A 55,409-nucleotide genomic window follows, 5' to 3' on the forward strand; every position below is an offset into this window, starting at 1 on the left:
GAGGCCGCGGCGGCCGTCTGGACCGGGACGTTCGCCTGCACGGCCGGGGGGCTGACGGTCGACGACCTCGACCCGCTGGCGTCCGGGTTCCAGTTCGTGGCCGGGCTCAACCAGACCCTCGAGTGCGAGATCACCAACGCGGCGAGCCCGGCCCAGGTGTCGGTGACGAAGACCGTGACCGGGGTCGCGTCCGACCTCGACTGGTCGTTCGACGTGACGCTCGACCCGGCGGCCGCCCCGCAGGCCACGCAGGCGCTGACGGGCACGGGGAACGAGACGTCGGACCCGGCGACGTGGACCGGCCTGGTGCCCGGGACGACGTACACGCTCAGCGAGGAAGACCCGCCGGACGGGTGGACCGGCGGTGACGTCGTCTGCGGCGACCTCGCCGACGCCGACCCCGGCACGGCGGGGTTCCAGTTCGTCGCTGCCCTGGACCAGCGGCTGTCGTGCACGCTGAGCAACGCGGCGGACCCCGCGGACGTCTCGGTCACGAAGACGGTGTCGGGAGTCGCGGCCGACCTCGACTGGTCGTTCGACGTGACGCTCGACCCGGCGGCCGACCCGGGCGCGACGCAGGCGCTGACGGGCACGGGGAACGAGACGTCGGACGCGGCGACGTGGACCGGCCTGGTGCCCGGCACGACGTACACGCTCCGCGAGGACGGCCCGCCGGGCGGGTGGACGGGTGGTGAGGTGGTGTGCGGCGAACTCGCCGACGCCGACCCCGAGGCGGACGGGTTCCAGCTCGTCGCGGCGCCCGGCATGTCGCTCGCGTGCAGCGTGGAGAACGCCGCCACGGCCGCCTCGCTGTCCGCGACCAAGACGGTCGACGGCGTGGCGAGCGGGCGGGACTGGGCGTTCGACCTCACGCTCGACCCCGTCACCGGCCCGACGGCGACGCAGGAGGTGGCGGGCACCGGCAACGAGACCTCCGCCCCGGCGACGTGGGGCGACCTCGTCCCCGGGACCACCTACACGCTGACCGAGGCCACCGACGAGACGGGCTGGACCGAGGGCTCCTTCGTCTGCCGGGCCGGAGGGCCCGACGAGCCCACCGTCGCGGACGCGAGCGACGCTCCCGGGTTCCAGCTCGTGCCCGAGCCGGGCGGGTCGTACGTCTGCGACGTCGTCAACACGCGGAGCCCCGCGACCGGCACGATCACCAAGACCAGCCTCGGTGGCGACGGCGACTTCGACTTCTCCCTCACCCCCGAGGGCAGCCCCGCGCAGACGATCACCGTCTCCACCTCGGGCGGCACCGGGACCGCCGACCTGCCCGCGCTGCTGCCGGACACGACGTACTCCCTGACCGAGGAGCCGGTGGACGGCTGGACGTCGTCCGAGGCGCTCGCGTGCACCGCGACACCCGCGGGCGGCGGCGACGCCGTGCCGATCGACGACCTGTCGTCGTTCACGGTCGACCCGGGCGCCGTGCTCGACTGCCGGGCGACGAACGAGCGCCACGGGCGGATCGTCGTCGTGAAGGCCGTGGACGGCGAGGACGGCACGTTCGACTTCGCCGGGACCTGGCAGGACCCGGGCGACTTCTCGATCACGACCGAGGGCGGCACGGGGTCGCGGGCCTTCGACGACGTCGTGCCCGGCGAGTACACGCTGACCGAAGCAGGGAAGGCGGGGTTCGAGGGCACGCGGCTGGTGTGCACGGACGGCGCCGCCGGGGGCACGGCCTCCACCGTCGAGGGGCTCACCGGCACCATCGCGCTCGACCCGGGCGAGACGGTGACCTGCACGTACACCAACACCCAGTGGGGCGTCCTGACGGTCGACAAGACGACGGTGCCGGCGGGGGAGAGCACCGAGTTCGGGTTCACGTGGGGCCCCGCGGGGGGCACCCAGGAGCCGTTCACGCTCGCCGACCGGGACGAGCCCTTCACGACCGCGCCGCTCGAGCCCGGCGCGTACACGGTGACGGAGGGCGGCGCCGACGGGTGGCGACTGACGTCCCTGGTGTGCACGGGATCGAGCGGCACCCCGTCGTACGACGGCGGGACCGCGACGGTCCGGGTGGCGGCCGGCGACACCGTGCTCTGCCGCTACACGAACGCACGTGAGGCCGCGCTGACCGTCGAGAAGTCGGTGGTGAGCGGGCCGGTGGACCAGGGGGACGGCGTGTTCCGGATCGGCTACCGGGTCACGGTGCGCAACCCCGGCGCCGTCGCGCAGCGGTACGACCTGGAGGACCGGCTGCGCTTCGGCGGCGGGATCCGTGTGCTCTCGGCGAGCCTCGCGTCCGACGACGTCACGGTGAACCGGGGCTGGGACGGTACGCTCGACGCGGCGGCCGTGAACGGCGCGACGATCGCGGCGGGCGCGGTCCACACCCTCGACGTGACGGTGAGCGCGCGCGTGCCGGGCGTGCTGTCGGCCGACGCGCGCGCGTGCCAGGGCACGGCTGAGGCGCCGGGGCTCGGCGGCTTCCTCAACACGGCGTCCGTCCGCGGCGAGGTCGGCGACGGTGCCTCCGCCTCGGCGTGCTCCGACGTCCCGGTTCCCGGCACGACACCCACCCCCACCCCGCCACCGACGACGCCGGCCCCGACGTCTTCGCCCGCCCCGACGTCGACAGTCGGCGGGGGCGGGGGCGGGGGCGGGGGCGGGGGCGGTTCGCTCGCGACCACGGGGTTCGCCGCGTGGACCACCCTGCTCGTGGCCGCTCTGCTCGTGGCCGCCGGCCTGCTGCTGGTGCGCCGCCGTCGCGGGTGAGGGGCGCGGGGAGCTCCGCGCGGACCGGCACCACCACGCTCAGCCGAGCGACGCGAGCCGACCCTCGAGGTAGCGGCGTGACGGCGGGTCGGTCGTGAGGTCGACGGCCCGTGCCCACGCGGTGCGCGCCTGCGCCGCCTCGCCCGCCCGGGCCAGCAGGTCGCCGCGCGTCGCCCAGTAGGGCTGGAACGCTCGGCAGCGGTCCGCGAGCGGGCCGAGGAGGTCGAGCCCCGCGCGCGGGCCCTCGACGTGCGCGGTGGCGGCCGCGAGCGCGACCTCGGCGCCGAGCGTGGGTGCCACCCGGGCGAGGGCCCGGTGGAGCCGCAGCACCGCGACGCGGTCGGTCCGGCCGGTCCGGGCCCGGGCGCAGTGCGCCGACTGCAGCGCGGCCTCGAGCTGGAACCGTCCGGGGTCACCGTGCCCGTGGGCGCGGCGCAGCAGGGCTTCGCCCTGCTCGACGAGACCGGCGTCCCAGCGGCGGGTGTCCTGCTCGTCGAGCGGGACGTGGACGCCGCCGGTGACGCGGGCCCCCAGCCGTGCGGAGGACAGGCACAGGAGAGCGGCGAGCCCGAGCGCCTCGGCGTCGTCGAGCAGGCCGGAGAGCACGAGGGCGAGCTCGCGGGCCTCGACCGCGAGGGACTCGCGGACCGTGGGACCGGACGTCCGCGCCCACTCGATCGTGTAGGCGCCGTAGACCGCCTCGAGGACCGCGGGCAGGCGGCGGTCGAGCTCGTCACGGCCCGGCACGCGGAAGGGGATGCGCGCGTCGCGGATGCGGCGCTTCGCGCGGACGAGGCGCTGCGCCATCGTGGCGTTGGGCACCGCGAAGGCGGTCGCGATCCGGGCGGCGTCGAGACCGAGGACGGTCTGGAGCATGAGCGGCGCGCGCACGGCCGGGTCGATCGCCGGGTGGGCGCAGACGAGCAGGAGCTCGAGCCGGCGGTCGGGGAGGGCGTCGGGGTCGGCTTCGGCGGGGTCGGCCTCGGAGCCGACGGCTGCGTCGTCGTCGAGGGGCCGGGAGGTGCGCCGGGCCGAGGAGCGCAGCACGTCGAGCGCGCGCCGTCGGGCGACCCGGTGGAGCCAGCCCTCCGGGTTGGCCGGGACCCCCGCCTCGGGCCAGGTGCGCAGCGCGCGCTCGACGGCGTCGGCGAGCGCGTCCTCGGCGAGCGCGAGATCGCCGCACCAGGTCGCGAGCAGGGCCAGGAGGCGCCCGTACGACGCGCGGACCGCGGCCTCGACCGCGGCCCGCGCGTCGTCCTCGGGTGGGCTCAGGTCGACGGGACCCACGAGCCGGACTCCACGTGGGTGGCGCTCGGCCGGACCTCGACGGGTCCCCACCACACCGACGGCGCCTTCTCGGCCCAGGCGAGCGCGGCGTCGAGGTCGGGCACGTCGACCACGAACTGGCCGCCGAGCTGGTCGCGCGTGTCGGCGAACGGGCCGTCCTGGACCCGGAGGCCGCCGTCGCCCGCGGTGAGCGTCGTGGTCGCCGAGGACGGCTGCCAGACCTCGCCGGAGACGAGCACCCCGGCATCGGTGAGGTCGCGGGCGTAGGCCTGGAACGCGGCCTGCCCCTCGGCGAGGGCGTCTCCGAGCTCCTCGGGGGAGGCCTCGGGGTAGTGGAGCAGAATGGCGTAGCGCATGGTCGTCTCCTGGGTCGTGTCGGTCGTGGGCGTGCTCGCCCTGGTAGCCCTGTGACGATCGTTGCGCCGCTCGATCGACACCGCGCTCCGGCGCGGGGCACCGGATCGGGGGTGTTCGCTCTCGGCGAACACGGGCAGATGACATCTGTCACTTGTGAGTGAGTGCTCACTCATTTAGTGTCGGCTGTCGTGACCGAGACCGACGCAGCCCTCGGCCCACGGGCCGAGACGGCGGGAGCAGGGGTCGGGCGCAGCGGCCGCGCGGCGCCGCTCCCTCCCGACGAGCGCCGCGCCGCCATCCTGCGTGCCGTCCGGCCCGTGCTCCTCGAGCGTGGTGTCGCCGCGACGACGCGCGAGCTCGCCGAAGCCGCCGGGGTCGCCGAGGGCACGCTGTTCCGCGTCTTCGACGACAAGCTCAGCCTCATCGGCCAGGCGGCCTTCGTCGCGGCCGACCCGGCCGACGCCGTGCCGGAGCTCGACGCGATCTCCCGCAGCCTGTCGCTGCGTGACCGGCTCGTGGCCGTCATGGAGATCGGGCTCGCGCGGATCGAGACCACCATGCGCTGGTTCGGGATCCTCCACGAGCTCGGCCGCATCGACCCCCGGCCCCAGGCCGAGCGCGAGGCCGCGGGTCGCGAGGGCTGGGCGCAGTGGACCAGCCGCCAGGCCGACGGCGAGGCACAGGTGCGCGCCGCCGTCGAGCGGGTGATCGGTCCCGACCCCGGCCTCCGGGTGAGCCGCGCCCGCGCCGTCGAGCTCTTCAACCTCCTGCTCGTCGGCTCGTCCATGCGCGTGATCGACGCACGCCGCCGCGGCGCGGAGGTCGAGCTCATCGACGCGGCCGAGCTCGTCGACCTCTTCCTCGACGGCGTCGCGCACCGCACCTGAGAAGCCGCACCCGGCACGCCCTGAACCGGAACCACCCCGTCCGACCCCTTGGGAGCCCTGATGCTCGTCCCGCTGCTCCGGCAGTTCCTCTCCCGGTACGGCAGACCGATCACGCTGCTGCTCGTCTTCCAGCTCGTGCAGACGATCGCGGCGCTGTACCTGCCCACCCTCAACGCCGACATCATCGACAAGGGCGTCGCCCAGGGTGACACCGGCTACATCTGGCGCGTCGGCGCCATGATGCTCATGGTCACGCTCGTCCAGGTCGCGTGCACGATCGCCGCAGTGTTCCTCGGCGCGCGCGTCGCGATGGGCTTCGGGCGCGACGTGCGCCGCGCCCAGTTCGTGCAGGTCGAGTCGTTCTCCCAGCAGGAGATCGGGACCTTCGGGGCGCCGTCGCTCATCACGCGCGCGACGAACGACGTGCAGCAGGTCCAGATGCTCGTCCTCATGAGCCTGACGATCATGGTCATGGCGCCGATCATGATGATCGGCGGCGTGATCCTCGCGCTCCAGCAGGACGTGCAGCTCTCGTGGTTGCTGCTCGTGATCGTCCCGGTCCTCGCCGCCGTCGTCGGGCTGATCATCTCGCGCATGGTCCCGTACTTCCGCGCCATGCAGAAGAAGATCGACACCATCAACGGCGTCCTGCGCGAGCAGATCTCCGGCATCCGCGTGATCCGTGCGTTCGTCACCGAGCCGCGCGAGCGACGCAAGTTCGGCGACGCGAACACCGACCTGTACGACACGTCGGTGCGGGCCGGCCGCCTGATGGCGATGATGTTCCCCGCCGTCATGCTCGTCATGAACCTGTCGACCGTCGCCGTGATGTGGTTCGGCGGGCACCGGGTCGACTCGGGCGGGATGCAGATCGGCGCCCTGACCGCGTACCTCAGCTACATCATGTACATCCTCATGGCCGTCATGATGTCGACCTTCATGTTCATGATGGTCCCGCGCGCCTCCGTCGCCGCCGAGCGCATCCGCGGCGTCCTCGACACGGACGCGTCGGTCGTCGAGCCGCTGCAGCCGCGCACCGGCACCGAGCACGCGGGCGTCGTCCGGTTCGAGCACGTGAGCTTCGCGTACCCGGGTGCCGAGAAGCCCGTGCTCCACGACGTCACGTTCGAGGCGCTGCCGGGCCGCACGACCGCGATCATCGGCTCGACGGGCTCCGGCAAGTCGACCCTCCTCAACCTCGTGCCCCGGCTCTACGACGTCACGGACGGTGCCGTCCTCGTCGACGGCGTCGACGTGCGGGACCTCGCGGGCGAGGACCTGGGTGCGCTGCTCGGGCTCGTGCCGCAGAAGGCCTACCTGTTCACGGGGACGATCGCCGACAACCTGCGCTACGGCAAGCCCGACGCGACCGACGAGGAGATGTGGACGGCGCTCGAGGTCGCGCAGGCCCGGGCGTTCGTCGAGGAGCTGCCGGACGGTCTCGCCTCGGCGGTCGCCCAGGGGGGCACGAACTTCTCGGGCGGACAGCGGCAGCGCCTCGCGATCGCGCGCGCCGTGGTCCGGGACCCGCGCGTGTACCTGTTCGACGACTCGTTCTCAGCGCTCGACTACGCGACCGACGCGGCGCTGCGGGCCGCCCTGCGGCCGCGGACCACGCGGTCGACCGTGATCGTCGTCGCGCAGCGCGTCGCGACCATCCGCTACGCGGACCAGATCGTCGTGCTCGACGAGGGCCGCGTCGTCGGGACCGGGACGCACGCCGAGCTCCTCGAGACGTGCGAGACCTACCAGGAGATCGTCTACTCGCAGCTGTCGGTGGAGGAAGCAGCATGAGCGACCAGAGCACCACCCCGAGCGAGCAGGACAGCACGGCCGCGCGGCCGGCAGTCGCGGAGCGCCCGGCCGTCCCGCGGGGGCCGCGGCGGGGCCCTGGTGGCGGCGGCCCCTTCGGCGGGATGGGCATGCCCGCCGAGAAGGCCATGAACTTCGGTCCCTCGCTGCGCCGGATCGCGCGCTACCTCGGCGGCGAGCGGTGGCGCGTCGTCCTCGTGGCGCTCATGACCGTGGCGTCGGTCGCCGCAGCCGTCGCCGGTCCCAAGCTCCTCGGTTCGGCCACGAACGTCATCTTCGACGGCGTCACCTCCAAGATGCTGGCGCAGTACTTCCCGGCGGGCACGACGTCGGCCGAGGCCGCGCAGGCGCTGCGCGACCAGGGCCAGACCACCCAGGCCGGGCTCGTCGAGTCGATGAAGGGGCTCGTCGTCGGGCACGGCGTCGACTTCCACCGGCTCGCCGTCATCATCGGCTGGGTGATCGTGGTCTACGTGGCCGCGTCGGTGTTCCAGTGGATCGCGGGCCGCGTCACGACGATGGTCGTGCAGAACACGGTCCGGCGGCTGCGCGACGAGGTCGAGGCCAAGCTGCACCGGCTGCCGCTCGCGTACTTCGACAAGCAGGCGCGCGGGGAGATCCTGTCGCGCGTCACGAACGACATCGACAACGTCGCCCAGTCCATGCAGCAGACGTTGTCGCAGCTCGTCAACGCGGTCCTCACCGTCGTCGGCGTGCTCGTCGTGATGTTCTGGATCTCGCCGCTCCTCGCGGTCATCGCGCTGGCCACCGTCCCGGTCTCGGTGTGGCTCGCGACGGCCATCGCGAAGCGGTCCCAGCCGCAGTTCATCCAGCAGTGGGCGAGCACCGGGCGCCTCAACGCCCACATCGAGGAGATGTTCACGGGGCACACGCTGGTCAAGGTCTACGGGCACCAGCGCAGCGCCATCGAGGACTTCGACGCCGAGAACGAGGGCCTGTACAAGGCGAGCTTCAAGGCGCAGTTCATGTCGGGGATCATCCAGCCGGCCATGGGCTTCGTCGGGAACCTCAACTACGTGCTCGTGGCCGTCGTCGGCGGGCTCAAGGTCGCGACCGGGCAGATGAGCCTCGGCGACGTGCAGGCGTTCATCCAGTACTCGCGCCAGTTCACCCAGCCGCTCACGCAGGTCGCGTCGATGATGAACCTGCTGCAGTCGGGCGTGGCGTCGGCCGAGCGGGTGTTCGAGCTGCTCGACGCCGACGAGCAGACCCCGGACCCGGTCCAGGCCGCCGCGGTCGGGCCGGTGCGCGGTCGGGTCGCGTTCGAGGACGTGTCGTTCAGCTACACGCCCGACGCGCCGCTCATCCAGCATCTCGACCTCGTCGTCGAGCCCGGCCAGACGGTCGCGATCGTCGGGCCGACCGGGGCGGGCAAGACGACGCTCGTCAACCTCGTCATGCGGTTCTACGACGTGGACGCGGGCCGGATCACGCTCGACGGCGTCGACACGCGCGACATGACGCGCGCCGACCTGCGGTCGAACGTCGGGATGGTGCTCCAGGACACCTGGGTGTTCAAGGGCACGATCGAGGAGAACCTGCGGTACGGGATCCGCGACGGCCGGACCGTCGACGAGGCCGAGTTCGTCGCGGCCACGGAGGCGACCCACGTCGACGGGTTCGTCCGGACCCTGCCCGACGGGTACGCGACCGTGCTCGACGACGAGGGCTCGTCCGTGAGCGCGGGGGAGAAGCAGCTCCTCACGATCGCTCGCGCGTTCCTCGCCGACCCGCCGATCCTCATCCTCGACGAGGCCACCAGCTCGGTCGACACCCGCACCGAGCTGCTCGTCCAGAACGCGATGAACGCGCTGCGCCGGGGCCGGACGTCGTTCGTGATCGCGCACCGGCTGTCCACGATCCGCGACGCCGACACCATCCTCGTAATGGAGCACGGCTCGATCGTCGAGCAGGGGTCGCACGACGACCTGCTCGCCGCCGGCGGGGCGTACGCGCGGCTGTACGAGAGCCAGTTCGCGGGCGCGGTCGAGGAGGAGGGCGACGTCGTCGCGGGGTGAGCCGCGCACGACGACGCCGGGCGGGCGAACCCGTCCGGCGTCGTCGTGCGTGGGCGCGGCGCGTCAGCAGCTGCCGCCGTCGCTCCACACGTCCTGGCTGTTCGCGCCGGGCACGTCACCCTGCGTCCACCACCTCGCGGTCCAGCGGTGGCCACCGTAGGAGACCGCTCGACGCTAGGGAGGGGCCAGGACCCCCGACAATCGGGGAGAGCACGTAGATCGGCGGCCGCGCGTACGCAGTCGCGCGTACCCCGGTGGTGACGCCGCGGTCGCCGACGGTGACGCCGCGTTCGCCGACGGTGACGCCGCGTTCGCCGACGGTGGCGCGGGACGGGTTCGCCGGCGTGCGACCATTCTCCGGTGGGTCTGCGCGCGTATCGAGAGGTCCTGCGCGAGCCGCAGCTGAGGCGACTGATCGCCGTCGCGATGGTCGCCCGCATCCCCAACTCCGCGGCCGCCCTCGTCCTCACGTTGCACGTCGTCCAGACCCTGCACCGCTCGTACGCCGAGGCGGGGATCGTGGCGACGGCCGCCACGGTCGGCATGGCGCTCGGCTCGCCCTGGCGTGGCCGGCTCGTCGACCGGGTGGGCCTGCGTCGCGCGGTCTGGCCGTCGGTCGTCGCGGAGCTCGTGATCTGGCCGCTGGCCGGCGTCGTCCCGTACGCGGCGCTGATCCCGCTCGCGGTGGTCGGCGGGCTGCTCGCGCTCCCGATCTTCACGGTCGTGCGGAAGTCCATCAGCGTGCTCGCGCCCGAGGGGCAGCAGCGGTCGGCGTACGCGCTCGACTCCATCGCGACCGAGCTCGTCTTCATGGTCGGCCCGGCGGTCGGGGTCGCCGTCGCGACCCACGTCGGGACAGGCGTGGTCCTGGCCGCGATCGGCGTCGCCGTCTCCGGTGCCGGGATCGTCCTGCTCGTGTTCGACCCGCCCACGCGCGCCGACCAGGTCGTCCGGGCGACGTCGCACTCGGCGGATCCGGTGTCGCAGTCGGCGGAGACCGCGCCGCGTCCGCGGCGGCTGTCGTGGCTCACGCCGACGGTCGCGGCGGTCCTGGCGGCGTCGTCGGGCGCGACGATCGTCCTGGTCGGCACGGACCTCGCGATCCTGGCGCACCTGCGCGCGAACGACCAGGTCGGGTCGCTCGGGCTCGTGTACTTCGCGTGGTGCCTGGGCTCGGTCGTGGGCGGGCTGGCCTACGGGTCGCGGCACCGCGCGACGAGCTCGATGCTCCTGCTCCTCGCGCTGGGTGCGCTGACCGTGCCGATGGGCCTCGCGCACTCGGTGGTGGGCCTCACGCTGCTCGCCTTCGTCGCCGGCCTCCCGTGCGCGCCCGTGATGACGGCGACGGCCGAGGAGATCGCGCGCATGGTGCCGGAGGAGCGGCGCGGCGAGGCGATGGGCTGGCAGGGCACCGCGTTCACGGTGGGCAGCGCGATCGGCTCGCCGCTGCTGGGGCTCGTCATCGACGCGGCGGCGCCGTGGGTGGCGTTCGTCGCCGCGGGCGGTGCGGGCGTGCTGATCGCCGTCGCCGGCCTCGCGGTCAAGCGCGCGCGGCGGGGTGCGGACCCGCAGGGCGAGCTCCGTCTCTGACGCCGCGCGCGGCTCGACGTCACGCGCCCGGCCGCACCGACCGGTCCGCCGGAGACGACGCGCCCGCGGGTCGAGCGCGTCGTCTCCAGCCGGCCGGCTACCTCAGGTTCGCGACCCCGACCGTCACCGAGGCGCTCGTGGCCCGGCGGTACCGCTCGCCCGAGACGGACGCCCGCGCCGTGGCCGCCTTGAGGACGCGGAACGTCATGGCGGAGGGGGGCGAGGTCACGGCCCGTCCCGAGCCGGTGGCGGGCAGCGCTGCCGTCACGCGGGCGTAGGTGCCCACGGGCAGCAGCGCGGGCAGGGCGAGGGTGGCCCGCCCGTCGGCGGCGGTGGTCGCGGTGCCGAGGACACGACCCGCGGAACGGAAGGTGACGGTGCCGTGGGCGCCCGTGACCACGGTGCTCACGGTGGCCGGGCTCGGGGAGCCGTAGACCTGGGACGCGGACGAGAACACCGGTGCGGACAGGGACGCCGGGTCGCCGGGGCTGACCGCCAGCGTGGCGATGGACGCGCGGGCGGTGCCGGTCGCGGTGTAGCGGACGTACCGCACGGGACCGCTCGGGTCGACCGCGACGCTCGAGGTGGCCGCCGCGCCCGCGTCCACGGCGCCCTCGGGGTGCCACGACCGCCCGTCCCGGGAGACGTCGATCGTGTACGGCGTCGTGGAGCCCGAGCCCGACGTCACCGCCACCTCCTTCACGTGCTTCGCAGCGCCCAGGTCGACCGTCAGGGACGCGCCGGTCCCGGTGGCCCTCCACGAGGTCGTGGCCGACCCGTCGACGGCACCGACGGCCGGGTAGCTCAGGTCCGTGGACGTCGCGGAGACGCGACCCAGCTGGGCGAGGTCGCCCGAGACGGCCAGGTCGGGCCGGTTCGTGGCGACCGTGAGGGGGGCGTGCGCCGACACCCGGTACGACCTGCCGGCGACCGTGACGGGCATGGTCGAGCCCCCGGTCAGGGTGACCGTCGTGGTCTTCGGGCCGATCGCCACGTCGTAGGTCCGCCCCTGCCACTTCAGGCCCCGGAGCGTGACCCCGTCCAGGTCCATGGTGAGCGACGGGTCCAGCACCACCGAGCGCGCGTCCCACCGCAGCCCGGAGTACCCGTACAGGAACTCCTGCAGGAACCCGCCCGCACCCGTGGTGAAGGTGAACGCGCCGCCCGTCCGGGTCTCGGAGAACTGGTAGAAGGGCGCGCGCATGAACGCGTCCACGCTCCGCTGGGTGTAGTAGGCCGCCGAGCGGCCCGGGACCTGGAGGTCCAGGGTGTCGATCATGTGGATCGCGTCCGTCATCGACGGCCCGCCCAGGTCGGCGCGCGGCGCGTAGTAGTCCAGGTTCGCCAGCGCCGTCTTCGGGGTCACGACCTTCGAGGCCCACGGGTACTGCAGCATCACCGTGTCGGCCTGCTTGATGGTCTGGCCGGCGTAGGAGTCGTCCTGCTTGATCACCCCCGTGCCGGGGTCCGTCGTGATCGACCTCTCGAGGCCGTCGGCGATCGATGCCCACGCGGGGTCCGCGGTGCCGCCCACGAGCCCGGCGGCGGTCGCGGCGATCCGCAGCACCTCCGCGGCGCTCGCGTTCGTGTAGGCGTTGTCGTCGACGCCTTCGCGGTACTCGTCCGGGCCGATGACGTCGTTGATCGAGTAGGACCCGTCGCCGTTGTCCTCGGCGCGCGAGGCCCAGTACCGGGCCACGCCCTCGATGACGGGCCAGCCCTTCGTGGTCAGCCAGCCGCGGTCTCGGGTCGCCAGGTAGTACTGCCACTGGGCGAGCGCGACGTCCGAGGAGACGTGCAGCTCGTAGGTGCCGGTCTGGCAGCACGACGGCGTCGCCTCGGCCCCGGTCAGCGCGCTCTCCCAGGGGAACCTCGCGCCGGTGTCGCCGAACCTCGCGGCGTTGTCCTCCGCCGCGCCGAGGCGCTCATAGCGGTACTCGTTGGCGCTCGCGGCGATCTCGGGGTGCTGGGCCAGCAGCGACGGGTACATCCACGTCTCGGTGTCCCAGAACGTGTGGCCGTTGTAGCCGTTGGACGACAGGCCTCCGGGGGCGAGGCTCCACGAGCTGCCCTCGCGGATGCTCGCGAGCAGGTAGAACTCGCTGGCGCGGACCTGCTCCTGCAGGGTGGGGTCGCCCTTGATCACGATGTCCGACGTCCAGACCTCGGCCCAGGCCCGCGCGTTGGCGGCCGCGGCCGCGCCGTAGCCGTCGTCCGCCGCGTCCTGGGCTGCCGTGCGCGCGGCGTGGAGCGGGTCGGCGACGCCGTCCTCCTCGACGACCGCGCCGACGTACTTCGTGACCGTGTAGGTCTTGCCCGTCTTCACGGGGAACGACGCGCTCTGCCCGGCGGAGCTCGCCGTGCCCTGCCCGACCTCCTCGATCGTGGCGCCGCGGGGGGCCTCGAGCCGAGCGGCGAGCCCGGCCGTGACCCCGGTGCCCGAGGCCTCGACCTCCTCGTACGTCTCGGCGTCCGGGCCGGAGGTGCCGCGCGAGACCTCCGAGACCAGCGAGCCGACGCCCGTCGCGTCGAACTGCCCGACGACCCGGGCCGTCCCGGTCCAGCGAGGCGTGAGCGTGAGCCGCACCAGGCCCACGGAGGGGTCGGCTCGGTCCGCGATCACGTCGTACCGCACGTGGGCGCGCTTGCCGTCGGGAGCGTTCCAGTCGTACTCGGTCGTGACCGTGCCGGTGCGCAGGTCGAGCGACTGCTGGTAGCCGCCGACGGTGCCGCCGCCGTCGAGGAACGTCGTGCCCGTCGCGACGACCGCGACCGAGTCGAGGTTCACCTTGCAGGAGTCACCGTCGGCGCACGCGACGGCGACGTCGTCGGACCCGGCGGACAGCGTCACGGGGACCGTCACCGTGCCCCAGGCGTCCCAGCCTCCGGTGACCGGGAGGGAGACCTGCCGGGCGGAGCCGTTCACGGTGAGGGTCAGCGTCTCCGTCCCGGACCTCCCGTTCGCGTAGCGCAGCTGGAGGTCGGACGTGCCGGCGGGGACGTTCTCGACCGTGAAGGCAGCGGTCGACCCGGGGTGCGGCAGGCTGTTCCGGGCGAAGCCCTCGACGAAGCCGGTCCCGGTGTACCCGGTGTGGTCGGTGGCCACGTCCGTGCCCCCGCTCAGGGCCGAGTCCTCGGCCTCGCAGGACCTGCCGTAGACGCACGGCGCCGCACCCGTCGGGGTGCCGGGGTCGGTGAGGACGATGCCGTCCAGGTTCAGCCGGCAGCTCGAGTTCAGTTCGGAGCACGACACGGCGACCGTGTCGGAGCCCGCGTGCACCGGGACGTCGACGTCGACGGTGGCCCAGGTGGCCCAGCCGCCCGAGCTCGGCAGCGCCACCTTCCGGGGCGCCGTGTCGTCGCCGCCCTGGACGGTCACCGAGGCGTCGTCGACGTCGCTGCCGTACCGCAGCGTCAGTCGCGCGGTGCCGTCGGCCGGCACGTCCTCGACCGTGAACGTCGCGGTCGCGCCGATCTGGGGACGGGTCGCGGAGTCCGCGAAGCCTTCGATCCAGCCGCCCGGGACGAGGGTGGTCCCACCGGTGAGGACGGCGCTCGCCCCCTCGCACGACGAGCCGTACACGCACGCTGCCGGCGCGGCCGGGAGCCTGCCGGTGGTCGCCCCTCCCGCGGACAGTGCGAGCGTGGTCCAGGCCGGGACCTGGGCCGAGACCTCGACGTCGCCGTTGTCCGCGAAGAACCCCGCGAGCCGTGACTGCGACTCGACGGGGCTCGTGGCGTACCCCTGACCCGCGGCGGGGATGCGTGCCCCCAGCGACCCGTTGGCGGTGAACGTCGGGGAGTAGTCGACCGTCGGGTCCGTGGTGCTGAGGGTCCACCCGTGGTCCGTCGGTCCGGCGCTCGTCGCGTCGGCCGGCGCGACGGCCGACGCCCCGAAGGAGGCCGCGAGGGCGACGGTCGCCGCGAGGGCGACCGGTCCCTTCCATCTGTCCTTGTGCATCTCGCTCCCGATCTCGGACCACTGCGTCCTCGCGGTGGTCGGTGCGTGGGTCGCGGTCGCCGCCGGGACGTCGCGACGACCGCCGTCGGCCCCGCTCGCGGTCGCGGCACGCCCCCTCGCGGGCCGGACCGGGTCGTCGGGACACGTCGACACCGCCCAGGATGACAACGTGCGACAGAAGGAGCAAGTCCGACGGCGCTCCCGGTGGGTCAGGTCGGGTCGGCGAGGCGGGGGAGGGCTCGGAGCAGCGCGGCGCGGTCGCCGGCGTCGAGGGCGGCGAGGACGCCCTCCTCCATGGCCCGGATGTCGGTGCGGGTCGCTGCGAGCGTGCGGACGCCGTCGGCGGTGAGGGACACGACGCGAGCCCGGCGGTCGGCCGGGTCGGGGCGGCGCGTGACGAGCCCGCGCGACTCGAGGCCGTCGAGCAGGGCGATGAGGCGGGTCTTGTCGTAGCGGATGCGCCGGGCGAGGACGAGCTGCGTGGGGGCGTCGTCGCGGCCGAGCGAGCTGAGCGTCACGTACTCCCACATCGTCAGGTCGTGCGCGGCCAGGATCGGTCCCTCGGCATCGACGAGCCGGCGGGTGACGTGCGCGAACAGGGCGCCGAGATCGGGACGGTCCACGGGGCCAGGCTAGCGGCTCTTGACGAATGGTGTGCAGAGGTAGACGATCTACATATGCGTATCGATAGTTCAGTCCTGGATCGTCACCGTCGCGCCGTGGAGGGCTCGGTCGCGGTCGTCGAGCGCGTCGCGCCGTCCGACCTCGCACGCCCGACGCCCTGCGCGGGGTGGACCCTCGCCGACCTCCTCGCGCACATGGTCGTGCAGCACGACGGCTTCGCGGCCGCCGCGCGGGGTGAGGTCACCGAGCTCGCCGACTGGGAGCCGCGCCCGGTCGGCGACGACGTCGTCGCGGTCTACCGCACGGCCGCGGCCGGCGTCGTCGACGCGTTCGCCGCCTGCGACACGGACGCCGAGCTGTGGCTGCCCGAGGTCCGCGGCGGCGTCGGCATCCCGGCGCAAACCGCCCTCGGCTTCCACCTCGTCGACTACGTCGTGCACGCGTGGGACGTGGCCGCGAGCCTCGGCGCCGCGGACGCCTTCGCACCCGACGACGACGTGCTCGCCCAGGCGCTCGACGTCTCCCGGCAGGTCCCCGACGGCGAGGCGCGCACCGTTCCCGGCGCGGCGTTCGCCCCGGCGCTCGCGGGGGACGGCGGCGGCGCGCTCGCCGAGACGCTCCGGCTGCTCGGGCGCGACCCCGCGTGGGCGCCGGACCGGGGCTGAGGCCGCCCGACCTCGCCCCGGCCCGACGCCGTCCGGCGCGGGTCACGCCCTCGGCGCTCCCGCGGTGAGCCCGTCGAAGAACCCGACGACGTCCGCAGCGAGCTGCGCCGGCGCGACGTGCGCCTGGTAGTGCCCGCCGTCCTCGTAGACGTGCCACTGCCGCAGGTCGGCGTGGTCGCGCTCGGCGAACCGCCTGATCGAGGCGAAGTCGCCCCGGGCCGCCGCCAGTGCCGTCGGTGCCGTCGTCGGGCCCGACGGCTCCGCGGGGGCCGCCGGGTGCGCCATCTCGTAGTAGAAGCGCAGCGACGAGCCGGTGGTCCGCGTGAACCAGTAGACCGCGGCGTTGGCGACGACGAACGCCGGTTCGAGGCCGACCATGAGCTGCGAGTTCCAGCCGAGGAGCCCGGCGGGGGAGTCGGCGAGCGCGTGCGCGAGGGTCTGCGGTGCCTGCGACTGCAGCACGTTGAACGCGCCCATCGTGTCCCAGAACCACTGCAGGTGCTCGAGCGCCGCCTGCTCGTCCCCGCTCAGGTCGGCGAGCTCGGCCGGGTCGCCCGACGGGAACGAGAACAGCTGCGTGACGTGCACCCCGACCACGTGCTCGGGGTCGACCCGGCCGACCTCGGGCGAGATCATCGAGCCCCCGTCGTTCCCGACGGCGCCGTACCGTTCGTACCCGAGCCGTCGCATGAGCTCGGCCCAGGCCCGCGCCGTGCGGCCCACGTCCCAGCCGCGCTCCGTCGTCGGGCCCGAGAACCCGAACCCCGGGATCGACGGCAGCACGACGTCGTAGCCCGCGGCGGTGAGCGGCTCGACGACGTCGAGGTACTCCAGGACGGAGCCCGGCCAGCCGTGCGTGAGCAGCAGCCCGACGGCGCCCGGCCGGCCCGACCGCGCGTGCAGGAAGTGCACGCGCTGGCCGTCGATCTCGGTCTCGAGCTGCGGGTGGGCGGCGAGGCGGTCCTCGACGTCGCGGCACCAGTCGAACTCCTCGAGCCAGTACCGGACGAGCTCGCGGACGCCCGCGACGGGCGTGCCGTAGACGTCGTCGGCGCCGTCGATCGCGTCGGTGAAGCGGGTGCGCGCGAGGCGCTCGCGGACGTCGTCGAGGTCGGCCTGCGGCACGTGGACGGGCGCGGGGCGGATCGCGGTGGGGTCGGTCGTCATGTTCTTCTCCAGTCGAGGTCGTGGGCAGGGACGGCGCTCAGGCGGACGGCGTCCAGAGGGGGTCGCGGCCGAGGTAGCGCAGCAGCTCGTCGACGACGGGCTGCGCGGGCTCGCCCGGGCCGGCGGGGACGACCGCGGCGTACGCGCCCCACTGGCGCAGCGGCTCGACGAGCTGCCGGGCGAGGTCGAGGAGCGGTGCGGCGAGGTCGTCGTCGAGCGGCGAGGGCTGGCCGGTCGCGACGGCGAGGTCCCAGGCGTGGACGCCGGCGTCGAGCGCGGCCGCGGCTGCGGCGTCGGACCCGGGGAGCTGGCCGGGCGGGACCGGGACGGGCGTGGTCGCCGCGGCGTCGACGGTCGCGAAGGCGCGGGACGAGGCCGCGACCGCGGGGCCGACGAGCGCGTCCACGTCCGCGAGCTCGCCCGACGGGTCGAACGGGTCGGAGGTCGGGCCGTCGCTGCCGGTGATCGCCTGGGCGTAGGCGCGCTGGTCGCCGGCCGCGTGCTGGAGCACCTGCGCGACCGTCCAGTCGGAGCAGGGCGTGGGGGCGGTGAGCTGGTCGGCGCTGACGCCGGCGGCCACCGCGGCGAGCGCGGCGTGCGCGCGGTCGAGGACGGGGAAGGACGTCGGGTTCATCGGGTGCTCCTCGGTCGGTCGATCAAACCGGAACGGAATGGATCGTTCCGTTGCTCATCATCGTAGCGGAACGTTCCGTTCCATACAAGGGGTAGGATCGTTCCGACCCGACGCAGGAGGAGAGTGGGATGCCGACCCAGCCGCAGGACACCGGACCGCAGGTCGCCGCGCCCCTGAGCGGGCGCCGCGCCCAGGCCGCGCGCAACGACCGGACGATCCTCGACGCCGCCCGTCGCGTGTTCGTCGACGACCCCGAGGCGCCCGTGTCCGCCGTCGCCCAGGAGGCCGGCGTCGGGATCTCCGCGCTCTACCGGCGGTACCCGAGCAAGGAGGACCTGCTCGCCCGGCTCTGCCTCGACGGCCTCGAGCGGTTCGTCGCCGTCGCGACCGACGCCGACGCCGTCACCGACCCGTGGGAGTCGTTCGCGGCCCTCGTCCGCGGGGTCGTCGACGCCGACGTCCACTCGCTCACGGTCCGGCTCGCCGGCAGGTTCCGGCCCACCGCCGAGCACGGGCGGCTCGCGACCGAGGCCGGCGTGCTCGCCGGACGGATCCTCGCGCGGGCGCAAGGTGCCGGCGTCGTGCGCGACGACGTCACGGACGAGGACCTGCCCATGGTGTACGAGCAGCTCACCGCCGTGCGGCTCGGCGACGCCGGCCGGACCTCCGCGCTGCGGCGCCGGTACGTCGACCTGCAGCTCGAAGGGTTCCGCGCGCGGCCGGACGCCGCCCCGCTGCCCGGCACCGCCCCGACCCAGGGCGAGCTCGGCGCGCGGTGGGCCTACCGGGGCTGACGCCGAGCGCCGGCCAGGGCCCGGGCGCGGCGTGGGATCATCGAGCCGTGTCTGAGCCGACTGCTCCCGCAGCCCCGCACGTACCCGCCGTGCCCGACGTCGTCACCGTCACCGACCCGTCCGACCCGCGCCTCGCCGACTACACCGACCTCACCGACGTCGCGCTGCGCCGCGTCCGCGAGCCCGCCGAAGGGCTCTACATGGCCGAGTCGTCGACCGTGATCCGGCGCGCGGTCGCCGCGGGACACCGTCCCCGGTCGCTCCTCATGGCCGACAAGTGGCTCGACTCGATGGCCGACGTGATCGCGGACGTCCGAGCCGTCGACCCGTCCGTCCCCGTGTTCGTCGCGGACGAGCCTCTGCTCGAGCGCATCACCGGCTTCCACCTGCACCGCGGGGCGCTCGCGGCCATGCACCGCCCCGAGCTGCCCGACGTCGCAGCACTCCTCCGCGGGGCGCGCGGCGGGGCGGGGGCGCGGCGCGTCGTCGTGCTCGAGGACGTCGTCGACCACACCAACGTGAAGGGTCGCAAAACCACCGGTGTGCCGACGGGCGACGCGGTGCCGCGGAAGCGTTCGCGCATCGCGATCCTGGAGAACCTCGTCGATCATACGAACGTCGGTGCGTGCTTCAGGTCGGCCGCGGCGATGGGCGTCGACGCGGTGCTGGTCTCGCCGCGATGTGCTGACCCGCTGTATCGACGTGCGATCCGGGTGTCGATGGGGACGGTCTTCCAGGTGCCGTGGACGCGCATCGACCCATGGCCGGACGGGCTCGACGTCCTCAAGGACGCCGGGTACGTGGTGGCGGGGATGACCTTGGGGGAGGGCGCGATCACTCTGGACGAGCTGGTCGCCGAGGATCATGACCGTCTCGCCCTCGTGTTCGGGACCGAGGGGCACGGGTTGCTGGACCGGACCGATCGGGTGCTTGATCGGCGGGTGACGATCCCGATGATGCACGGGGTGGACTCGCTGAACGTCGCTGCGTCGAGCGCGGTCGCGTTCTACGCGACGCGGTGACCAGCCTCCAATTCATGACATGGGTGGTCGGCGTGGGTCGGAAGGTCGCTCTTGGTTGTGTCGTGCTGGCTCGTGACTCGCTTTCTCCATCACTCCACACCCGTGCGAGTCGTGCTCCGGCCGCTGTCGTTCCGCTCAGACTTTCGATGTCCTGCGAGTTCGACCGAGGCTGTCGGAGGTCCCGGATAGTGTCGTCCTGAGCTTCAAACGTGGCCGAGAAGCGGCCCGGCTCAAGCAGACCGGAGGGTCGGGCGTGGCAGAGAAGAAGGTCATCTTCGTCGCATTCGCGATCGAGGACGAGCGGCAGAGGGACTTCCTCAAGGGCCAGTCGCTGAGCCCGCGCGCACCGTACGAGTTCGTCGATATGTCGGTGAAGGAACCCTACGCGTCCGAGTGGAAGGAGAAGGTCCGCACCCGCATCCGGCGTTCCCACGGCGTGATCGTGCTCGTGAGCAAGAACTCACTGACCTCATCCGGGCAGGGGTGGGAGATCGAGTGCGCCAAGGAGGAGGGCAAGAAGGTCCGTGGGATCTGGGCCTACAGCAACGACCGCACGCAGCTTGTCGGTGTGACGACCGTCGCTTGGTCGGACACGAACATCTCCGCCTTCATCGACTCGCTCTGAGGCGATCGGCATGCGCAAGGCACTCATCGTCGGCATCGACCACTACGACCAGGTCGCCCCGCTCTCCGGCGCGGTGAACGACGCTCACAGTGTTAAGGCGGTGCTGGAGCACCACGCCGACGGCACCCTCAACTTCGCCCAGCCCCGGCTGCTGACCGGCACGGGTCCGACTTCGCGGGTGACGCGAGCCGATCTGCGTGCAGCTGTCAAGGAACTGTTCGAGGACGATGCGGACATCGCGCTGTTCTACTTCGCGGGCCACGGGTCGATCGACAGCACCGGCGGGTTCCTCTGCGCGAGTGACTGCACGGCGGGCGGCGACGGCATGCTCGCTCTGTCCGAGGTAATGAAGCTCGCCAGTGACTCCCGGGCGCGGAACAAGGTGATCATCCTCGACAGCTGCCACGGGGGAGTGGCCGGCGGCAGCGAGATCGCCCAGGACTACGCCGCGCTGAAGGAAGGTGTGACCATCCTCACCGCGTCGACGGCGGACCAGTACGCCATGGAGACCGGACAGGGCACCGGCGTGTTCACGAGCCTCATGGTCGACGCGCTCAACGGCGCAGCTGCCAACCTCGTCGGTGCCGTGACGCCAGGAAGCGTCTACGCGCACGTAGACCAGTCCCTCGGCCCGTGGGACCAGCGGCCCGTGTTCAAGACGAACATCAAGAAGTTTGTCTCGCTGCGGACGGCGGACGCCGCCGTCGAACTCGGCGACCTTAAGAAGCTCACGCAGTTGTTCGAGGACCCAACGCTCCAGCTCCCGCTCGATCCCACCTACGAGCCGGACCGCCCCGATGGGGACGCGGGCTGGATCCCAGATCCAGACCCTGCACGCAACGCAGAGTTCGCCGTCCTCCAGGCGCTTGCCAAGGTGAACCTCGTGCGTCCGGTCGGGGCGACCCACATGTACTACGCCGCCATGGAGTCGAAGGCGTGCGAGCTGACCGTCCTCGGCCAGCACTACTGGCGGCTCGTGGATCGCGGGCTGATCTAGTGCCGTCGTACCGCCGCATCCGTGAGGTCCTTGAGAGTGAGGGGACAGTCGAGCAGCTCGCTGCGATCGAGCACCAGAGGTGGGCGCATTGGCAGCGCTATCTCCATAGCCAGTGCGAGCGACGGGACGACGGTTCCCTGGTGATCCCTGCGGACCTCGCGACGCGGTGGGCGGCCCAGGTGGAGACTCCGTACGCCGAGCTTTCTGAGCAGGAGAAGGACAGCGACCGCGAGCAGGTGCGTCAGTATCTGCCCCTGATCGGCAAACTGCTCTCGTGAACGATGAAGCGCCGTGGCGTTCGGTCGAGTCCCTGAGAGTGGTGTAGCGGTCGGTAGCTGTTGAAGGACACGCTCCAGGGGTGAGTCACGACGTTCGGAGGCTCGATCGCTCTCCGAGCGAGTGTAAAAAGGATCGCGACCGCATTGGGCGAGTCTTGGCAGGCTCAAGTGGTGGCACGGGATCGAGATGCAATGCGGTGGGTGCGCAATCACCGATCAACTAGTCATCGCGTCGCGACAATTCCCAGACTCATCGAGAGTCTCAGGCGGTACCTTGTTAGTCCCATCGACCCTCGAGGGTGTCGGCCACAAACCGTGCGCCCGCCGTCGGGCCAAAATGGTCTTTGGGATCCCAATACAACGGTGCATAGAATCCAGCACCCTGTGTGGGCACGGGTTGGCCTTCGTGCACGCGGACTCCGAAACGTTCGACTACGAACCGGGCTGCGCTGATCCTTTCGCGCTCCCAGGCGCGCGCCCACTCCCTTCGCATTGTGCGAAGCTCGGAGCGTGGGAGCGTGTAGAAGAGCCCAACAAGCTTGGTTGCCGTCATAAGTTCCTCTGTGCTGGGACGTCCCTTGCCGGGCACCGCTTCTCAGCCCTTCGGTGGGAAGGGATCATTTCCAGGCGGCACGGTGTCTTTGGTCCGGATCTCCCCGTCGCGATTGTGGATCGACAATTCGCCACCACCCGAGTTTCGCAAGATCTCGCGCGCGCGTTCGATCGCCTGAGCCTGGGTGTCCGTGTGGGCCGATGCGCGCGAGGATCCAGGCTTGGTTACATCCCATCCGCCGTTCGGATTATGGACAACATGTCGTTGGTTTGTCGTCGCGATCGCCTCCGCCTTGTTTCGATAGCCGCTCGTCACGATCGTGGCCCTTGGCGAGGCGGATGGGGAAGGATGAATCCCGCGGGGGTGACGCGCGCGACCCTACAGCGGCTTGAGCCCACCATCTAGAGTCGTGCTCGATCGTCGTTCGACGGGACTCGACCGTTGGCGCGCGCGTCGCCAACGGCTTGACGGCTCCCGCTACTCCGAAGTCGAACGGTCGCCGTCCGGCGAATGGGAGGCCAGGGCGATGATGTTGTGTACGGTCCCCACTGAGACGCCGACCGCGTCCGCGATCGATCGAAGCGAGTCGCCCCTGGCTCGTCGCGCCACGATGTCGGCGCGCATGGCGTCGTCGACCTTTCGCGGCCGGCCAGGGCCTGCGCCGCGTTCGCGTGCGGCGGCGAGTCCGGCCTTGATCTTGTCGGAGCGGGTCCGGCGGTGGTCCGCCGCGATCTGGCGGCACTCGGTGAGGAAGTGCGAGTCTTCGATGTGGTCACCCTCGGCCATGCCTGCGAGCACCTTCACCGCGACGCCTCGGTCGACGAGGTCGGCAAGGACTTCGAGTCCCTCGAGCGAGGTCCTGGCGAGGTGGCGGATCTTCATGACGACGAGCAGGTCGCCGGGTCTGACGGTGCGTAGAGCCGTGACGAGCTGCGGACGGTTCTCGACGACGCGTCGCTGGCTGGCGTTCTCCTTGAAGACGTGGGTGCAGATGGGGTCCAATGCGTCGTGCTGGGCCGTCGTCTCGGCTGCGTCGTTGGTTGCTCGGACCAGACCGATGAGGGCCATCGTGCTCCTTCGGGACCGATGCGCTATCCGCTGCCAGGTGGCCGTGTTCTGACGGCAGCAATAAGGATGTCAGATCGTAGACGCATAGTTTATTGAACACGCGGAGCGCGCAGCATGCGAGACGTCCCGTAACCGAGGGGGCCTGACCTGGTCGAACGCCTCTCTCGCGTGCCACCTTCGTCGGTTCTCGGTCGCTCGCGGGGGTGCCGACCGAGCGTCGAACGTCCACACCACCTATCAACATCGGCGCCGCGATGCGCGCCTGTGCCGCGATGGGCGTCGACGCCGTGCTCCTCACGCCCCGCTCGGCCGACCCGCTCTACCGGCGGGCCGTGCGCGTCTCGATGGGGACCGTGTTCCAGGTGCCGTGGACCCGCATCCACGACTGGCCGCACCCCGCGGCCGGGGTGGACCGCACGGGCGGCATCGACCTGCTCCACGAGCTCGGCTTCGAGGTCGCGGCGCTCGCGCTCGAGGACGACTCCGTCGGCCTCGACGAGCTCGCCGCCCAGCCGCCCGAGCGGCTCGCGCTCGTGTTCGGGACCGAGGGCGACGGGCTCAAGCCCAGGACGATCGCGACCTGCGACGTGACCGTCAAGATCCCCATGGCCGGCGGCGTGGACTCGCTCAACGTGGCCTCCGCCGTCGCGGTCGCGACCTGGGCGGTGCGGGTGCCGGAGGCCTGACGGCCCGCGTATCCGGATCGTGACGGGTCGTGGCCGAGTCGTGACCGCTCCGGGCCCCCGCTGGCCCGGGCGCGCTGTCACGCTGCTGCCATGCCGTCGGAGCAGCTCTGGTCGTCCATCCCGCCGATGCGCCCCGTCGACCCGGGACCCGCGCCTTCGGTACGGCGACGCGCGGGCACGATCGTGCTCGTCGTGGGCATCGTGCTCGCAGTGGCGGGGGTCGGGATCGGGCTCGCGCCATTGGCCACGTTTGACCAGATCTGCCGGTTCGCGCCGTGCGCGCCTGTCCTCCCGGTGGTCGGTTTCCGTGCTGCGGACGACGGAGGCGTGGTCGTCGAGACCGGCCCCCGCACGGCGGCCCAGATGACCGGAGTGACGATCTACGGAAGAGTCGCGGCCGGCCGCTCCGACGACGACCCGCCGCCCGTGCTGTGGCGGGTGACGTGGGACGGGGCGGTCGTCCCCGGGTGGGACGGTTCGGTCGAGCTCGGCCAGGTGCCTCGAGGCTTCGTCGAGACGGTTCCCCTCGCGCGCGGTTGGCGCGATCAGGTGGCGGGTGTCGGCGTCGACAACGGCTGCTACGAGGGCTCGAGCCTCCTCCCGGCCGGGCGCCTCAGGACCGACCGCGTGGTCGTCTTCGACGGGACCGAGGAGGCGCTGCCCAGCCGGCTCCGCGCCGAGGACGAGGGGTTCACGCCGTGCGACGCGGACGCCCGTCTGCTCGCGCGACGGCCGGACCTCCACGGGTTCGCCGTCGGCGCGGGGGGTGTCGGCCTCGTGGTGCTGGGAGCCGTGCTGCGCCGTCGGCGGTGGTGACGAGCCTCTCTCAGCCCAGGCCGAGAGCGCCGAGCGCCGTCTCGGCGACCTGCGCCGGCGGCCCGTCGACGGGCACGACCACGCCGTCCTCGTCGTCGCCGAGCACCTCGAGCGTCGCGAGCTGCGACGGCAGGAGCGACGGGGGCATGAAGTGCCCCGCGCGCTGCCGCATGCGCGTGCCGACGAGCGACGCGTCGCCGACGAGGTGCACGAAGCGGGTCCGACCGGGCGCCTCGCGGAGCACGTCGCGGTAGGCGACGCGCAGGGCAGAGCAGGTCACGACGGTGCTGCGCCCGGCGGCGTCCTGCTCGGCGGTCCAGTCGCGGACGGCGCGGAGCCAGGGGAGGCGGGCCTCGTCGTCGAGCGGGATGCCGGCCTGCATGCGCGCGACGTTGGCGGGCGGGTGGAAGTCGTCGCCCTCGGCGAACGCCCACCCGAGCCGGTCCGCCAGGAGCCTCCCGATCGTCGTCTTGCCGGTTCCCGACACCCCCATGACCACGAGGTGCACGGGCGGGACGGGCCCGGGGGCGGGCTCGGGAGCGGGGGCGGTCGTCACGGCCACGACGGTACCCGGTCGGGACACGGCGACGGTTCGACGTTCGCTTCGGCGCTCGTCGAGGTACGGTGGCAGGGGAGTCGAGAAGTGGCCCCGTTCCAGCCCGCACCTTGGAGCTGAACATGACCACCACCACCTCCTCCACCACGTTCACGACCCCGGCCGGTACCTCCGCGGAGACCGGCGAGCAGGCTGGGCCGCTCACGGCGGCCGAGGTGACGGCCGCTCTCGGGGCGGGCACGGCGCTGGTTGTCGGGCGGTACCGGGTCGACCTGGGCTCGGGCGCATGCCGTTGGTCGCCCGAGATCGACGTCATCCACGGCCGCTCGTCGCGCGAGCCGTTCGGCGGTCTCGCCGAGCTCCGCTCGCGCACCCACCCCGACGACGCCGTGGTCGCACCGCCCACGCTCGCGGCGTTCCGCCAGGGCCGTCCGTTCGCCGCGGCCCACCGGGTCGTCGACGCGCGCGGCAAGGCGCGGACCGTGCTCGTGGTCGGTGACCCGCGCCGCGACCGCAGCGGCGCCGTCGGCGAGGTGGGCGGGTTCGCGGTCGACGTCTCGACCGTCGTGCACGAGGCCGTCGAGCGCGAGGCCGACCGTGCCGTGACCCGGGCCATGGCGTCCGGTGCGGTGGTCGAGCAGGCTGTCGGGGCCCTCATGGTGCTGGCCGGGCTGGACGCGGGCGAGGCCGCGCGGACCCTTGCCCGGGCGGCCGGCGAGGCCGAGGTCCCGGTGCCCGACGCCGCACGCCAGGTCCTCGCCACGCTCTCGTCCCGCGAGCCGGCCGACGGGGCCGACGCGGTGCGGGACGCCCTTGCCTCCGTCCAGGCGCACCCGCGCCGTGACAACGGCGCCCGGCTGGCGCGCCGGATCACACGGCGGTCACGGTGACGGCGCTCGACGCCGCGGGCCCGGCAGCCGCCGGGCCCGCGGCCCCGGTCGCGTCCGTGCCACGCCAGACCCCCGTCGTGCTGCCCGGGGCCGACGGCGCCCGCACGCTCGACCGGCTGGCCCGGGTCGCGAGGCTCGTGACCCGCAGCCAGGAGCCGTTGTACGTACGGGTGAGCCACGGCCCCTCGGCGGACCGCTGCACCGTGAGCCGCGACCACGAGAGCGGGTGCGTCCTGCCGGGCCTCAGCGTCAACCCGCTCACCCCGGAGCCGTGGTGGGACCGTCCCGTCGAGCACTGGGTCGCCCGCCAGCTCACCCAGTACGCCCACCTGGCCGACGACGAGAGCTACGCGTGGCTGCTCACCGGCGAGGTCTCGGGCCGCGGACCGGACTGCGAGCCGCTGCTCGTCGGCGTCCGCCCCGTGGCCGTGCTCGCCGACACCGTCCTCGACGAGGCTCGCGCGCTCTACGCCCAGGCGTTCGATCAGGACGACCGGGGCGAGGACTGACGCGGGCCGACCCCGCACGGAGGAGAAGCTCATGGACCTCGGCATCGACGGGCGCGTGGCGGTCGTGACGGGTGGCGACTCGGGCATCGGGTTCGCTGCCGCCCGGGCGCTGCTCGACGAAGGCGCGCGCATCGTGCTCACCGACAAGGACGACGGCCCGCTCGGTCCGGCCGTCATGGAGCTCGACGCCACGGCGCCGGGCGCGGGACGGGTCGTCGGGGTCGCCGCCGACCTCACCGTGCCGGACGACGTCGCGAGGCTCGCGGAGCGGGCGCGGGCCGCCTTCGCCGACCCGGAGATCCTCGTGCACGCCGCGGGGACGACGGGCGCGACGGGCGACTTCCTCGAGACCGACGACGACGGCTGGCGGTCGACTCTCGAGACCGACCTCCTGGCGGCGGTCCGGACGGTCCGGACGTTCCTCCCGGCGATGCGCGCCGGCGGGCGCGGCCGCGTCGTGCTGGTCGCGTCGGAGGACGCCGTCCAGCCGTACCCCGACCAGCTCCCGTACTGCACCGCCAAGGCCGGGCTGCTCGCGTTCGCGAAGGGCCTGTCGAAGGCGTACGGCCCTGACGGCGTCCTGGTGAACGCCGTCTCGCCGGCCTTCGTGGCCACGCCCATGACGGACGACATGATGCGCGAGCGCGCCGACGAGCGCGGCGAGTCGTTCGACGACGCCGTCCGCTCGTTCCTCGCCGAGGAGCGGCCGGGCATCGCCGCGGGTCGCCGGGGCGAGCCGGACGAGGTCGCGGCCGTGATCACGTGGCTGTGCTCGGAGCGCGCGAGCTACGTGCTCGGCTCGAACTGGCGTGTCGACGGAGGGTCGGTCGCGACGGTGTGAGCCGCCGCCGGCGCCGAACGGGGATCGGGGCGGCGCCCGACGACGCGCTCAGCCCTCGGCGCCGCCGAGGAGGCGGTCGAGCTCGGCGGCGCTCAGGGGACCGTCGTCCCCGGAGCGGGCCGCGACCGCCTCCACGAGATCTTCCGCGACCGTCCGCAGGCGCACCTCGCGGCGTGACCCGGCCTCGCGCAGCGCACCGAAGGCGGCATCGGCGTCACCGCCCCGGACCGCCATGACGATCCCCTTGGCCTGCTCGATGGCGCCCCGGCTCGCGGCGGCGGCGCGGATCGACTCGGTCGCCTGGGCCTGGCCGGCGCTGCGCTGCGTCGCCGTGAGGTCCACGAAGTAGCCGGACACGGCGACGGGCTCGCCGTCGTCGTCGAGCACCGCGCGCCCCACGACGGCCACGGTCCGCACGGTGCCCGAGGCGTTGAGGATGCGGTGCACCGAGCTGAAGGGCTCACGCGAGGCGACGGCCTCGCGCACCACGTGGTCCACCTGGACGAGGTCGTCCGGATGCTTGTGCGCCGCGAGCAGCTCGGCCGAGGGCACGACCTCCCCGCGCTCGAAGCCGTGCATCTCGAAGACCTCGTCGGACCACCACCAGCGGTCCGTCGCGAGGTCCACCCGGAACCGGCCCACGTCGAGGCTCTCGCCGACCGCCAGCGCCTGCTCGTGGTCCAGGTCGGGCCCTTCAGTGCTCATGCTGGGATCGTAGCCCGGCGCCGCGGCGCGGCGACGGCCGGTCCTGGTGACCGCCGCTCGCGCGGCTGTGACCTGCACGGGGGCACCGGACGGGTAGGCTGGGGCGACCGGGTGAACCCCGGCGGGCCCCGCGGGTTGAGCAGCCAATCCGTCAGGGGCGCGTGGCCCCGCGCGCATCGCGCGCGAGAAGGAAAACTGATGACGAGCGAGGCTGCTTTCGACGTGCCCGCCGAGGGTGCGAGGTCGGAGGTCGGGACCGCGGTCGAGCCCGCCGGCTCGGAGCTCGGCGCCGGGTGGTTCCGGGTCGACGCCCTCGACCGCTCCTGGTGGTCCGACGGCATGTACGCGCTGCACGGGCTGGCCCCCGGCGAGGTCGTGCCGACCGCGGCACTGCTGCTGGCGCACCAGCACCCGCAGGAGCGGAGCCGCGTCGCGGCGCTGCTCGAGCGCGTCGCGGTGGACGGGGTGGCCCTCGCCTGCGCGAGCCGCCTGGTGGACTTCGACGGCCGGACGCACGACGTGGTGCTGAGCGCCGAGCCCGACGGCGAGGCGGCCGACGACGGCCGCCGCCCGCTGCGTGGGACGCTCGTGCTCCTCGACGGCGTGGTCGGCGAGCTCGCCCGACGGCGGGCGGACGTCCAGCTCGAGCAGGCGCTCGAGTCGCGGAGCGTGATCGACCAGGCGAAGGGCGTGCTCGCGGCCGCGGGCGGCTACGACGAGGGCGAGGCGTTCGACGCCCTGCGCGCCGTCTCGCAGCGGCGCAACGTCCGCGTCCGCGTGGTCGCGGACGAGGTGGTGCGCGGCGCCCGGGAGGTCGGCGCACGCGCGCCGTCGCCGTGGCTGGCGGAGGTGCTGGGGGAGGGGCCGCGGCCCGCCTCTTCTGCCGAGAGCTCCTGACGGCCGACGGTTGCCGTCTTCACCCGCGCGCCGTACGGTCAGGGCACGGTCAAGTCACGGCCGATGCGCAGGTTTCGAAGGACGTGGGATGGGATTGGCGCACGCGTGGGCGGCCGACGACGGCGCGGTCCCGGCGGCCGGGGTCGACGACGCGGTCTCGAGAGAACCGGCGCCGCGAGGACGGTTCGCGTACGAGCTCGAGACCGACACCTGGTGGTGGTCGGACGGCACCTACCGGCTGCACGGGTTCGAGCCCGGCGAGGTGGTCCCGACGACCCGCCTCGTGCTGGCGCACAAGCACCCGGACGACCGCGAGCGCTTTCGCGCGCTCTTCGCGGCGGGCTGCCGCAGCGGTGAACCGTTCGTGAGCCTGCACCGCATCATGGCCGCGTCCGGCGACATGAAGGACGTCGTCCTCGCGGCACAGGCCGTGCGCGACGAGCACGGTGAGGTGGCACGGCTCGTCGGGAGCTTCCTCGACGTGACCGCGGTCCTCGCGGCCCGGGCTGCCGAGGTCGTGGACGAGAGCGTCCGCCGGGCCGCGGAGAGCCGCGCCACGATCGACCAGGCGAAGGGGATCCTCGGCGCGAGCTGGCGGATCTCGCCCGACGACGCGTTCGAGCGGCTGCGCCGGGCGTCCATGCGCACGAACGTGCCCGTCCGGGAGCTCGCGGCGCAGGTGGTGCGGCGCGCGTGCGCCCCCCAGGACGAGCCGGGACCGGGGCCGCGCCTCGACGACTGAGCGCGACCCCGGCCCCGGCGACCACGAATAGGCCGGGCGACGGCTCGACGCCTGGCTCCTTCGTCGCGGTCGGCACCTTCGTCGGGGTCGGTCGCTCTCAGTCGGTCGGCGCGTCCGCCCGGCCGGCGGCGGGCGGCGGTCCGTCGACCACGCCCGCGAGCTGCGCGAGCCGCTCCCACGAGCGGTGCAGGCCGAGCGCCTCCCGCAGGGGCGTCGCGAGTGCGGCCCGGTCGTCCGTCGCGTGCACGCCGGGCGCCTCGGCCGCCACGCCGGCGGCCGCGAGGACGTCGGCCCCGTCCCCGACGGCGGCGATCGCCTTGCCGTGCCGGAACGCCTCCTGCAGCAGGACGACGGTCCGCGCGTCTGCCCCGAGCGCCGTCCCCGCGACGCCGTCCGCCACGACGACGGCGTCGAACTCGATCGACCGGGTGGCGGCGATCGTGCGGTCGACGGGCGCGGTGGCGCCGTCCGCCCCGGTCACGGTGCCGCCGTGGTCGGCCACGACCCGCACGACGACGTGCTCGGGTCCGAGCGCGTCGGTGAGGGCCGTCGCGGCCGCGAGGTCGGCCCCGTCGGTCGCGAGCACCCCGACCACGCGCCCGTCGACCCGGCCCGGTTCGGCGGGCCGCTGGGAGAGCGCGGGGGAGGGCGCGACGTCGGGCACGTCGGCGGGCGCGGGTGCCGGCAGCCCCAGCTCGCGTGCGACCCCGGCCGCGAGGTCGCCGTCGACGCGGGCGAGGACCGCGACCTCCCGGGCGCGGACCTCCTCGTCGGTGCACTTGGCCAGCTCGAACGCGAACGCCGCCTCGAGGTGCGCGCGCTCGACCGGCGACAGGGACAGCAGGAAGAGCCGTGCCTGGCTCGTGTGGTCCTCGAACGACGCCGGCTGCCAGCGGCCCTTGGCGCCCTGCACCGGGGTCGGGAGCGTGACGAACGCGCCCTCGGGGGTGCGGACCGGCAGGTCGCCGTCGAGGTGGTTCGGCACGTACGGCGTGATGCCCTCGTGGATCGCGCTCTGGTGCATGCCGTCGCGCAGCATGTCGTTCACGGGTGCGTGCGGCCGGTTGATCGGGAGCTGCGAGAAGTTCGGGCCGCCGAGCCGCGTGAGCTGGGTGTCGAGGTAGGAGAACATCCGGCCCTGCAGGAGCGGGTCGTTGGTCGCCTGGACGCCCGGGACGAGGTGGCCGACGTGGAAGGCGACCTGCTCGGTCTCCGCGAAGAAGTTCGCCGGGTTGGCGGTCAGCGTCAGCAGGCCGACGCGCTGGACGGGGCACAGCTCCTCGGGCACGATCTTCGTCGGGTCGAGGAGGTCGATGCCCGCGAACGTCTCCGACGGGTCGTCCGGCATCACCTGCAGGCCCAGCTCCCACTGCGGGTACGCGCCCGACTCGATCGCGTCGGCCAGGTCGCGCCGGTTGAAGTCCGGGTCGGCGCCCTGCGCGAGCTGCGCCTCCTCCCACACGAGCGAGTGCACCCCGAGCAGCGGCTTCCAGTGGAACTTGACCAGGCACGTCGACCCGTCGGCGGCCTCGAGCCGGAACGTGTGGACGCCGAAGCCCTCCATGGTCCGGTAGCTGCGCGGGATCGCCCGGTCCGACATGCCCCACATCACCGTGTGGGTCGCCTCGGTGTGCGAGGAGACGAAGTCCCAGAACGTGTCGTGCGCCGTCTGGGCCTGCGGGATCTCGCGGTCCGGGTGCGGCTTGGCGGCGTGGATGAGGTCGGGGAACTTGATCGCGTCCTGGATGAAGAAGACGGGGAAGTTGTTCCCGACCAGGTCGAACGTGCCCTCGTCGGTGTAGAACTTGGTGGCGAAGCCGCGCACGTCCCGGACCGTGTCGGCCGAGCCGCGCGACCCCAGGACCGTCGAGAACCGGACGAAGACGTCCGTCTCGCGGCCCTCCTCCGCGAGGAAGCCCGCCTTGGTGAGCGGGGCGGCGTTCCCGTACGCGCGGAAGACGCCGTGCGCGGCGGCGCCACGCGCGTGCACGACGCGCTCCGGGATCCGCTCGTGGTCGAAGTGCGTGATCTTCTCGCGCAGGTGGTGGTCCTCGAGCAGCACGGGGCCCCGTGGCCCCGCGGTGAGGGAGTGGTCGGTGTCGTCGACGCGCGCTCCCTGGGCCGTGGTGAGGCGGTCGCCGTCCTGCGCGGGCGGGGTCGGCGGGATGCCTGTCCTGGGGTCCTGGCGGTCGGTCATCGTGCTCCTCCTTCTATCCCTTGCTACCGGTCGTGGCGATGCCCTCGACGAAGTACCGCTGCCCGAAGAAGAACAGCAGGATCATCGGGACGGTCGTGATGACGCCGGCGGTCACCACGACCTCCCACTGCGACTCCCCGCCGGGGCCGAACTGGTCGACGAGGGACTTGAGCCCGCGGGGGATGGTGAACGTGTTCGCGTCCTGCAGGTAGACGAGCGGGCGCATGAGGTCGGTCCAGGAGGCCTGGGCCTCGAACAGGAACGTCAGGACGAGCGCGGGCCGGCACAGGGGCACGGCGATCCGCCAGAACGTCGTCCACTCGCCCGCGCCGTCGATCGTCGCCGCCTCGAACGGCTCGGGGGGCAGCGTGAGGAAGAACTGGCGCAGCAGGAAGATGTAGAACGCCGACCCGAACAGGTTCCCGGCCCACAGCGGCACGTTGGTCCCGACCATGCCCAGGTCGTGCCAGATGAGGTAGGTGGGGATGAGGGTCACGGCACCGGGCAGCATCATCGTCGCCAGCACCACCCCGAACAGCACGCCCCGGCCGCGGAAGCGGAAGTGCGCGAAGCCCCACGCGACGAGCGCGCTCGAGACCGTCACGGTGCCCGCCGCGAGGACCGTGACGACGACCGTGTTGCCCAGCCAGAGCGCGAGCGGCGCGTCCTGCCAGACGGTCACGTAGTTGGCGAGCGTCGGGGTCGCGGGGACCAGCCGGTTGTCGAACACCTCGGACCGGGGCTTGAACGACGCGCTCACGAGCCACAGCAGGGGGTAGACGAACGCGACCGTCGCCACGACGAGCGCCACCAGGAGCGCGCCGCGCCCCACGAGGCGGCGCGCGCGGCGGGGAGCCGGGCGGCGCCCGACCGCGGCCCGCGGGCCCCCGGCACGGGCGCCGTCGTCGGGACCGCGCAGGGGGACCGGCACGGCGGTCTGCCGAGCGGGCGTGGCCGCCGTCACCGCTGCTCCGCCTCGTAGTAGACGAAGCGCCGCGACAGCAGCAGCTGGACCGCCGTGATCGCCATGATCACGACGAACAGCAGCCAGGCCAGCGCCGACGCGTACCCCATGTGGAGCTCCTGGAAGCCCTGCTGGAACAGGTAGATGACGTAGAACAGCGCGGCGTCGTTGGAGTACGTCGAGTTCCCGGCGCCGAAGTAGGCCGTGTACGCCTCGGTGAACGTCTGGAAGCCGCCGATCGTGTTGACGACCACGATGAAGAACAGGGGCCCGCTGATCATCGGGACGGTGACCGTGCGGACGCGCCGCCAGTAGCCGGCCCCGTCGACGCGGGCGGCGTCGTAGAGGTCGGCGGGCACGCCGCGCAGCGCGGCCAGCAGGATCACGACCGACGCGCCCACGGTCCACAGGCTCATGAGCACCAGACCGGGCTTGACCCACGCGGGGTCGGTCGTCCAGGACGGCCCGGTGATCCCGAACCACCCGAGCACGCGGTTGACGAGCCCGTACTGCCCGTTGAACAGCAGGAGCAGCAGCACCCCGATCGCCACCGGCGGCGTCATCTTCGGGAGGAAGAACGCCGTCCGGAAGAAGCCCGACGACCGGCCCACCCGCTCGAGCAGGAGCGCCAGGAGCAGCGCGAGCACGACGTGCAGCGGTACCGAGAGCGCCGTGAACACGAACGTGTTCCACAGCGACTGCGCGACCTTGGGGTCGGAGGCGAGCTCGCGGTAGTTGGCCAGTCCCACCCAGCGGGGGTCGTTGATCGCGTCGTAGTCGGTCAGCGACAGGTACGCGCTGTAGAGGATCGGCCACGCGGTGAAGACGAGGAAGCCCAGGATCCAGGGGCTGATGAACGCGAGGGCCGCCCGGCGGGAGTGCCGCTCGTGCGCCCCCGCCCGGCGGCGCCGGCCGGCCGTCGGCGGGGGAGCGGCCGGCACCCCGGGGGCGAGCGTGGGGGACGCCGTCACTTGCCGGTCCTCTGGTCCCAGCTCGCCCACGCGTCGTCGAGCGCCTTCTGCGCCTCCTGCTGCGCCTGGGCGAGCGCCTCCTGGGGCTGCTGCTGGCCGTTGAGGACGCGGTTCACGGCGTCCTGCCACGCCGTCTTGAACGCCGCGTCCGCCGGGTTGGCGGGCATCGCGAAGGTGTGGTCGTTGGCGTCGTAGATCGCGTCGATCGCCGACTTCCACGGCTCGGGCGCGTTCTTCGGCACGTAGCGCTCGCGGATCTGCTGGTCCGCCGCCTTGTTCGCGGTGAGCAGCCCCGTGAAGAGCTGGTCCGACGCCGTGCGGCTCGAGACCCGGTCCTTGGCCGCGGTGAGCCAGGCGTCGGTCTCCGTCATGAGCCGCGCGAAGCGGCAGGCTGCCTGCGGGTTGGCGGCGCCCTTCGGGATCGCCCACGCGTTGCCCGACGTGAACGCGAGCGGGTCGCCCTTCGTGTCGCGGACCGTGTCGAACGCGAGGGGCGCCGACGGGCTGACCTCGTTGAGCGTGTTGACGTACCAGTTCTCCATGGGCATCGCGCCGAGGGTCCCGGACGCGAACTGGTTGCCCTTGCCGAAGAAGTCGGCCGAGTCGCGGAACGTCTTGACCCCCGCGAACCCGCCCTGGTCGCGGTAGATCCCGGCTGCGAACTCGAGCGCCTGCACGACGCGCGGGTCGTCGAGCTGGGCCTTGCGGCCGTCGGCCGAGATCAGGTCGGCCCCGTTCGCCTTCGCCCACAGCGGCAGGAACTCGGGCAGCTTCGAGTCGTAGCCGATGACGCTGACCTTCCCGCCCGCGTGCTTCGCCATGGCCTTGTTCGCGGCGGTCACCGCGTCCCAGCTCGACCCGTTCACGTCGTCGAGGGTGACGTCCGCGTCCGCGAGGAGGTTCTTGTTCGCCATCGTCAGCTCGACCGTGGAGAACTCGGGCAGCCCGTAGACGTGCTTCGCGAACGTGACCTGCTGGACGGCCGAGCCGACGAACTGGGACGGGTCGACGTGCTCGCTCGCGAGGCAGTCGTCGAGCGGCACGATCGCGCCGCGCGACGCGAACGTCCCGATCTGGTCGCGGCTCGCGTACACGAGGTCCGGCGGCTTCCCGCTCGCGACGGCGGACAGGAACGCCTGCACGTCGAGCTCGCCCTGCGACAGCGCGATCTTCACGCCCGGCATCGCCGCGGCCGCGCGGTCGTACCGGTTCTTGCCGACGTCGTCGCCCGTCCCGAACCCCATCACGTGCAGCGAGCCGGACACCGTCGCCTGGCTCGTGAAGGACGGGGACGCCTGGTCGCTGCTGCCGTGCGCGCAGCCCGCCAGCAGGAGCGCGCCCGCACCCGCGACGGCAGCCGCGCCGCCCCACGGGCGAGGACGGACGAAGAGCGGACGGGCGCCCGCCGGGAACCGGGACATGGGACCTCCCCAGGCGTGCGGTCGGCGGGACCTGGGCTCCGTGACCGCGATGCCGGGCGTCTTCCTCACCCTCACCGCCAGTCTCGGCCCGAGCGCCGCTGCTCGCTCGGCGAACCGTTCTCCACCGGGCGACGTGCGTAGCGGACGGGGGTCCGTAGCGTGGGAGACGGTCGAGGAGAGGCCGGCGCGCCCGCGCGGCGCGCACCCGTGCGACCACAGGAGACCGCCATGGCAACCGGAGAGACCGGGTTCGGCGACGTCACGTTCGACCTCATCTCGGTGCAGTACCACTCGCTCAAGGCAGGCCACGACTACGGCCAGTACGTCCGCGACGCCCGCAACGCGGGCCTCGAGGAGGTCGCGTCGTTCTTCGAGACCGTCATGGCCGAGGACTCGGAGCGCGCCGCGCGCTGCCACGAGCTGCTCGCCGAGCTCACGCGCTCGGGCACCGACCAGGCCTGAGGCGCATGGACAGCGCAGCGGGCGTGACGCGCCCGCGCTCGTTCTCGCGCGCCGTCGTCACCGGCGGCGCCGGCTTCGTGGGGAGCCACCTGTGCGAGGCGCTCCTCGCGGCCGGCACCGCGGTGGTGTGCGTCGACGACTTCTCCACGGGGCGGCCCGTCAACGTCGCGCACCTGCGGGACGACCCCGGCTTCACCCTGGTGGAGCGCGACGTCACAGCAGGCCTCGACGGCGCGGCCGGCTCCCGGCCCGTCGACCTCGTGCTGCACCTCGCGTCGCCGGCGTCGCCCGTCGACTACCTGCGGCTCCCGCTCCAGACGCTCGACGCGGGCTCGCTCGGCACCCGGCACGCCCTCGGGCTCGCCCGCGAGCACGGCGCCCGGTTCGTGCTCGCGTCCACCTCCGAGGTGTACGGCGACCCCAGCGTCCACCCCCAGCCCGAGGACTACTGGGGCAACGTCAACCCCGTCGGCCCCCGGAGCGTCTACGACGAGAGCAAGCGGTTCGCCGAGGCCCAGACCGCCGCCTGGCGGCGCGCGACCGGGCTCGACGCCGGGATCGTCCGGATCTTCAACACCTACGGTCCCCGGATGCGCTCCGACGACGGGCGGATGGTCCCCACGTTCGTCGAGCAGGCGCTCGCGGGCGGTCCGGTGACGGTCGCGGGCGACGGGTCGCAGACGCGGTCGCTGTGCCACGTGTCGGACCTCGTCCGCGGGATCCTGGCGTTCGCGGCCCGCGGGGGCGCGGGGCCGGTGAACCTGGGCACGGACGAGGAGCGGACCGTGCTCCGTGTCGCGATGGACGTCGTGGCGGCCGTGGGGTCGGGCTCGTCCGTGACGTTCGTCGACCTGCCGACCGACGACCCGCGGCGCCGTCGGCCGGACCTGGGGCGCGCCGAGCGCGAGCTCGGCTGGCGCCCCCGGACGTCCTGGGCCGACGGGCTGCGGGACACCGTCGACTGGTTCCGCGAGGCCCGCGCCCGTCAGGGCCAGGACGCCTCGCCCGAGGCCATCACGAGGAGCTCGCGGATCTCGCACCCGGCGGGCTGACGCAGCGCCGTGACGACCGCCTGCGCGACGTTCGCGGGGTCGTTGAGGTCGGCGTCGGGGCCCGGCTTGTACTGCTCCGGGCGGCCGTCGAAGAAGCCCGTGCGCATGCCGCCCGGGACGAGGCAGGTGACCCCGACCCGCCCCGCGAGCTCCGCCGCGAGCGACTGCGAGAACCCGCGGATCGCGAACTTCGACGCGCTGTAGGCCGTCGCGTCGGAGGCGCCGCGCAGCCCGAGCGTCGACGACACCGTCACGACGCGACCACCCGAGCGCACGAGGTGCGGCAGGGCCGCCCGCACGACGGCGACGGTCCCGAACAGGTTGACGCGCAGCACGCGCTCCCAGTCGTCCGCGGGGATCTCGGCGAGCGGTCCGCACGCGTCGATCCCCGCGGCGGTCACGACGGCGTCCGGCGGCCCGACGGCGAGTGCGAGGTGCTCGACGGCCTCCGCGGCCGCCGCGCCGTCGGCGAGGTCGACCTCGACGGACGGCACCGACGCACGCGGCGCGACCCGGTCGAGGACGGCGGGCTTCCCGCCGCAGGCGAGGACGGCCTCGACGACGGCGGCGCCGAGGCCGGCCGAGCCGCCCGTCACGAAGACGGTGCCGAGGGGCCGTGGCTGCGGGCCGGCGGGGGGAGGGGACAGCGGGGACTCGGTCACGGGACCGCTCCTTCCGTGGGGGACTGGTCGGGGTCGGCGCCGGGTGCGGTGCCGGCGAGGATGAGGCTCGTCGAGCGGCCCTCGACGTACGGCAGCAGGACGACGCGGCCCCCGTGCGCGCGGACGACGTCGGCCTCGGGCAGGTCGCCCTCGGCGTAGTCGCCGCCCTTGGCCCACACGTCGGGGCGGAGGGCGTCGAGGGCAGCGCGCGGGTCGTCGTCGTCGAACACGACGACGTGGTCGACGCCGGCGAGCGCACGGAGCACCCGGGCGCGGTCCCGCTCGCCGACGGCGGGCCGGCGCGGCCCCTTGAGGCGGCGCACCGACGTGTCGGAGTTGAGCAGGACGACGAGCGTGTCGCCGAGACGCGCGGCCGCCTCGAGCAGCGCGACGTGGCCGGCGTGCAGCACGTCGAAGCAGCCGCCCGTGGCGACGACCGTCCGGCCCTCGCCGTGGAGCCGGTCGCGCAGCGCGGCGAGGTCGTCGGGTGCGTCCTCGGCGGTCGCCCCGACCGCCTCTCCCGCCCCGCGCCGGAACCCCTCGGCGCCGCCGGCCCCGACCCACGCCGTCGCCGCGCCGACGGCCTGCCGGACGGCGTCGGCCAGCGGCACACCGTGGCCGAGACCGACCGCGAGGGCGGCCGCGAACCGGTCGCCCGCGCCGCACGGGTCCCCGGCCACCCCGTGCGCGGGCACGTAGAGCGGCTCGTGGGCGTCGGCCGCGAGGTAGGCGCCCTGCTCGGCGGCCGTCACGCACACCGCCCCGACGTCCCAGGCCTCCCGCAGCGCGCGGGCGAGCGTGGCGGGGTCGCCGTCCGGCGGGAGGCCGAGGTCGGCCGCGGCGTCGCGTGCCTCGTCGAGGTTCGGCGTGACGACCGTCACGCCCGGCACGGGAGCCCCACCGCGCGGGTGCGGGTCCCAGACGACCGGACGGGTGCGCGCGGCGTCGGCGACGGCCGCGCGGACGGCCGGGTCGTGCGTGGTGCCGCCGCCGTAGTCGGAGACGAGCACGGCTCGCGCGGGGGCGACCGCCGCCTCGAGGGCGTCGGGGGCGACGTCGACCGGGGCCGCGGGCCCGCCGTCGTCGACGCGCACGATCGTGCGGCCCGCCGAGCGGACGCGCTGCTTGCGGCGCGTCGAGCCGTCCTGCGCGAGCGGGACCACGTCCACGCCCGCCGCGGCCAGGTCGGCGGCCAGTGTGCCGGCGTCCCGGTCGGTCGCGAGCGGCGCCACCAGCCGGGTCGGGGCCGACCGGGCGCACAGGAGCGCCGCGAGGCCCGCGCCGCCCGGGCTGCGCCGGACCGCCAGCGTGTCCACGACCGGCACCGGCCCGTCGGGCGCGAAGCGCGTCACCTGGCCGTCGACGTCCTCGTCGAGCACGACGTCGCCGAGCACGACGACCTCCGGCGACCCCGCCCCGGGCGGCTCGACGGCCGACCGTGCGGCGGCGCTCGACGATGCCCGGACGTGGCGGTCGATCGCGGCGCACAGGCCGTGCACGGCGACGAGGTGCGCCTCCTGGACGGTCGACGTCTCGCGTGCCGGCACGCACAGCGCGTCGTCGCACACCGCGGTGAGCGGGTTGGGCCCGGCGCCGGTCAGCGCCCAGGTCGTCAGGCCGAGCGCGCGGGCGCGACCGGCGGCGGTGAGCACGTTCGGGCTCCTGCCCGACGTCGACAGGACCAGCAGGACGTCGCCGGCGCGGCCGTGCGCGGCGACCTGCCGGGCGAACATCTCGTCGGCGCCGTAGTCGTTGACGATCGCGGTGAGGCTCGAGGTCTCCGCGTGGAGCGCGATCGCCGACAGCGGGACCCGCTCGCCCTCGAACCGGCCGACGAGCTCGGCGGTGAGGTGCTGGGCCTCCGCGGCGCTGCCCCCGTTGCCGGCCACGAGGAGCCGGCCGCCCGAGAGCGTGAGGTCCGCGAGCCGCCGCGCCCAGGCGTCGAGGCGGTCCTCCTGGCCGGCGAGCCAGTCGAGCGCCGCCGCGAGGCCGGCGACGTGCCGTGCGAGCCCGCTCATGCCGTCGCCGCCTGGGCGAGCTGGTCGACCAGGAGATCGCGGTCTGCGCCCAGGTGGGCGACGGGCACGCGCGCGACGTCGCGTCCCGCGGCGACGGCGCGGTAGGTGTCGAGCGTGCGGCGCGCGACCGTCTCCCAGCCGTAGTAGCGCTCGGCTCGCACGCGGGCGGCCGCGCCGAGGCGCTCGGCGCCCCGCGGGTCGGCGTGCAGGCGCTGCAGCGCGCCGACGAGCGCGTCGGGGTCGCGGGGCGGCACGAGCACGCCCGTGCGGTCCGGGAGCACCGTGTCGAGGAGCCCGCCGACGGCGGCGCCGACCACGGGCCGCCCGCACGCGGCCGCCTCGAGCGGCACGATGCCGAAGGGCTCGTACCAGGGGTCGCAGACCACGACGTCGCAGGCGCGCATGAGGTGGCGGACCTCCTGCTGGGAGACTCCTCCGACGAGCCGCAGCCGGTCGCGCACGCCGAGGTCGTCGGCGAGCTCGAGCAGGCGCCGGGCCTCCTCGTCGTCCGCGAGCTCCCCGGCGGGCGGGCCGCCCGCGACGACGACCTCGAGCGCCGGCATCGCGGCGAGCGCCCGCACCACCGTCTCGGTGCCCTTGCGCTCGACCAGCCGCCCCACGCACAGGGCGTGGAACCGGTCGTCGCCCGGTCGGCTGGCGCGGGCCGTCCGGTCGAGCGCCGGCGTGAACCTGGCCAGGTCGACCCCGCAGGGGACCACGGTCACGCGCCGGGGGTCCATGCCGAGCGCGACGAGCTCGCCCACCTCGTCGGTGCAGGTCGCGATCACGGCCGCCACCGACGAGCACAGGCGGGCCTCGAGCGCGATCCGCTCGTGCGGGCTGGTGTCCTTGGCGCCCTGGTGCCGCCGCTTGACCGAGCCGAGCGCGTGGAACGTCTGGACGAGCGGGACGCCGGTGCCCGCGGTCGCCCGCAGCCCGGCGACGCCGGACATCCAGAAGTGCGCGTGCACGACGTCGGGCGGCCTGCGCGCCCACGTGCGCCGGAGCACGTCGCCGAACGTCGACATGAACGGCAGGAGCTCGTCCTTGGGCAGGTGCTCGGCCGGCCCGGCGTCGACGTGGACGACGTCCAGGCGCGGCGCGACGTGCACCGCCGTCGGCAGGTCCGGGTCGTCGCGGCGCGTGTACACGGCCACCTCGTGGCCGAGGTGCGCGAGCCGCCGGGACAGCGCGTCCACGTGGACGTTCTGCCCCCCGGCGTCGACGCCACCGAGCACCGCGAGCGGGCTCGCGTGCTCGGAGATCATGGCGATCCTCATCCGGCCACCTCCTTCAGAAGCCGGTCCCATCGGTCGAGGAACCGGTCGTGGGCGTAGTGCTCGAGGACGTGCCGACGTCCCGCGAGGCCCTGCTCGCGGGCCTCGTCGGGGTCGGCGAGCCAGCGCCCGAGGGCGCGGGCGAGCTCGTCGGGGTCCGCGCTGACCACCCCGGCGCCGGGCGGGACCGCGCGCGGCGCCTCGGTGGACGCGGCGGCCGCGACGGGCACGCCGAGGGCCATCGCCTCGAGGAGCGAGAGCCCCAGGCTCGTCCAGCGGTACGGGTGGAGGTAGGCGCGGTCCCGGGCCAGCTCGGCGTGCAGGCGCGCCTGCGGCAGGTCGTCCACGAGGTCGAGGGGCGCCCCGGCGGGCCGCGTGCGCGCCTGCCACCCGAGCTCGCCCACCCGCATGCCGTAGACGACGGAGGGCAGCTCGGCCGTGACGGCGAGGAGCAGGTCGGTGCCGGCCACGCGGCTGCGCCGCACGGGCTCGTTGACCACGGCGGCGACGCGCGCCCGCTCGCCGGTCCACCGGTGGCCCGGGTCGGGGACACCGTGCTCGACGACGACCGTGCGCGCGGGACCGGAGTCCCACAGCAGCGCGTTGAAGTACGTCACGTGCGCGAGGGGGACGCGGCCGTCCCGCACGACGTCGAGCGCGAGCGCGGGGTGGCGGGTCGAGGCGGCAGCGCCCGTGGGGGCGTTGTGCTCGAGGTAGACGGCCGGGAGGTCGACGCCGACGCGGCGCCCGGTCCAGCGTTCGACGAGCGCCACCTCGTGCGGGCGCTGCAGCACCGCGACGTCGAGCTCGTCGGCCTGCGCGCGCAGCGCGTCGGGGGTCGCCTCGCTGACCGTGGACGGCCAGTCCCAGGTCCGCGCGCGGCCGCGGCCGTCCGGTCCCCGTCCGGGCAGGACGGGCACGACGTACTCGTGCGGCCCGGCGACGAACGTCGTCGTCCACGAGCCGTGGACGTGCCAGAGCAGGATCTTCATGCCGTCACCGCCGGGAGGGTGGAAGGGATGGCCGCCGCGGCCGGGGGAGGACCGGCGAGCCGGTCGACGGCGTCCGCCACGGCGCCGGGCTCGACGTCGAGGCAGGGGTGCCCGGCCAGCGGGCACGTCCGGGCGCGGGTGCCGCGGCAGGCCGCGTGCGGGTCGCCGAGGCGCTCGCAGGGCACGCCCCAGGGGCGCCAGCGTTCCCACGGGACGACCGGCGCGAACAGCGAGACGACGGGGGTGCCGACGGCGGTCGCCAGGTGCGCGGGACCCGTGTTGCCGACCACGACGCAGCCCGCGCCCGCGAGCAGGGAGGCGAGCTCGGCGTAGCCCGTGCGACCGCCGCGGTCGACGACGCCCGCACCGCCGCCCGCGGTCGCGCAGACCGCGCGGGTGAGGGCGACGTCACCGGGACCGCCCGTGACCACGACGGCCCGGCCGCGCCGCGCGAGCTCGGCCACGACGCGTCCGGCGGTGCCGGGCGACGGCGCCCGGGCGGGCACGGCGGCGCTCGGGTGCACGACGACGTAGGGCCCGGCGGGAGCGAGGTCGCCGGCGCTCGGCAGGGGACGCGCCACGGCGAGGCGCGTGTCGTCGTCCGCGGGGAAGCCGGCCGCCTCGACGACGCTCAGCATCGCCTCGACCTCGTGCGCCCCGGCGGGCCGCGGGTGCCGCACGTCGAGCAGCGAGCCGGGGTAGTCCTCGCTCGTCGCGACGACGCGCCCGACCCCGGCGAGACGCAGCAGCAGCGCCGTCGGCAGCGGGCTCTGGTGGAACGAGGTCAGGACGATCCCGACGGCGTACCGGCGCCCGGCGAGCTCGGTGACGAGCGCGTCGACCGCCACGGGGTCGACGGCGGGCGGCCGGACCCCCGCCCAGGGGGCGTCGAAGCGCAGGACGTCGCGCACGCCGGGCAGCAGCCGCGCCGCCTGGAGGCCGTCGCCCGAGACGAGCAGGTCGACGGGGCCTCGGCGGGCGACCGTGCGCACGGCGGGCCCCGCGAGGAGCACGTCGCCGTCGCTGTCGAGGCGCACGACCAGGGTGGGGGCGCTCATCGGACCCCCTCCGCGGGGGCGGGCGCGAGCACGGGACCGAGCGCCGCGACGGCCTCGTCGAGGGTCGCGGCGACGCAGGGCGCCGCCGCGACCTCGGCAGCCTCGGTGACCGGCGTGGGGACGAGGACCGCCGGCGCACCCGCCGCGACGGCCGCCGCGACGTCGGACCCGATGTCCCCGACCACGGCGCACTGCGCGGGCGCGAGCCCCAGGTCGCGTGCGGCGGCGAGCACGAGGCCGGGCGCGGGCTTGCGGCACGCGCAGCCGTCGCCCGGCGCGTGGGGGCAGACCTGCCACGTGTCGAACGGGCCGAGCAGCCCGGCGACACGCGCGTCCACCGCGGCGAGGCGCTCCGGGCCGACCAGGCCGCGTCCGACGCCCGACTGGTTCGAGACGACGCCGACCAGGATCCCGCGGGCGCGCAGGTCGTCGAGCACCTCGCGGGCGCCGGAGACGGGCACCACGCGGGCCGGGTCGTCGTTGTAGGGCACGTCGTGGACGAGCGTGCCGTCCCGGTCGAACAGCACGGCCCGCACGCGCGGCGGCCACGGCTCGGGCGGCTGTCGCACGACACGCACCGACCCGGCGACGCGGTGCGCGACCGCGGCGAACGGGATGAGCGCGCTCGTCCACGCCATGCGACGCAGCTCGGGGGAGAACCGCGGGTCGCCCGGCCGCGGGCCGGGTGCGAGCCGCAGACCCAGGAACCAGCCGGTGAGCGCGAGCCACGCGCCGGCGGCCGTCGCGGCGGCGTGCGGGCGGCGCAGGGCCGCGGCGACGATCCCGGCGGTCGCCGCGCCCACGGTCCACGCGTGCCGCGAGAGCAGCCCGCGCCCGGTCTCGGCCGAACGGCGCCACGCCGGGCCGTGCAGCGCCCGCATGAGCGCGTCGTCGCGCGTGCCCGCCTGGACGCGCAGGCTCACGGCGTCGTCCGCGGGGCGCACCGGGTGGCGCACGACGCGCGCACCCGTCGCGAGCTCCCAGCCCGCCCCCCGGACCCGCAGCGCGAGGTCGGCGTCCTCGCGGTAGGCGCGGGGGAAGCGCTCGTCGAACCCGCCGACCGCGACCAGGGCGTCGCGCCGGTACGCCATGTCGGCGGTGGCCCACGCGGCCCGCTCGAGGCCCTGCGTCACGCGCTCCCAGTCCGTCGGGCGTCCGTCGTGGTCCAGCGGCACCTCGATGCGGCCCTGGACGCCACCGGTCCGCGCGCCCGCGGCGGCGAGGTCGCGCCGCAGCCCGGCGGCCCAGCCCTGGGGCGGCAGGACGTCGTCGTCGAGGAAGACGACCCACCTCGTGGCCGGCAGGGTCCGCCAGCCCGCGTTGCGGGCGGCTGCGGGCCCGCGGCCGCCCGACCGGACGACGCGCACGTCCAGGCCGGGGTACGGGCCGGCGGCGAGAGCCGGAGGAAGCGGCCCGCGCGGGTCGAGGCGCCGGTCGTCGGCGAGCACGACCGGGAGGGGCTGCCCGCCCGGCCCGGGCTCCTCGGCGGCGCGCACGCTCGCGGCGAGCGCGTCGAGCAGACGGTCGAGGCTCGGGCGCCCGACGGTCGGGACGACGACCCCGAAGGATCCCGGCCCGCTCACGCCGTGCCCCCGAACGCGTCGGCGCGGCGGACCAGGTGCGGACCGAGGACGAGCAGGTCGACGGGCGCCGAGCCGAACAGCTCGAGCGCGTGGCGGGGGTGGTCGACCATGGGACGTCCGGCGGTGTTGAGGCTCGTGTTGATCACGACCGGCAGGCCGGTGCGCCGTGCGAACGCCCGCAGCGTCGCGTGGAGGCGTGGTGTCGTGGTGTCGACGGTCTGGATCCGGGCGGTCCCGTCCACGTGCACGGCGGCGGCGATCCGCTCCCGCCACGCGGGGGCAACCGTGTGCACGAAGAGCATGTACGGGCTGGGCAGCGGGCCGTCCGAGAAGATCTCCGCCGCGCGGTCGTCGAGCACCATGGGCGCGACGGGCCGGAACTGCTCGCGCCCCTTGACGGCGTTGAGCCGTTCGAGGTTGGCGCGCGGGCCCGGGTGCGCGAGCAGGGACCGGTGCCCGAGCGCGCGCGGCCCGAGCTCCGAGCGCCCGTCGAACCAGGCCACGACGCCGTCGGCCGCGAGCACCGCGGCGACCTCGTCCGCGAGGTCGGCCGGGGTCGTGAAGGGCAGCCGTGCCGCGCGCAGGAAGCCGGCGAGCTCGTCGTCGGACCAGGCGCGGCCGAGGTCCACGCCGGGCATGGGCACCAGCGGGTCGCCCGCCTCGGCGGCGAGCTGGAGCGCCGCCCCGAGCGCCGTCCCTGCGTCGCCCGCCGCGGGCTGGACCCAGACGTCGTCGAACCCGGCCTCGCGCCACACGCGCGAGTTGGCGACGCAGTTGAGCGCGATGCCACCCGCGAGGGCCAGCGCGTCGTCGCCGGTGCGTGCGTGCAACCACCGCGCGAGCGCGACGAGCGTCTCCTCGAGCACGAGCTGGACGGACGCCGCGAGGTCCGCGTGCGGGCCGCGCCACGACTCCTCGGTGAGCGTCGCGTCGGGACGACGCCGCGGCGCCCACCGGCTCCAGTCGGGCGGCCGGGCGACGAACGTGCCCTCGCCGCGCACGTGCACGTGCTCGCGGACGGCGTCGGCGAAGCGCGGCTCGCCGTACGACGCGAGGGCCATGACCTTGAACTCGTCGCTCGAGCGCAGGAAGCCCAGGTGCTCGGTCAGCGACTCGTAGACGAGCCCGAGCGAGTCGGGCAGCTCCTGCTCGGCGAGGACCTCGAGCTTGCCCTGGTCGTACCGGCCGGCGAGGCACGACGTGCTCTCGCCGCGCCCGTCGAGGCTCAGGACGCTTGTGACGGGGTGGGGCGAGGCGAGCGCCGCGGACGCCGCGTGCGCCACCTCGTGGGGGACGAACCTGACCCGCGACCGGTCCAGGCCGGGCAGCGCGGTCGCGAGGAACGCGGGGGCGCGGCGCGCGTAGTCGAGCCGCAGCCAGTCCCACGGGTCGTCCAGGCCGACCTCGTCCGCCGGCCGTGCGAGCGCCGGGTCGAACGAGTACCCGACGGCGTCGAGGTCCCCGGGTTCGAGGCCGCCCGCCGCGAGGCACCACGCCATTGCTTGCTCGGGCAGCTCCCAGGCGGCGAAGGGGACGGGCCGCTTGCCGTGCTTGCGGCGCGAGAAGCGCTCCTCCTCGGCGGCCGCGACCACCTGCCCGTCGACGACGAGCGCGGCGGACGGGTCGTGGAAGAGGGCGTTGACCCCGAGGACGCGCATCGCGGAACCTCCCGGAGCGTGGCCCGTGGGCCGACGCGGTGGTGAGGGTCGAGGTTCCGCAACCCGCTCCCTTCACCCTCGGTGCGAGAAGCGCTGCTCGCATCTTGAACCGCTTCTCGCACCTCGCCGCGCCCGCGACCGTCGCGACCTGGACGTCCTCCCACGGCACCAGGAAGGCGCCGCGGTGCCGGCGCCGCAGCCACCACGCGATCGCCCCCTCGGCGACGCAACCGCTCCTCCCCGCATGCGTAGGGACGGACCGCTCCCTAGCGTGGTGCGTGCTGCGTCGGGAAGGGGGCGTGCGGACCGCCGACGACGCCCGGGCCCCGGGCGTCCGGGGAGGCACCCGTGCTCGTCCACGCGCCACACCCCACGCACCTCCACGGTGCTCCGGGCCACGGGTCCGGGACCGACTCCCGGTCCCGGGTGCCGTCGCCGCCGAGATCCCCGGGACGCCCCTCGCCGGGAGCGGGAGTCGCACCGTGAGGATCAGCGTGGTCGGCTGCGGCTACCTCGGCGCCGTGCACGCCGCCGCGCTCGCCGAGCTCGGCCACCACGTCGTCGGCCTCGACACGGACGCGGCGCTCGTCGCGGCGCTCGAGGAGGCGCGACCGCCGTTCTACGAGCCCGGGTTCGACGACCTCCTGCACCGCGCCCGGGACCGCGGGCGGCTCCGCTTCACGACCGACCCGGCGGCGCTCGCGGGCGCGCGCGTGCACTTCGTCTGCGTGGGCACGCCCGAGGGCGACGGCGGTGCGGCGGACCTGCGGTACGTCGACGCGGCGCTGGCAGAGCTCGCGCCGTCCCTGCGACCCGGCGACCTGGTCGTCGGCAAGTCGACGGTCCCGGTCGGCACGGCACGGGGGCTCGCGGGCCTCGTGCCGGCGAGCGTGGGGCTCGCGTGGAACCCGGAGTTCCTGCGGGAGGGCCACGCGGTCGCCGACACGCTGCGCCCGGACCGGCTCGTGTACGGGGCCGAGGGGCCGCGAGCGGCCGAGGCGGTCGGCATGCTCGACGACGTCTACCGCCCGCTGCTGGCGGCCGGGGTCCCGCGCCTGGTGGTGGACCTGCCGACGGCGGAGCTCGCGAAGGTCGCCGCGAACGCCTTCCTCGCGACCAAGGTCTCGTTCGCGAACGCGATGGCCGAGGTCTGCGCCGCCGCGGGCGGCGACGCGGTGGCGCTGACGCGGATCCTCGGGCGGGACCCCCGGATCGGTCCCGCGCACCTCGGGGCGGGCCTCGGGTTCGGGGGGAGCTGCCTGCCCAAGGACGTGCGCGCGTTCGCGGTCCGCGCCGAGGAGCTGGGCGCGCCCGGGGCCGCGGCGCTGCTGCACGACGTGGACGCCCTCAACGACCAGGCGCTCGCGCGCGTCGCGGCGCTCGTCGAGGCCGGGCTGGCGGGCGCCTCTGGTCGCCGGGTCGCGGTGCTCGGCGCGGCCTTCAAGCCCGACAGCGACGACGTGCGCTGCTCGCCCGCCCTGGCGCTCGCGGGGACCCTCCGGGACGGGGGAGCGGACGTCGTCGTGACGGACCCCCGGGCGCTCGACCGCGCCCGTGCCGCCGCACCCGGACTGGCCTGCGCGACGACGGTCGACGAGACCGTCCGGGGCGCCGACGTCGTGGTCCTGGCGACCGAGTGGGACGAGTACCGGGCCCTGGACCCGGCCCGGCTGGGCCGGCTCGCCGCACGCCGCGTCCTCGTCGACGCGCGGCACGCCGTCGACGCCGACGGCTGGCGCGACGCGGGCTGGCGAGTGCTGGCCCCGGGCCGGACCGAGCCGCGCCGCCCCGGGGCAGGGGCGACGCGGCCGCGCGGCGTCGGCGGTCAGAAGACGGGCTTGCCGCCCGTCACGCCGAGGACCGTCCCGGACACGTAGCTCGCGTCGCCCTCCGAGGCGAGGAACACGAACGCGGGCGCGCACTCGGCCGGCTGGCCCGCGCGGCCGAGCGGCGTGTCGGCGCCGAACTTCTCGACGTGGTCGGGCGGCTGGGTGGCGGGCTGCAGCGGCGTCCAGATCGGGCCGGGCGCGACCGCGTTGACGCGGATCCCGCGGGGACCGAGCTGCGCGGCCAGGTTCACGGTGACGTTGTTGATCGCCGCCTTGGTCGCGGCGTAGTCGACGAGCGCCGGGGACGGCTCGTACGCCTGGATCGACGACACGTTGATGATCGAGCTCCCGCGCTGCAGGTGGCGCAGCGCCTCGTGCGTGATCCAGAAGAGCGCGTAGAGGTTCGTCTTGAGGACGCGGTCCAGCTCGTCCGTCGTGAGGTCGTCGATCGACTCCCGACGCGCGGCCTGGAAGCCCGCGTTGTTCACGACGACGTCGAGGCCGCCCAGCTCCTCGGCGGCCTGGCCCACGATGTCGCGCGCCGACCGCTCGTCACGCAGGTCGCCGGGCAGGAGCACGGCGTTGCGGCCCGCCTCCCGGACCCAGTGCGCCGTCGCGTCGGCGTCGTCCTGCTCCTCGGGCATGAACGCGATCGCGACGTCGGCGCCCTCGCGCGCGAACGCGATCGCGACGGCGCGGCCGATCCCCGAGTCGCCGCCGGTGATGAGGGCGCGGCGGCCGTCGAGCCGGCCGTGGCCGACGTAGCTCTGCTCGCCGTGGTCGGGCTCGGGCGACATGGCGCCGGTCAGGCCGGGGGGCTCCTGCTGCTGGGCGGGGAAGGGGGTCTCGTCGGGCATGGTGGGCTCCTCGGTCACGGGCGTGCGGGCCCCTCCTCGACCCGGTCCCAGGCTAGGGACGGCGTGAGCGGTTCGCACGCGGGCCGTCGTCCGCGGCGACGTCCGGTCCGTCGCCGTCCTCTTCCTCCGCGTCCTTCGCCGTGAGGGGCGTCGCGACGTCCTCGAGCGACTTCTGCTCGGCGCCCACGCCGAGGAAGAGCGCGACGACGCCGCCCACGACCATGAGCGCGGCCCCCACGTAGTAGCCGACCGCGATCCCCGTGATGTCGTGCTGGGCGCTCGCCGAGTCGATGAGCCGGCCGAAGACGAGGGGGCCCGTGATCCCGCCGACGGCCGTCCCGACGGCGTAGAAGAACGCGATGCACAGCGCCCGGGTCTCGAGCGGGAAGACCTCGCTCGCCGTGAGGTACGCCGAGCTCGCGCCCGCCGAGGCGACGAAGAACACGGCCATGCCGAACACGGTGAGCGTGACGGCGGTGAGGCTGCCGAGCATGATCCCGGCGACCGCGAGGAGCACCCCCGAGACGAGGTACGTCGCGGAGATCATCGGGACGCGGCCGACCTTGTCGAACAGCGGCGCGAGCACGAGCGCCCCGACGAAGTTGCTGACGGCGAACAGCGCCAGGTAGACACCCGTCTGCCCGACGCCGAGGAACGTCTGGAGCGTGTCGCCGTAGGTGAAGAAGAACGCGTTGTAGAGGAACGCCTGGCCGACGAACAGGGCCAGGCAGAGCACGGTCCGGCGCGGATACTCCGAGAACACGGTCCGCGCGATCCGGCCCAGGCCGATCGTGCGGCGCTGCCGGACGGTGATGGCGTCGTCGTCGGGCACGTCGGCCAGCTCGTCGCCGGTCTGCTCGCGCACGGCGTCCTCGACGTCGGCGACGATGCGCTCGCCGTCCTTCTCGTGCCCGTGGACGAACAGCCAGCGGGGGCTCTCGGGCACGTTGCGCCGGACGAACAGGATCACCAGCCCGAGGGTCGCGCCCAGCGCGAAGCACAGGCGCCAGCCGAGGCCGGCCGGGACGAGGTTCGGGTCCAGCAGGGGGATGGTCACGAGGGCGCCACCGGCTGCCCCGAGCCAGTAGGACCCGTTGATCGCGATGTCGGTCCTGCCGCGGAAGCGCGCCGGGATGAGCTCGTCGACGGCCGAGTTCACGGCCGCGTACTCGCCGCCGATGCCCGCGCCCGTGACGATCCGGCACGCGAAGTACATGAGCGGGCTCACGGAGAAGGCGGTCGCCACGGTCCCGACGAGGTAGACCGCGAGGGTGATCATGAACAGCTTCTTGCGGCCGAAGCGGTCGGTGAGCTGGCCGAACAGCAGCGCGCCCACGCACGCTCCCGCGACGTAGACCGCGCCGGCGAGGCCGATGTCGCTGCTCGTGAGCCCGAGCCCGTCCGACGACGACTTGAGCGCCGCGGACAGGTTGCCGACGATCGTGACCTCGAGCCCGTCGAGCACCCACACGGTGCCGAGCCCGACGACGATCATCCAGTGCCAGCGGGCCCACGGCAGCCGGTCGAGCCGCGCGGGGACGGTCGTCGTGATGGTGCCGAGCTCGGACCTGTCGTCGGACGTCGTCGTCATGCAGCCCACGGTAGGGACGGCGGCGCGCTACGCACGTCCGGCCGCCCGGGCCGAGCGAGCGGGGACGCGGAGCGTCCGGAGGTGCGCAGCGCACCGCCCCTCCGTAGCGTCGGAGCATGAGCCAGACCTTCACGTACCGCGCCGTCCTGTCGGGCGGCATGCAGTCCGCCCACCAGATCGGCTCCTCGTTCGAGGCCACGGCCGACGAGGCCCCCGCGCGCCTCGACGCGCTGCTCTCCGAGAACTGGCAGGAGCCCGGCGCGCTCGTCCGGCTGCAGCGCGCCGGCGAGCAGGGCTGGGAGGACACCGGCATCGAGGTCGCCGTCGACGACTAGCGGGCGGGCACCCGGACCCGGGTGCCCTCGGCCCCCGCCGCCTCGTCCGCCTGTGCGCCCAGGTCGTCCTGCGACGTCCACGCCGGCGCGGCGCCCACCAGGGCGTCGAGGCGCTCGAGCCGCTGGCGGGAGACGTCGTCGGCGGGCGTCAGGACGATGAGCCGGTCCCCGCGCTCGCGGTCGAGCCACAGGCTCTGGAAGTGCACGTCCACCCGCCCGACCCGCGGGGACCGGTAGCGCCGCAGCGACGTCCGGTCGCCCGCGACGTCGTAGGAGTCCCAGAACCGCGCGAACTCGGACGAGCTCTCCCGGAGACGGTCCAGCAGCGCGTGCCAGCGCGGGTCGTCGCGGTGCTCGGGCTCGCGCCCGCGCAGGCGCGCGACGATCTCGCGGAGCACCACCTCGTCGTCCACCAAGGCCTCGCGCCACCGGCGGTCGGTGAACATGAGCCAGGCGCAGTTGCGGTCCTCGGGCGGGTAGGCGTCGAGGTCGGCGAAGAAGTACCGGTACGCACGGTTGGACGCGACGAGGTCGTAGCACTCGGTCTGCACGGCGGCGGGGAACGGCAGGAGCTGGGCGAGCACGGCGACGTGCTCGGGCCGCACGCGGGTGGGCGCGGGACGCCGGGTCTCGGGGGCCCGGCCGGCGAGCGCCAGGAGGTGGCGGCGCTCCGCGGCGTCGAGCCGCAGCACCCGCGCGACCGCCGCGAGGACCTGGTCGGAGGCGTTCCGCGCCCGGCCCTGCTCGAGCCACGTGTACCAGGTCACGCCGACACCGGCCAGCTGCGCTACCTCCTCGCGGCGCAGGCCGGGCGTCCGCCGCCGGCCCCCGGGCGGCAGCCCGACGTCGCCGGGCGAGACCCGTCCGCGGCGCTCGCGCAGGAACGCGCCCAGTGCGGCCCGGTCGGGGGCGACGGTCGTCATGGTCCCAGTCTCGCCGGTCGCCGTGACCGCAGCCAGGTGGTGCTGGTACCACGATCACCAGGCTCCTGGTACCAGGATCGCCGTGCCCGGGATCGTCGACGGCATGACCACCACCACGTCACGCACGGTCCACCGTGCAGCCTCCGTGGACGCCGTCCCGCAGGCCGCGCGCGCGCTCACGGGGCTCGGCCTCGCCGTCCTGCTCGTCGCCTACCTCCCGGTCAACATGACCTTCGGGTCGGTCAACGTCCTCGCGCCCGCCATCACCGCCGACCTCGGTGCGGCGACCTCGGGGGGCCAGCTCGTCCTGTCCGCGTACACGACGACGTTCGCCGCGACCCTCGTCGTGGCGGGCCGGCTGGGCGACCGCTACGGGCGCCGTCGTCTTCTCGCCGTCGGGCTGGGCGGCTTCGCCGCGCTGTCGGCCGCGGCCGCGCTCGCACCCTCGCTCGTCGTCCTCGTCGCGCTCCGGGCGGCGCTCGGGATCGCCGCGGGACTGTTCACGCCCCAGGTCCTGTCGACCATCCAGGCCACGGCGCCGGGCCGCCTGCGCGCGCTCGGTGTCACGCTCTTCACCGCCGTGAGCGGCTGCGCGACGATCGTCGGCCAGGTGCTCGCGGGCGCCGTCTCCGGCCTGGCCGGCGACCACCTGTGCTGGCGCCTGGTGCAGGTGGCCACCGGGGCGATCGCCGTCCTCGCCCTGACCGCGCTGCGTGCGGTGCCGGAGTCGCGCTCGACGGCGCCCCTGGCCCTCGACCTGCGCGGCGCGGGCCTGCTCGGTGCGAGCCTGCTGCTGGTCGTGGTCCCCCTCACGCTCGGGTCGTCGGCCGGGTGGCCGCCGGTGCTGGTCACGATGCTCGTGGCGGGCTGCGCCCTGCTGGGGACCTTCGTGCGGTCGCAGCGCGCCGCCGAGCGGCGCGGCGAGCTGCCCGTCGTCCCGCCGAGCGTGCTCCGGACGCCGGCTGTCCGGCAGGGCCTGGTCATGACGCTGCTGTTCTTCACGGGCTACGGCGCGTTCCTCTACGAGATGTCGTCCTTCGCGCAGCGGGGCCTCGGCGCAGACGCCTGGGGCACGGTCGTCCTGCTCCTCGGCTTCGGTGCGGGCTTCGTCGCGACCGCGCTCGCGCTGCCCCTCGTCGAGCGCCGGGCGGGACGCTGGACGATGACGGGGGCCGCGACCGCGCAGGCGCTCGTCCTGGCCGCGCTCGCCGGCGTCGTCGGTACCGGGCACGGCGGGACGGCCCTCGTCGTGCAGCCCCTGCTCGTGACGCTCGGCGCCGCGCAGGCGCTCATGTACGGCCCCGTGCTCCGGACCGTCCTGTCCCGGACGCCCACGTGGGCCGCCGGGGTCGCGGGCGGCTTGTTCACGACGCTGCAGCAGCTCGGCCTCGGCCTGGGCGTCGCGCTGCTGGGAGGGCTCTTCCAGAGCGTGTCCGGCCGGGCGGCGGCGGGCACCGCGACCGGTGTCGCGCGGGGCTTCGCGGTGGCGGTGGTGGTGCAGGCCGGCCTCGCGCTCGCGTTCGCGGCGCTCGCGACCCGCATCGCCCGCGCGGACCGGGAGGCGTAGCGGGACGCACCGCCCCACGATCGAGGCATGACCCGTTTCGGCTACACCCTCATGACCGAGCAGTCCGGTCCCAAGGAGCTCGTGCGCTACGCGCAGGCCGCGGAGGACGTGGGCTTCGACTTCGAGGTGTCGAGCGACCACTCGTTCCCGTGGCTCGACACCCAGGGCCACGCGCCGTACGCGTGGACGTTGCTCGGCGCGGTCGCGCAGGTGACGTCGCGCGTCGACCTCATGACGTACGTGACGTGCCCGACCGTGCGCTACCACCCGGCCGTCGTCGCGCAGAAGGCCGCGACCCTCGGCGTGCTGTCCGACGGCCGGTTCACCCTCGGTCTGGGCGCGGGCGAGAACCTCAACGAGCACGTCGTGGGGGAGCGCTGGCCAGCGGTCGGGGAGCGGCACGACCTGCTCGCCGAGGCGCTCGAGATCGTCCGCCAGCTCCTGGCGGGCGGGACCGTCACCTGGGAGGGCGAGCACTTCCGCGTCGACTCGGCGCGCGTGTGGGACCTGCCGGACGACCCCGTCGAGGTCGCGGTGGCCGTCTCGGGCGACGCGTCGGTCCAGCGGTTCGCGCCGCTGGCCGACCACCTCGTCGCGACCGAGCCCGACGGCGACCTCGTGTCCTCGTGGAACGACGAGCGCGCGTCCCTGGGGCTCGCCCCCACCCGCGCGATCGGCCAGATCCCGATCTGCTGGGACACCGACCGGGACCGGGCCGTCGCGCGGGCGCACGAGCAGTTCCGCTGGTTCGGGCTCGGCTGGCCCGTCAACTCCAACCTGCCCACCACGGAGGCCTTCCGGTCCGCGAGCCAGTTCGTCCGGCCCGACGACGTGGCCGCCTCGATCCCGTGCGGTCCGGACCTCGACGCGATCGTCGAGGCCGTGTCCGCCTACGGGCAGGCGGGGTTCACGGACGTCGCGCTCGTGCAGATCGGCGACGAGGGCCAGCAGGAGTTCCTGGACCAGGCCGCCGCGCCGCTCCTCGACCGGCTGCGCGCCGCGGAGGCCTGACGACCGGGACGGCCACGACGCCCGGCCGGGCGGTCAGGCGTCCGCGTCGTCGTGCGGCGTGCCCTCGTCCCCGGTGCTCCGGGGGTTGAGGCTGTCGGGATCGGCGTCGGGGTCGCCCGTCCCGCCCGCGGAGCCACCCTGGGCCTGCGACCCGGTGCGGGGGTTGAGGGACTCGGGATCGGCGTCCGGGTCCTGCGCGGGGTCGTAGTCCTCGCGGTCGTCGTCGGTCGGGCGGGTCTCGTCGTTCGTGCTCATGGTCGTCTCCGCGTTCGCGCGACGCCGTCCGCTCCTCGACCGGCAGGACGGCGCTCGGCGTCGTCCTCCACCACGCTGGCACGGGCCGGGGGTGGTCGCAACGCCGACGCTGCCACGGCCCTCGGGCGCGTGACGGTGCGAGCGTGCGCCACCAGGCGCACGGTGGACGAGGGGCCGCGCGGGGCGGCCGGGGAAGGAGGTCGCCGTGGACGCGACCGGGACGGGTGCGCCGGCGCCCGGGGTGCTGTTCGACGTCGACGGCACGCTCGTCGACTCCAACTACCTGCAGGTCGCGGCCTGGCTGCGCGCGGTGCAGTCGGTCGGGCTCGACGCGCCGGCGTGGCGGCTGCACCGCGCGCTCGGACGGACGGGCCACGAGCTCGTCAAGGACGTCCTCGGCGAGGCCGGGATCGCGCGGTTCGACGAGATCTCGGCCGTGCACGCGGACGAGGTCGACGCGACGGCGGACCGGCTCCGGCGCACGCGCGGCGCCGCCGAGCTCGTCCGGGCAGTGGCCGCGCGCGGGGCCCGCACGGTCCTCGCGACGTCCGCGTCCCCCGACAGCCTCGAGGCACTGCGCCGCGTGCTCGAACTCGACGACGTCCTCGCGGCCGTGACGTCCGCGGACGACGTCGAGCGCTCCAAGCCCCATCCCGAGCCGGTGCGGACCGCGCTGGAGGCGGGCGGCGTCGACCCGGAGCGTGCGGTGTTCGTGGGCGACAGCGTGTGGGACGTGCACGCGGCGGCCCGCGCGGGCCTGCCGTGCGTCGCGCTGCGCTGCGGAGGCGTGGGCGAGGCCGACCTGCGCGAGGCGGGTGCGGTCGAGGTCTACGACGACCCCGCGGACCTGCTCGACCACCTCGAGGACAGCGCGCTGCGCCGGGCCCTCTGAGGCGCGCTCAGCACGGTTCGACGTCGACCAGCAGCGCCCGGTGGTCGGAGATACCCGTGTCCACGGACCGCCCTGGTTCCGCCGCGCACAGCCCGCCCGCCGTGA

General features: G+C 74.5%; 49 protein-coding genes and 3 pseudogenes (2 of these 52 cut by a window edge). 25 read left to right on the plus strand and 27 right to left on the minus strand.

Features of this window, described 5'->3' with window-relative positions; translation table 11 throughout:
• Positions 1-2,727, plus strand: partial view of a hypothetical protein gene (locus tag ACFT5B_RS01735; protein WP_386796250.1) — the 3' portion only. It extends 5,700 nt beyond the left edge of the window; the window shows 2,727 of its 8,427 coding nt (coding positions 5,701-8,427); its start codon lies off the left edge, out of view; the stop codon is at positions 2,725-2,727.
• 39 nt (positions 2,728-2,766) lie between these two features.
• Here ACFT5B_RS01735 and ACFT5B_RS01740 read toward each other — a convergent pair whose 3' ends face one another.
• Both ACFT5B_RS01740 and ACFT5B_RS01745 read right to left on the minus strand, forming a co-directional pair.
• Complete coding sequence (locus tag ACFT5B_RS01740; protein ID WP_386796251.1) at positions 2,767-4,014, minus strand: RNA polymerase sigma factor; 1,248 nt, start codon at positions 4,012-4,014, stop codon at positions 2,767-2,769.
• Positions 3,996-4,370: a YciI family protein gene (locus ACFT5B_RS01745; protein WP_386796252.1), complete on the minus strand. Its 375-nt coding sequence runs from the start codon at positions 4,368-4,370 to the stop codon at positions 3,996-3,998. The genes ACFT5B_RS01740 and ACFT5B_RS01745 overlap by 19 nt, the downstream gene beginning before the upstream one ends.
• A 189-nt stretch (positions 4,371-4,559) precedes the next feature.
• Between ACFT5B_RS01745 and ACFT5B_RS01750 the strand changes: the two genes are divergently transcribed.
• From ACFT5B_RS01750 to ACFT5B_RS01760, 3 genes are read left to right on the plus strand one after another with little or no spacing between them, the layout of a single operon-like run.
• Positions 4,560-5,258, plus strand: coding sequence for a TetR/AcrR family transcriptional regulator (locus tag ACFT5B_RS01750; RefSeq protein WP_386796253.1), 699 nt, complete (start codon positions 4,560-4,562; stop codon positions 5,256-5,258).
• 60 nt (positions 5,259-5,318) lie between these two features.
• Complete coding sequence (locus ACFT5B_RS01755) at positions 5,319-7,052, plus strand: ABC transporter ATP-binding protein (RefSeq protein WP_386796254.1); 1,734 nt, start codon at positions 5,319-5,321, stop codon at positions 7,050-7,052.
• Positions 7,049-9,109, plus strand: coding sequence for an ABC transporter ATP-binding protein (locus tag ACFT5B_RS01760; protein ID WP_386796255.1), 2,061 nt, complete (start codon positions 7,049-7,051; stop codon positions 9,107-9,109). Before ACFT5B_RS01755 ends, ACFT5B_RS01760 begins: the two co-directional genes overlap by 4 nt.
• Before the next feature lie 63 nt (positions 9,110-9,172).
• Here ACFT5B_RS01760 and ACFT5B_RS01765 read toward each other — a convergent pair.
• Positions 9,173-9,262 (minus strand): annotated as a pseudogene (locus ACFT5B_RS01765) (hypothetical protein); the annotation flags it as partial.
• Positions 9,263-9,469: 207 nt separating this feature from the next.
• Between ACFT5B_RS01765 and ACFT5B_RS01770 the strand changes: the two are divergent.
• The gene (locus ACFT5B_RS01770) at positions 9,470-10,699 is read left to right on the plus strand and encodes an MFS transporter (RefSeq protein WP_386796256.1); all 1,230 of its coding nucleotides are present in this window, start codon (positions 9,470-9,472) and stop codon (positions 10,697-10,699) included.
• A 97-nt stretch (positions 10,700-10,796) separates the two neighbouring features.
• Here ACFT5B_RS01770 and ACFT5B_RS01775 read toward each other — a convergent pair whose 3' ends face one another.
• Together ACFT5B_RS01775 and ACFT5B_RS01780 are read right to left on the minus strand one after the other, a co-directional pair.
• Complete coding sequence (locus ACFT5B_RS01775) at positions 10,797-14,660, minus strand: discoidin domain-containing protein (RefSeq protein WP_386796257.1); 3,864 nt, start codon at positions 14,658-14,660, stop codon at positions 10,797-10,799.
• 209 nt (positions 14,661-14,869) lie between these two features.
• On the minus strand, positions 14,870-15,283 hold the full coding sequence (locus ACFT5B_RS01780; RefSeq protein ID WP_386796258.1) for a MarR family winged helix-turn-helix transcriptional regulator: 414 nt from the start codon (positions 15,281-15,283) through the stop codon (positions 14,870-14,872).
• A 96-nt stretch (positions 15,284-15,379) separates the two neighbouring features.
• Here ACFT5B_RS01780 and ACFT5B_RS01785 point away from each other — a divergent pair, with 96 nt between their 5' ends.
• The gene (locus ACFT5B_RS01785; protein WP_386796259.1) at positions 15,380-15,949 is read left to right on the plus strand and encodes a TIGR03086 family metal-binding protein; all 570 of its coding nucleotides are present in this window, start codon (positions 15,380-15,382) and stop codon (positions 15,947-15,949) included.
• Positions 15,950-15,991: 42 nt separating this feature from the next.
• On the opposite strand, the gene ACFT5B_RS01790 is transcribed toward ACFT5B_RS01785, so the two are convergent.
• Positions 15,992-17,116: an epoxide hydrolase family protein gene (locus ACFT5B_RS01790; protein ID WP_386796260.1), complete on the minus strand. Its 1,125-nt coding sequence runs from the start codon at positions 17,114-17,116 to the stop codon at positions 15,992-15,994.
• A gap of 37 nt (positions 17,117-17,153) precedes the next feature.
• Positions 17,154-17,750: a TIGR03086 family metal-binding protein gene (locus tag ACFT5B_RS01795; protein WP_386796261.1), complete on the minus strand. Its 597-nt coding sequence runs from the start codon at positions 17,748-17,750 to the stop codon at positions 17,154-17,156.
• Positions 17,751-17,878: 128 nt separating this feature from the next.
• Here ACFT5B_RS01795 and ACFT5B_RS01800 point away from each other — a divergent pair, with 128 nt between their 5' ends.
• The 5 genes from ACFT5B_RS01800 (at position 17,879) to ACFT5B_RS01820 (ending at position 21,466) form a co-directional block, all read left to right on the plus strand.
• A complete protein-coding gene (locus ACFT5B_RS01800; protein ID WP_386796262.1) occupies positions 17,879-18,544 on the plus strand; it encodes a TetR/AcrR family transcriptional regulator in 666 nt (221 codons plus the stop codon).
• A gap of 47 nt (positions 18,545-18,591) precedes the next feature.
• Positions 18,592-19,566 carry a TrmH family RNA methyltransferase gene (locus ACFT5B_RS01805; protein WP_386796263.1) on the plus strand — a complete coding sequence of 325 codons (975 nt, stop codon included), beginning with the start codon at positions 18,592-18,594 and terminating at the stop codon, positions 19,564-19,566.
• Positions 19,567-19,819: 253 nt separating this feature from the next.
• Positions 19,820-20,191 carry a TIR domain-containing protein gene (locus ACFT5B_RS01810; protein ID WP_386796264.1) on the plus strand — a complete coding sequence of 124 codons (372 nt, stop codon included), beginning with the start codon at positions 19,820-19,822 and terminating at the stop codon, positions 20,189-20,191.
• Positions 20,192-20,201: 10 nt separating this feature from the next.
• On the plus strand, positions 20,202-21,188 hold the full coding sequence (locus ACFT5B_RS01815) for a caspase domain-containing protein (protein WP_386796265.1): 987 nt from the start codon (positions 20,202-20,204) through the stop codon (positions 21,186-21,188).
• Positions 21,189-21,328: 140 nt separating this feature from the next.
• The gene (locus ACFT5B_RS01820) at positions 21,329-21,466 is read left to right on the plus strand and encodes a hypothetical protein (RefSeq protein WP_386796266.1); all 138 of its coding nucleotides are present in this window, start codon (positions 21,329-21,331) and stop codon (positions 21,464-21,466) included.
• Between the two features lie 595 nt (positions 21,467-22,061).
• Here ACFT5B_RS01820 and ACFT5B_RS01825 read toward each other — a convergent pair.
• On the minus strand, positions 22,062-22,334 hold the full coding sequence (locus ACFT5B_RS01825; protein ID WP_386796267.1) for a DUF2188 domain-containing protein: 273 nt from the start codon (positions 22,332-22,334) through the stop codon (positions 22,062-22,064).
• Positions 22,335-22,496: 162 nt separating this feature from the next.
• Positions 22,497-23,087 (minus strand): recombinase family protein, encoded by a 591-nt coding sequence (locus ACFT5B_RS01830; RefSeq protein ID WP_386796268.1) that lies wholly within the window; start codon positions 23,085-23,087, stop codon positions 22,497-22,499.
• Between the two features lie 239 nt (positions 23,088-23,326).
• Here ACFT5B_RS01830 and ACFT5B_RS01835 point away from each other — a divergent pair.
• Together ACFT5B_RS01835 and ACFT5B_RS01840 are read left to right on the plus strand one after the other, a co-directional pair.
• Positions 23,327-23,773, plus strand: a pseudogene (locus tag ACFT5B_RS01835) (TrmH family RNA methyltransferase); the annotation flags it as partial.
• Positions 23,774-23,863: 90 nt separating this feature from the next.
• Positions 23,864-24,589: a hypothetical protein gene (locus ACFT5B_RS01840; RefSeq protein ID WP_386796269.1), complete on the plus strand. Its 726-nt coding sequence runs from the start codon at positions 23,864-23,866 to the stop codon at positions 24,587-24,589.
• 10 nt (positions 24,590-24,599) lie between these two features.
• Here ACFT5B_RS01840 and ACFT5B_RS01845 read toward each other — a convergent pair whose 3' ends face one another.
• Positions 24,600-25,082 carry a gluconokinase gene (locus ACFT5B_RS01845; RefSeq protein WP_386796425.1) on the minus strand — a complete coding sequence of 161 codons (483 nt, stop codon included), beginning with the start codon at positions 25,080-25,082 and terminating at the stop codon, positions 24,600-24,602.
• Between the two features lie 185 nt (positions 25,083-25,267).
• Between ACFT5B_RS01845 and ACFT5B_RS01850 the strand changes: the two genes are divergently transcribed.
• From ACFT5B_RS01850 to ACFT5B_RS01860, 3 genes are read left to right on the plus strand one after another with little or no spacing between them, the layout of a single operon-like run.
• Positions 25,268-26,035, plus strand: a complete 768-nt coding sequence (locus ACFT5B_RS01850) for a PAS and ANTAR domain-containing protein (protein WP_386796270.1) — start codon at positions 25,268-25,270, stop codon at positions 26,033-26,035.
• Positions 26,032-26,544 carry a DUF6098 family protein gene (locus ACFT5B_RS01855; RefSeq protein ID WP_386796271.1) on the plus strand — a complete coding sequence of 171 codons (513 nt, stop codon included), beginning with the start codon at positions 26,032-26,034 and terminating at the stop codon, positions 26,542-26,544. The genes ACFT5B_RS01850 and ACFT5B_RS01855 overlap by 4 nt, the downstream gene beginning before the upstream one ends.
• 31 nt (positions 26,545-26,575) lie before the next feature.
• A complete protein-coding gene (locus ACFT5B_RS01860; RefSeq protein WP_386796272.1) occupies positions 26,576-27,385 on the plus strand; it encodes an SDR family NAD(P)-dependent oxidoreductase in 810 nt (269 codons plus the stop codon).
• Between the two features lie 48 nt (positions 27,386-27,433).
• Here the strand turns inward: ACFT5B_RS01860 and ACFT5B_RS01865 are convergent, their stop codons facing one another.
• Complete coding sequence (locus tag ACFT5B_RS01865) at positions 27,434-28,090, minus strand: PAS and ANTAR domain-containing protein (RefSeq protein ID WP_386796273.1); 657 nt, start codon at positions 28,088-28,090, stop codon at positions 27,434-27,436.
• Positions 28,091-28,288: 198 nt separating this feature from the next.
• Here ACFT5B_RS01865 and ACFT5B_RS01870 point away from each other — a divergent pair, with 198 nt between their 5' ends.
• Both ACFT5B_RS01870 and ACFT5B_RS01875 read left to right on the plus strand, forming a co-directional pair.
• Positions 28,289-28,987 carry an ANTAR domain-containing protein gene (locus ACFT5B_RS01870; protein WP_386796274.1) on the plus strand — a complete coding sequence of 233 codons (699 nt, stop codon included), beginning with the start codon at positions 28,289-28,291 and terminating at the stop codon, positions 28,985-28,987.
• Between the two features lie 88 nt (positions 28,988-29,075).
• Positions 29,076-29,729 (plus strand): PAS and ANTAR domain-containing protein, encoded by a 654-nt coding sequence (locus tag ACFT5B_RS01875; protein ID WP_386796275.1) that lies wholly within the window; start codon positions 29,076-29,078, stop codon positions 29,727-29,729.
• Between the two features lie 97 nt (positions 29,730-29,826).
• Here ACFT5B_RS01875 and ACFT5B_RS01880 read toward each other — a convergent pair.
• From ACFT5B_RS01880 to ACFT5B_RS01895, 4 genes and pseudogenes are all read right to left on the minus strand, one after another.
• Positions 29,827-31,962, minus strand: a pseudogene (locus ACFT5B_RS01880) (catalase); the annotation flags it as partial.
• A complete protein-coding gene (locus ACFT5B_RS01885) occupies positions 31,940-32,890 on the minus strand; it encodes a carbohydrate ABC transporter permease (RefSeq protein ID WP_386796276.1) in 951 nt (316 codons plus the stop codon). The pseudogene ACFT5B_RS01880 and the gene ACFT5B_RS01885, both read right to left, overlap by 23 nt.
• Positions 32,887-33,861 (minus strand): carbohydrate ABC transporter permease, encoded by a 975-nt coding sequence (locus ACFT5B_RS01890; RefSeq protein ID WP_386796277.1) that lies wholly within the window; start codon positions 33,859-33,861, stop codon positions 32,887-32,889. The genes ACFT5B_RS01885 and ACFT5B_RS01890 overlap by 4 nt, the downstream gene beginning before the upstream one ends.
• Complete coding sequence (locus ACFT5B_RS01895) at positions 33,858-35,282, minus strand: ABC transporter substrate-binding protein (protein ID WP_386796278.1); 1,425 nt, start codon at positions 35,280-35,282, stop codon at positions 33,858-33,860. The genes ACFT5B_RS01890 and ACFT5B_RS01895 overlap by 4 nt, the downstream gene beginning before the upstream one ends.
• Positions 35,283-35,510: 228 nt before the next feature.
• On the opposite strand from ACFT5B_RS01895, the gene ACFT5B_RS01900 reads away from it, so the two are divergent.
• Both ACFT5B_RS01900 and ACFT5B_RS01905 read left to right on the plus strand, forming a co-directional pair.
• Positions 35,511-35,744, plus strand: a complete 234-nt coding sequence (locus ACFT5B_RS01900; protein WP_386796279.1) for an acyl carrier protein — start codon at positions 35,511-35,513, stop codon at positions 35,742-35,744.
• A gap of 5 nt (positions 35,745-35,749) precedes the next feature.
• Positions 35,750-36,796: an NAD-dependent epimerase/dehydratase family protein gene (locus ACFT5B_RS01905; protein ID WP_386796280.1), complete on the plus strand. Its 1,047-nt coding sequence runs from the start codon at positions 35,750-35,752 to the stop codon at positions 36,794-36,796.
• On the opposite strand, the gene ACFT5B_RS01910 is transcribed toward ACFT5B_RS01905, so the two are convergent.
• From ACFT5B_RS01910 to ACFT5B_RS01940, 7 genes are read right to left on the minus strand one after another with little or no spacing between them, the layout of a single operon-like run.
• A complete protein-coding gene (locus ACFT5B_RS01910) occupies positions 36,730-37,458 on the minus strand; it encodes an SDR family oxidoreductase (RefSeq protein WP_386796281.1) in 729 nt (242 codons plus the stop codon). The genes ACFT5B_RS01905 and ACFT5B_RS01910 overlap by 67 nt on opposite strands.
• Positions 37,455-39,476 carry a PfkB family carbohydrate kinase gene (locus ACFT5B_RS01915; protein WP_386796282.1) on the minus strand — a complete coding sequence of 674 codons (2,022 nt, stop codon included), beginning with the start codon at positions 39,474-39,476 and terminating at the stop codon, positions 37,455-37,457. Before ACFT5B_RS01915 ends, ACFT5B_RS01910 begins: the two co-directional genes overlap by 4 nt.
• Positions 39,473-40,756, minus strand: a complete 1,284-nt coding sequence (locus ACFT5B_RS01920) for a glycosyltransferase (RefSeq protein ID WP_386796283.1) — start codon at positions 40,754-40,756, stop codon at positions 39,473-39,475. Before ACFT5B_RS01920 ends, ACFT5B_RS01915 begins: the two co-directional genes overlap by 4 nt.
• Positions 40,753-41,745: a glycosyltransferase family 4 protein gene (locus ACFT5B_RS01925; RefSeq protein WP_386796284.1), complete on the minus strand. Its 993-nt coding sequence runs from the start codon at positions 41,743-41,745 to the stop codon at positions 40,753-40,755. The genes ACFT5B_RS01920 and ACFT5B_RS01925 overlap by 4 nt, the downstream gene beginning before the upstream one ends.
• Entirely contained in the window at positions 41,742-42,803 is a 1,062-nt protein-coding gene (locus ACFT5B_RS01930) for a glycosyltransferase family 9 protein (protein ID WP_386796285.1), read from the minus strand. Before ACFT5B_RS01930 ends, ACFT5B_RS01925 begins: the two co-directional genes overlap by 4 nt.
• Entirely contained in the window at positions 42,800-44,386 is a 1,587-nt protein-coding gene (locus tag ACFT5B_RS01935) for an HAD-IIIA family hydrolase (protein WP_386796286.1), read from the minus strand. The genes ACFT5B_RS01930 and ACFT5B_RS01935 overlap by 4 nt, the downstream gene beginning before the upstream one ends.
• Positions 44,383-46,044 carry a carbamoyltransferase gene (locus tag ACFT5B_RS01940; protein WP_386796287.1) on the minus strand — a complete coding sequence of 554 codons (1,662 nt, stop codon included), beginning with the start codon at positions 46,042-46,044 and terminating at the stop codon, positions 44,383-44,385. Before ACFT5B_RS01940 ends, ACFT5B_RS01935 begins: the two co-directional genes overlap by 4 nt.
• Positions 46,045-46,526: 482 nt before the next feature.
• Between ACFT5B_RS01940 and ACFT5B_RS01945 the strand changes: the two genes are divergently transcribed.
• Complete coding sequence (locus ACFT5B_RS01945) at positions 46,527-47,921, plus strand: UDP-glucose dehydrogenase family protein (RefSeq protein WP_386796288.1); 1,395 nt, start codon at positions 46,527-46,529, stop codon at positions 47,919-47,921.
• Here the strand turns inward: ACFT5B_RS01945 and ACFT5B_RS01950 are convergent.
• Entirely contained in the window at positions 47,870-48,730 is an 861-nt protein-coding gene (locus tag ACFT5B_RS01950; RefSeq protein WP_386796289.1) for an SDR family oxidoreductase, read from the minus strand. The genes ACFT5B_RS01945 and ACFT5B_RS01950 overlap by 52 nt on opposite strands.
• A 52-nt stretch (positions 48,731-48,782) precedes the next feature.
• Positions 48,783-50,321, minus strand: coding sequence for an MFS transporter (locus ACFT5B_RS01955; protein WP_386796290.1), 1,539 nt, complete (start codon positions 50,319-50,321; stop codon positions 48,783-48,785).
• Between the two features lie 116 nt (positions 50,322-50,437).
• On the opposite strand from ACFT5B_RS01955, the gene ACFT5B_RS01960 reads away from it, so the two are divergent.
• Entirely contained in the window at positions 50,438-50,656 is a 219-nt protein-coding gene (locus tag ACFT5B_RS01960; RefSeq protein ID WP_386796291.1) for a hypothetical protein, read from the plus strand.
• Here ACFT5B_RS01960 and ACFT5B_RS01965 read toward each other — a convergent pair.
• The gene (locus ACFT5B_RS01965; RefSeq protein WP_386796292.1) at positions 50,653-51,579 is read right to left on the minus strand and encodes a helix-turn-helix transcriptional regulator; all 927 of its coding nucleotides are present in this window, start codon (positions 51,577-51,579) and stop codon (positions 50,653-50,655) included. The two genes, ACFT5B_RS01960 and ACFT5B_RS01965, sit on opposite strands and share 4 nt — an antisense overlap.
• 103 nt (positions 51,580-51,682) lie before the next feature.
• On the opposite strand from ACFT5B_RS01965, the gene ACFT5B_RS01970 reads away from it, so the two are divergent.
• The gene (locus ACFT5B_RS01970; RefSeq protein ID WP_386796293.1) at positions 51,683-53,146 is read left to right on the plus strand and encodes an MFS transporter; all 1,464 of its coding nucleotides are present in this window, start codon (positions 51,683-51,685) and stop codon (positions 53,144-53,146) included.
• Positions 53,147-53,173: 27 nt separating this feature from the next.
• Positions 53,174-54,157 carry a TIGR03557 family F420-dependent LLM class oxidoreductase gene (locus ACFT5B_RS01975; protein WP_386796294.1) on the plus strand — a complete coding sequence of 328 codons (984 nt, stop codon included), beginning with the start codon at positions 53,174-53,176 and terminating at the stop codon, positions 54,155-54,157.
• Positions 54,158-54,190: 33 nt separating this feature from the next.
• Here ACFT5B_RS01975 and ACFT5B_RS01980 read toward each other — a convergent pair whose 3' ends face one another.
• Positions 54,191-54,412 carry a hypothetical protein gene (locus ACFT5B_RS01980; RefSeq protein ID WP_386796295.1) on the minus strand — a complete coding sequence of 74 codons (222 nt, stop codon included), beginning with the start codon at positions 54,410-54,412 and terminating at the stop codon, positions 54,191-54,193.
• A 205-nt stretch (positions 54,413-54,617) separates the two neighbouring features.
• Here ACFT5B_RS01980 and ACFT5B_RS01985 point away from each other — a divergent pair, with 205 nt between their 5' ends.
• Positions 54,618-55,304 (plus strand): HAD family hydrolase, encoded by a 687-nt coding sequence (locus ACFT5B_RS01985; RefSeq protein WP_386796296.1) that lies wholly within the window; start codon positions 54,618-54,620, stop codon positions 55,302-55,304.
• A gap of 7 nt (positions 55,305-55,311) precedes the next feature.
• On the opposite strand, the gene ACFT5B_RS01990 is transcribed toward ACFT5B_RS01985, so the two are convergent.
• Positions 55,312-55,409: the 3' end of an endonuclease/exonuclease/phosphatase family protein gene (locus ACFT5B_RS01990; RefSeq protein ID WP_386796297.1), read on the minus strand. Its footprint extends 667 nt past the window's final position; 98 of the gene's 765 nt are visible here — the last part of the coding sequence; its start codon lies beyond the right edge, outside the window; the stop codon is at positions 55,312-55,314.

The sequence above is a fragment of the Luteimicrobium sp. NPDC057192 genome (genome assembly GCF_042670205.1).
In the GTDB taxonomy this organism is placed as follows: Bacteria; Actinomycetota; Actinomycetes; order Actinomycetales; family Cellulomonadaceae; genus Luteimicrobium.

Excerpts from the sequence above, each read along its gene's own strand:
- ACFT5B_RS01745 (WP_386796252.1), bottom strand. The coding sequence starts at position 4,370 with ATGCGCTACGCCATTCTGCTCCACTACCCCGAGGCCTCCCCCGAGGAG.
- ACFT5B_RS01755 (WP_386796254.1), top strand. The coding sequence starts at position 5,319 with ATGCTCGTCCCGCTGCTCCGGCAGTTCCTCTCCCGGTACGGCAGACCG.
- ACFT5B_RS01760 (WP_386796255.1), top strand. The coding sequence starts at position 7,049 with ATGAGCGACCAGAGCACCACCCCGAGCGAGCAGGACAGCACGGCCGCG.
- ACFT5B_RS01775 (WP_386796257.1), bottom strand. The coding sequence starts at position 14,660 with ATGCACAAGGACAGATGGAAGGGACCGGTCGCCCTCGCGGCGACCGTC.
- ACFT5B_RS01790 (WP_386796260.1), bottom strand. The coding sequence starts at position 17,116 with ATGACGACCGACCCCACCGCGATCCGCCCCGCGCCCGTCCACGTGCCG.
- ACFT5B_RS01795 (WP_386796261.1), bottom strand. The coding sequence starts at position 17,750 with ATGAACCCGACGTCCTTCCCCGTCCTCGACCGCGCGCACGCCGCGCTC.
- ACFT5B_RS01800 (WP_386796262.1), top strand. The coding sequence starts at position 17,879 with ATGCCGACCCAGCCGCAGGACACCGGACCGCAGGTCGCCGCGCCCCTG.
- ACFT5B_RS01815 (WP_386796265.1), top strand. The coding sequence starts at position 20,202 with ATGCGCAAGGCACTCATCGTCGGCATCGACCACTACGACCAGGTCGCC.
- ACFT5B_RS01830 (WP_386796268.1), bottom strand. The coding sequence starts at position 23,087 with ATGGCCCTCATCGGTCTGGTCCGAGCAACCAACGACGCAGCCGAGACG.
- ACFT5B_RS01840 (WP_386796269.1), top strand. The coding sequence starts at position 23,864 with ATGCCGTCGGAGCAGCTCTGGTCGTCCATCCCGCCGATGCGCCCCGTC.
- ACFT5B_RS01845 (WP_386796425.1), bottom strand. The coding sequence starts at position 25,082 with ATGGGGGTGTCGGGAACCGGCAAGACGACGATCGGGAGGCTCCTGGCG.
- ACFT5B_RS01850 (WP_386796270.1), top strand. The coding sequence starts at position 25,268 with ATGACCACCACCACCTCCTCCACCACGTTCACGACCCCGGCCGGTACC.
- ACFT5B_RS01860 (WP_386796272.1), top strand. The coding sequence starts at position 26,576 with ATGGACCTCGGCATCGACGGGCGCGTGGCGGTCGTGACGGGTGGCGAC.
- ACFT5B_RS01865 (WP_386796273.1), bottom strand. The coding sequence starts at position 28,090 with ATGAGCACTGAAGGGCCCGACCTGGACCACGAGCAGGCGCTGGCGGTC.
- ACFT5B_RS01870 (WP_386796274.1), top strand. The coding sequence starts at position 28,289 with ATGACGAGCGAGGCTGCTTTCGACGTGCCCGCCGAGGGTGCGAGGTCG.
- ACFT5B_RS01875 (WP_386796275.1), top strand. The coding sequence starts at position 29,076 with ATGGGATTGGCGCACGCGTGGGCGGCCGACGACGGCGCGGTCCCGGCG.
- ACFT5B_RS01895 (WP_386796278.1), bottom strand. The coding sequence starts at position 35,282 with ATGTCCCGGTTCCCGGCGGGCGCCCGTCCGCTCTTCGTCCGTCCTCGC.
- ACFT5B_RS01900 (WP_386796279.1), top strand. The coding sequence starts at position 35,511 with ATGGCAACCGGAGAGACCGGGTTCGGCGACGTCACGTTCGACCTCATC.
- ACFT5B_RS01905 (WP_386796280.1), top strand. The coding sequence starts at position 35,750 with ATGGACAGCGCAGCGGGCGTGACGCGCCCGCGCTCGTTCTCGCGCGCC.
- ACFT5B_RS01915 (WP_386796282.1), bottom strand. The coding sequence starts at position 39,476 with ATGAGCGGGCTCGCACGGCACGTCGCCGGCCTCGCGGCGGCGCTCGAC.
- ACFT5B_RS01920 (WP_386796283.1), bottom strand. The coding sequence starts at position 40,756 with ATGAGGATCGCCATGATCTCCGAGCACGCGAGCCCGCTCGCGGTGCTC.
- ACFT5B_RS01925 (WP_386796284.1), bottom strand. The coding sequence starts at position 41,745 with ATGAAGATCCTGCTCTGGCACGTCCACGGCTCGTGGACGACGACGTTC.
- ACFT5B_RS01930 (WP_386796285.1), bottom strand. The coding sequence starts at position 42,803 with ATGAGCGCCCCCACCCTGGTCGTGCGCCTCGACAGCGACGGCGACGTG.
- ACFT5B_RS01940 (WP_386796287.1), bottom strand. The coding sequence starts at position 46,044 with ATGCGCGTCCTCGGGGTCAACGCCCTCTTCCACGACCCGTCCGCCGCG.
- ACFT5B_RS01950 (WP_386796289.1), bottom strand. The coding sequence starts at position 48,730 with ATGCCCGACGAGACCCCCTTCCCCGCCCAGCAGCAGGAGCCCCCCGGC.
- ACFT5B_RS01955 (WP_386796290.1), bottom strand. The coding sequence starts at position 50,321 with ATGACGACGACGTCCGACGACAGGTCCGAGCTCGGCACCATCACGACG.
- ACFT5B_RS01960 (WP_386796291.1), top strand. The coding sequence starts at position 50,438 with ATGAGCCAGACCTTCACGTACCGCGCCGTCCTGTCGGGCGGCATGCAG.
- ACFT5B_RS01965 (WP_386796292.1), bottom strand. The coding sequence starts at position 51,579 with ATGACGACCGTCGCCCCCGACCGGGCCGCACTGGGCGCGTTCCTGCGC.
- ACFT5B_RS01970 (WP_386796293.1), top strand. The coding sequence starts at position 51,683 with ATGACCACCACCACGTCACGCACGGTCCACCGTGCAGCCTCCGTGGAC.
- ACFT5B_RS01975 (WP_386796294.1), top strand. The coding sequence starts at position 53,174 with ATGACCCGTTTCGGCTACACCCTCATGACCGAGCAGTCCGGTCCCAAG.
- ACFT5B_RS01980 (WP_386796295.1), bottom strand. The coding sequence starts at position 54,412 with ATGAGCACGAACGACGAGACCCGCCCGACCGACGACGACCGCGAGGAC.